We start from the raw sequence: 57,671 nt of genomic DNA, 5'->3' as shown, positions 1-57,671 counted from the left end.
AGCGAATGATAGGATTAAGTCAGCCAAAGAGACGTTAGAGGGTGAGTAAAAATGGAACCGAGATCAAAAAGTCATGGAAAAAAAGGTAGAAAATTTGCTAAGGGAAAAGACAAAGCAACTTTTAAACAGAATCGTTCTGAAAATAGCCCATTACGTCAATTTTGGAAATGGGCATTCCGTGGGTTATTATTTGTTACCATTGTCTTGAGTATTTGGAGTGTGTATACGGTTGTGAACCGTTATCAAATTAGTCTTGATTGGTCTAAAAATGGTCGTTCAAAATTGACGATGGCTAAACAGACACCAGATTCACTCTATGATGCCAATCCTAAGTCAAAAGCGGCTAAACAAAAATTTAATGAGATTTATGCGGAGAGCTATGATAGTCGTATAGATGATTTGACAGCTAAGGCATCCATAAAAGAAATAACAAAATTAGCTAAAGTATTATCGAATATTTCTGTTGATTCACGTGCTGAGTATCAAACAAAGTATGATAATTTAGCAAAAAAAGTGAAAGTTAATTTGTTATATCAAGATCTATTTGTAAAACATGATAATCAAACACTTAAAGTGAGCGTGACACCTAAAACGATTCAAAAATTGAATCATGCACAATTTGAGTATATTAGTCAATTATTGATTAATTCTTCCAATAAAGACGGGTTTGCTAAACGCATTTATGGACTTCAAACAAATTTGGCAAAAGATGCAGTGGCAATCAATGGCATAATGACGATTGTGATGAAGACGGCAACTTATGATTCTGTATCAGGTAGCGTAGAAATTTTGAAAAAAAGTACAGATCAGCAATTAGATACGTATACGTCTGCCGTAAGCCAATTGCACTATTCGTGGAATAATTTGGCTTTTTTGAACCAAATTGAAAAAGCGATTGCCAAAAATTTGGCAAAGCAAACGGAACAATACCGCGTATTTGATAACTATAAAAAAGATCTTTCAAATAAAAAACAAGCGGACAAAGATTTGATTGCACTTAATAAAACGTTGACTAATACATTAATAAAACAAAAAGCTGAAGAAAAGCAAGCGGAAGATTACATAAAAATTCCTGAGTTTACATCTCAGTCCGACGCACAAAAATGGGCTGATAAAAATGATATAGACATTGTATTTGTTCAGAAATGGGCTCAAACAAGAGCTGTATTATCAGAACCAGCTAAAGGTAATTTGCTTAAACGAACGGATGAATTAAAGGTCATCATCCAACAGATAAGGTCTAATGGAACGGCTGCCAATACAGCGCATTCGGGTTCAAATACAGGAACTTTGAGTAAACCAGTTCAAAAAGCCGAATCCAGCTCAGCTGATGAATCAAGTGCTTCTAGTGAATCATCAGAGTCATCGGCAAGTTCAGAATCGAGTGCATCAGCAAGTAGTGAAAGTAGTTCAAATGCAAGTAGTTCAGCAGTAGTTAGTCCAAGTGCTGATACTGAACAAAATAAAAAAGCGGATCGTACAATTATCGAATAAATAGTGATAGATTAGGGGCGAAAAAAATGACGAAAATAATTCTTTCTGGCGTCACAGCATATATTTCCACGAGTATTGATTATTTAGTTATCTTGATGATTGTATTTGGACGACTTAAAAAATCAAAAGCGTTTACGTATGTTTATTTAGGTGATATTTTAGGAACCACAATTTTAGTATGCACGGCATTAACTGTTAGTCTTGTGCTTGGATTGATACCAGAACCATGGATACTAGGTTTGTTGGGCTTTATTCCAATTATAATGGGGATTATGGTGCTCGTTACAGATGAGGATGATGGCGAAGGATCGGTTGATCGCCAACTACATGTGAATGGAAAGGCAAGAATTATTATCGATGTCGCGACAATAACTGTTATTACATGTGGTGCTGACAATATTGGTATTTATGTACCATTTTTTGTTACATTAACAACTAATCAGTTGATTGTTGTTTTAATTACATTTTTCTTTATGATGACTTTATTTTGTATCATGGGTTATTTCTTTGGAAAAATCCCCTTGATTGCTAAAGCCTTTGATAAATATGGTCGTTGGATTACAGCGGCGGTATATATCCTCCTAGGTTTATCTATTGTATATGAAAATGGGACTTTTGCTAAATTAATTTCATTTCTTTAAACTAAATTATGAAAAAAGACTAAAAATATTAACATTTCTTAGATAAACTAATTATTATAATCGAATAAGACCGTTCAAAGTTAGAAAAAATTCAATTTGATAGTTAAGTTGAAAATGGAAGAGGGATAATATGAAATTATTAATGGTAGAGGATAACAAGGCAGTTTCTGAGATGATGTCGATGTTTTTTCAAAAAGAAAAGTGGGATGTTCAATACGCTTATGATGGTAATGACGCTGTTGCAATGTTCAATGAGGATCCTGATAGTTGGGATATTATTACACTCGATTTAAATTTACCTGGGATGGATGGCATGCAAGTGAGTGCTACTATTCGAAAAGTTTCAGCTAATGTGCCGATTATCATTTTAACGGCTCGTGATACTGAAAGTGATCAAGTCCTTGGGCTAGAAATGGGCGCAGATGACTATGTAACAAAACCATTCAGTCCAATTACGCTAATTGCTAGAATTAAAGCTCTGCACCGTCGCGCAGAAAAACCTAGTGTTGGGACTGATGATGAAAAAGATGACGAAAATAGTCATTTTGATATCGAAACGGCTCATTTTAAATTAAGTACAGCTCGTCGAGAAGCGTATTTACAGGATATTTTAATTGATGATTTAACACCAAAGGAATTCGATTTATTAAAGACATTAGCGAATAAGCCTAAACAAGTTTTCTCTCGTGAAAAATTATTAGAATTAGTTTGGGATTATGAGTTTTTCGGTGATGAGCGAACGGTCGATGCCCATATTAAAAAGTTACGTCAAAAAATTGAAAAAGTGGGTCCCCAAGTGATTCAAACAGTTTGGGGTGTTGGTTATAAATTTGATGATTCGGGAGTTGGTCGCTAATGAAGTTACTTTACCAACAGATGTTGGCTTTCTTTGCCGTTATTATCACATTGGTTATTGTATTTGGTGTTCTATTTTTAAATTTTACAAGTGACATGGTTTATAAGAATACCTGGACCCAATTGGAAGGTTATTCAGATAGTTTAATGTCGGAATCAATGGCTTTAAAAACAATTGGTTCAAAAACCCAATTTAATCTAAATTTAAACAATTTACGAAATGCAGAATCAATTTTAAAAACGCAGAATGTCCGGTTTACTATTTATACAAAGAAATCTAAAATTATCTATCCTGCTAATGCGGTACAAGCTAATATAACAGCTGAACAGTGGGCAAAATTGGAAAAAGGTGAGGTGGTTCATCGTACGCCACACACGAATAGACAGTTGAAAACGGATATTAAAGCAATTAGCATGACAGATATTTTGAAACCTTATTTCTATGATGGTAAGTTATATGCGGTCATATCGGTTGGCTCTAATGTGTCAAATATTCGAGCAAATATGAGTCAAATGACCCGAAACTTGGTTATCGCTTTTATTGTTTCTGTGATTGCTGGAATTATTTTAAGCTATCTTTTAGCGAGATATTCTATATCTCGAATTAATCGTTTAAGACGAGCAACTAAAATGGTTGCTGATGGCAATTTTGATGTTCATATTGAAAGTGGACATCGTGATGAAATTGATGATTTGGCCCAAGATTTTGATGGCATGGTTTCGTCACTTCAAGAGTCTGAAAAAGAAATTAAGCGTCAAGAAGACCGGCGTAGACAGTTCATGGCGGATGCTGCTCATGAGATGAGAACGCCTTTAACAACCATCAATGGGTTGCTTGAAGGATTAGCATATGACGCAATTCCTGAAGAAAGTAAAGGGAAGAGTATTGAATTAATGCAAAGTGAAACCAAACGTTTAATTCGGTTGGTTAACGAGAATTTAGATTATGAAAAAATTCGCTCAAATCAAATAACACTTGCGCCAAGTCATTTTGATGCAGTTGTGGTTCTTAATAATATTGTTGAACAATTGACGAAAAAAGCGGTAGCCGCACATGATCAGATTGAATTAAATGTTCCCAAAACGGTCATGGTTTTTGCAGATTATGATCGATTTGTTCAAATTATTTTCAATATCACGCAAAATGCCATTCAATTTACTGAGTCGGGGACGATTCATATTTCAGCTGAACGTGGGTATCACGAAAGTATTTTCAGAATAACTGATTCGGGTATTGGTATGACAGAAGATCAGTTGAAGAATATTTGGGAACGTTACTATAAAGCTGATCCTTCTCGTAAAAATACGAAATATGGAGAATCTGGACTAGGCTTATCAATTGTGCATCAATTAATGGAACTTCATCATGGAAAAGTTGAAGTGACAAGTATTGAAGGCAAAGGAACGACATTTACGCTGACATTTCCAGATCAAGAATTTTAATTAAAAAATAATTACGGAATGATTTCTGTATTAAAGCAGAAATTATCCTTTTTTATTTTATAATTGAATGATGTAATTAATTGAAGATGAGTTAATTGTTATTTTATTCTTATCTAATTTTAATTTTTAATTAAAGGGGAATCCTAATTTTATAGCATTTATTACAATGTTACAAAATTGTTAGGCCAAAATGACAGAGTCAAATGTTGAATCTTAATAAAAGGATATATAATACTATAACGAGTTTAATAAGGAGTGATAACTAACTATGGGTCAAAAGTGGCATGATTTAAAAGAAAATGATCTTTTTATATTTATTGTTCGAACCGCCTTTTATTTTATCGTATTGGCGATGTTAGTTTATCTCTATTCATATAGAGGAATAAATAATGGTACTTTTATTTACAATGAATTTTAGAGGGGGCCAAAAAATTGATAAAGAACGTCATTAAGCAAATTGATATGATCGCAATGTCTGATCCTGATCGTGTGGTATATAACAATTTAGGTGAGACAAACACGTATCAACAATTAAAAGAAAAATCTGATGCATTAGCGCTACATATTATTCATTTAAACTTAGATAAAAAATCGCCAATTATGGTGTACGGAAACCAAAAATTCAATATGTTAGTTGCTTTTCTGGGTAGTGTCAAAGCCGGTCATGCGTATATTCCAATTGATTCGCATTCACCTGCTGAACGTTTGGAATCAATTCAAAAAATTGCGAAACCAGTTGCTTGTATAGCAGTAGCGGAGTTACCCGAAGTTAAGCTCAGTCTACCTGTAATTTTGCCAGCTGAATTAGCTAAAATCACTGAAAATGTTCAAGGGGTTGAAATACCTAATCCAAGAAATCAGGTATCTGGTGAGGAAACCTTTTATATTATATTCACGTCAGGTACAACTGGGCAGCCAAAAGGGGTTCAAATTAGTCATAATAATTTGATAAGTTACGTGAACTGGATGATAACTGATTTTTCATTACCAGAACAGCCCAATAGTTTATCTCAAGCGCCATACTCGTTTGATTTATCAGTGATGGATGTGTATCCAACGTTGGTAATGGGAGGAAAGTTATCTGTCTTACCTCAAGAGGTTACGGATAACTTTAAGGCACTATTTCAAACGTTACCTACATTAGATTTGCAAGTTTGGGTTTCGACACCCTCATTTATGGATATTTGTTTATTAGAGCCAACTTTTGATGCAGATCATTTGCCAGACCTTAGCCGCTTTTTATTTTGTGGGGAAGAATTGACGCATAAGACAGCTGCAGCACTGAAACAGAGATTTCCAGAGGCAAAAATATTTAATTTGTACGGACCAACGGAGACAACTGTTGCGGTTTCAAGTATTGAGATAACAAATGAAATTTTGGCAGAATATCCACGATTACCAATTGGTTATTCAAAAACGGATACGGAAATGGTCGTCGTTAATTCAGAAAATGAAATAGTTACAAATGGAGACGAGGGCGAGTTGATTATTGCTGGACCTGGTGTTTCAAAAGGATATCTCAATAATCCTGAGAAAACGGCTAGTGCCTTCTTTAAAATGGATGGCAAGGCTGCATATCGAACAGGGGATGCAGTAGTTAAATCGGCTGAGGGGTTACTTTTATATCGAGGTAGAATCGATTTTCAAGTTAAACTGCATGGTTACCGAATTGAATTAGAAGAAGTTGACCATTATGTGTCTTCGCATATGTTTGTGAAGCAAGCCATTACTATTCCAAAATACAATAAGGATCATAAGGTTTCGCAACTGATTGCTTATATTGTACAAAAAGAGCATCCTTTTCAAAGGGATACCGAATTGACAGCAGCAATTAAAAAGGATTTAATGGATAAAATGATGTCATATATGATTCCACAAAGGTTTGTCTATGTTGATACACTACCGTTAACTCAAAATGGAAAAATTGATCGGAAAAAATTGATAAATGAGGTAAATGCCTAATGGTTTCATTTCAACCTTATGTCAATCCAATGTACTTTTTATATCTGATAATTTTTTTCATGCCAATTATTGTTGGTTTACTTTGCGGAAAGCGATTCAGAGTTTATGAAACGCTTGTCTCGTTAGTATTTATCTTTTTAATTTTTGGTGGTCCAAAGTTTCAAGAAGGATTTCATTTAGTTTTGTATGTCATTTTTGAAATTTTAATAATTTGGTTATACATGTCCTATCGTAAAAAGTATAATCAAACTTGGGTCTTTATTGTAGCGGTTCTTTTGGCGATAGCACCGTTATCAATCGTCAAGATTACACCAGCAGTTAATGATGGAATTCCTTCAATATTGGGATTCTTAGGGATTAGTTACCTGACATTTAAAGTTGTTCAAATGATTATGGAATCGCGTGATGGTAGTATTAAAGCATTTAATTTGATGCTAACCTTACAATTCTTATTATTCTTTCCAACAATTTCATCGGGTCCAATTGATCGATATAGAAGATTCGTCAAGGATTATCAAAGTGTTCCGAGTCGAGACAAGTATCTAGAAATGCTACAAAAAGGTGTTTATTACATTTTTCTAGGTTTTCTATATAAATTTCTATTAGCATACTTTTTTGGAACAATATTATTACCACATGTTGCACATATGGCGTTAATAGATGGTGGTATATCGTGGGCACTTGTTGGCTATATGTACACGTACAGTATGGATTTGTTTTTTGATTTTGCCGGATATAGTTTATTTGCGGTTGGTATCAGTTACTTTATGGGAATTGAAACACCAATGAACTTTAATAGACCCTTTATTTCACACAACATTAAAGATTTTTGGAATCGTTGGCATATGACATTGTCATTTTGGTTCCGTGATTATGTTTACATGAGATTAGTTTTTTTCATGATGAAACATAAATTAATTAAAAATCAGATAAAGACGGCAGCCGTTGGCTATTTTGCTTTGTTCTTGCTCATGGGATTTTGGCATGGGGTCACATGGTATTACATCGTATATGGTTTATTTCACGCGATTGCCATTATTATCAATGATACTTGGCTAAGATTTAAGAAGAAGCATAAAGCCAGTATTCCAAGTAATAAAGCAACTGAAATTCTAGCAATCGTGATTACGTTTAATGTCGTTTGTTTTAGTTTTTTAATCTTTTCAGGATTTTTAGATAAACTGTTTTTTTCATAAATGAATAATAAAAGGAGAATGGATATGAATACAAAAGAAAAAGTTTTAGAGATTTTAGAAAATGTAACAAATAGTGATGAGGTAAAAAATAATTTAGATTTAAATATTTTTGACGAGGGCTTATTAGATTCAATGGGCTCAATTCAATTAATTTTGGAATTACAAGACGGATTAGGGATTAATGTGCCAATTTCTGAGTTCGAACGTTCTGAATGGGCAACACCAAATCTAATTATTGAAAAAGTAGAAAGTATGATCTAGATGGGATTTAAGAAGAAATTATTCATGATTATTGGGCCTGTTATTGTGGCAATTATTTTATTACTTGTCATTTTACTTGCACCAGTCAAATATAGTTTCAGTTCTGCAAAAACTGAAGAAAAAGCGGCAATCTCTCAATCTAATAAGGTTTTAAAAGGTTCTGCTATTCGACAGGAAGCGTTGGAAGATGGTTACGTGGCATTTATTGGGTCATCAGAATTTTCTCGAATGGATTCAATGCATCCCTCTGTCCTAGCTCAAAAATATAAACGGTCATATCGGCCATTTTTAATGGGTACAGGTGGAACGCAATCACTTACGCATTACTTTGATTTACAAGGTATAAAGGGTCAATTAAAGAATAAAAAAGCGGTCTTCGTGGTATCACCACAATGGTTTGTGCCAGGCGGTGTCAAAAAAGGGGTATTTAACAATTTTTACTCGCCATTACAAACAACAGAGTGGTTATTATCTGCAAATGCGAATAGTCAGTCAGACCGTTACGCAGCTGGTAGGTTTATCGATTTGATGTCTGGTGAGGGCAATGAGGCTGTGTTGAAAGCAATGCATAAGATTGCTAACGGTCATCCTTTATCTGAATTTGATGCCAGTCAGTTTCGTATCAAATTAACAATGTTACAGCACGAAGATCAACTATTTTCGGGGCACCCAATGATGAACCGATTACCGATTATCAATAAGCAAGTTAAAAATCTTCCAGCTAAATATGATTTGAATGCATTAAATGTTCTTGCGGGGCAATTTGGCGCCAAAGCAACGACTGATAATGATTTTGCAATCAAAAATAGTTACTGGAAACGTCATTTGAATAAAACAGTTGGTAAATTGGCAAATAAGCAAGTTAACTTGAATTATAATCGTTCAGTAGAATTTTCAGATTTTCAATTAGTTTTAAATCAGTTTGCTAAGCAGCATACGGATGTCTTATTTATTATCCCACCTGTTAATGAACGGTGGTCAAATTATACGGGATTGTCAACAGAGATGCTGGCTAATTATGATAGTAAAATTACACATCAATTAAAATCTCAAGGTTTTAACCGAATTGCTGATTTCAGTCAACGTGGTAATGAAAAATACTTCATGGAAGATACCATTCATTTGGGCTGGAAAGGCTGGGTTGCTGTTGATAGTTATGTGAACCCATTCTTAACGCAAAAGCAGGTTAAGCCAAAGTATCATTTAAGTAATGAGTATTATTCAGATGCTTGGCAACAAAAATTAAATTAGTGATATTGATAAAATGAGGTCTTATTGTGTAATGCAATGGGGCCTTATTTTTTTCATAGATGATGAGGCAATACTAGTTATTTTAAATAATAAGTATGATTATTGTGTGAAATTGGCTAGAATAAAAAAATAAACATTGCTGAAAAATAAATTTCAGTAATGTTTATTTTTTATTTTGAACTTGAACTACTCGTGGTTGAGTTAGAAGTAGCGGAACTTGATGAAGAACTTGACGATGCTTTTAATTCAGGAGCATCCGTTTTATATAAATCTGTCGTCGATTTATTGCCATTTTTTGAATAGAGGCTTGTCGAGTTCTTTTTAAGGCTTTCTTGCAACTTTAATAATTTACTATATTGATTCTTATAATTATAGGCACTTGGTTGGACCGGTTTAAAATTCTTAGGTGTGTAATAACGTAACAGATTTTGATTATTAACAGTATCTGATAAGCTTAATTCGGTACTGACCTGTGATTGGTCTTTTGTAATTGTTTTTTCAACAGCTGCAGACGGATGAGTGACTTCTTTACCAGTAGCATTGTCATAGATATTTGAATCTAAAACGGTATAGTCAGGGGTAATGAAGTTTTCATTTCTGAAGGCAACGGTTTGATCATGATTTTTAGAGAATAAATCAGTCCCAAATTGAACATAGGATGATGAATCGATACCTAACAAATGAAGCAGCGTAGGCAAGACGTCAACTTCGCCACCATATTGTTTTTGAACACCACCGTTTTTTGTTCCAGGAATATGGAGCATGAATGGCACACGCTGTAATTGCGTATTATCAAATGAGCTCCATGTTTCGGATGATTTACCCAGAAGTTGTGCCAGTTTTACATTTCTTGAATCTGAAATACCATAATGATCACCATAAAGGACAATCATTGAGTTATCGTACAAACCAGATTTCTTTAAATATGTGAAAAGTTCTTTAACAGATTCATCTAAATAATGAGCTGTTTGGAAGTAATTATTAACGGATGTATCACCTGTATTTGGAACTTCAAAGTCTTTATTTTGCGCATCAATACCAAATGGAAAATGATTTGAAACGGTAATGAATTTCGCATAGAATGGTTGTTGTAATTTTTCTAAATATTTAACGGAATCATTGAATAATAATTTATCTTTCAAGCCATATTCAAGTGTATTGTTTGCAGAAGTATCATAATAACTTGAATCAAAGAAGTATTGATAACCCATACTCTTGTAAACTGAATCTCTATTCCAAAATGAACCGGTGTTACCATGGAATACCGCGCTAGAATAGCCGGAAGTTTGATTTAAGATGGCTGGAGCTGCTTCAAAAGTATTTTCAGATCCAAGAGATGTGAAAACTGATCCTTGAGCTAACCCATAAACACTTGTTTCTAAGAGATTTTCAGCGTCGGAAGTCTTACCTTGTCCGACTTGATTGAAAAAGTTGGGAAAACTGTAAGTTTCTTTGCCGTTATAAAGCGAGTTTAAGAAAGGCGTTACTTCTTTACCATTTACTTTAAAGTTGATTAAGAACTGTTGGAAACTTTCTAAATGAATGACAATGACATTTTTACCTTTTGCAATGCCGTACATGCTTGGATTTGGCGCCGCATAATGTGATTTTGTGAAATCAAGCACATCATTTAAATCATAACTTTCAGCAGTATCACGAACACGATTATTTTTAACTGTTTTAAAACTATCGTAAACTGTATAGGAGTCAATTCCTAGATACTTAACGATATAATTACGATCAAATGTTCTTGTAATTAATTGCGGACGATCAATTTCACCCAGAGTTAACGTTGCTAATGTGAGCATAATTGAGAATGATGTAATTGCAAAAGCGTGAGTCTTTTTAAAAGGTTGCGGACTGAATTTTAAAAAACGAGTTAAAAATAAAAGAATAATCAAGGCTAAATCAATAATATAAAAAATATCATGTGGTTTCATTAGGGCAAAGGAACTACCACTAATGCCTTCAGAAACTTTGGAATAGCCTAACATAGTGTTAATTGTCATAAAATCAGTGAATTCTCGATAGTAGATGATATTGAAAAATAATAATGCTGAGTTTGCGATATAAATAAGAAACATGACTAGATATGAAATGACTGGCTTTTTTATGTATAGCGCGAGCCCAAGTAGTAACATTGTCGTTCCAATGGGATTTAATAAGAGAATAAAATATTGATAAATTCCTGAAACACCTAATTTAAAATCAACTAGGTATGCAGTGATTGTTTTCAACCAAAAAAGAAATAAGAGTAAGGTGAAAAAGCCAAGCTTTGTATTGAGAAATGTTCTGAATCGTTTGAGTGTTTGCACGGTTTGAACCGTCCTTTCAAGTATGATCATGCTAAAGTCATCATTCTAGTTTACAGGTTATAGTAAATTTGTGTCAATCTATGTCACAGCTTATTAATGCATTTTTAAGTTATTAAATTTTCATGAAAATTAAGGTGTGTATTAAAAAAAGGTGCTTTTATTTGTTAAAATTGTGGAAAGAGAATGGAAAGTGGGGCTGAGATAATGCTATTTTTATCAAAATTATATGAATTTGTATTACAGCATTACTCACAAGGGATTAATCACTTCCCATTAATTCATCTTATCTTTCTTAGTGTTGATAAAACTATTTTTTATTTAATCGTCTATCTCGTTATCCGAACAGGTATAGGATTCTATCAAAGGAAGAAGATAAGTTTTAAAACAGAATTTGTGAGATTCTTATTAGCGGCATATCTCATTTTATTAATTGAATTAACAGTCTTTAGACATGTCTATTTTCCTTGGGATATCAGACTAAGTACCAACTATAATTTTCAAATGATTAACTGGAAACCATTAATTGAAACAATTAAATTGACAAATGGACAATCTTCGTTCGATTTCGTGTATAATCTATATGGTAACATTCTTTGGTTTGTTCCGTTAGGAATTATTTTACCCAGATTAAAGCAGTTCAAAAAGCATTCTCTAGTAAAAACAATGTTGGTGGGTATTGGTTTGTCAATCAGCATTGAATGTGGACAGTTTATACTAGGATCCGGAATTAGTGATATAGACGACGTGATTTTTAACTCGTTTGGCACATTAATAGGCTGTGGGCTATATCTTATCTTAAATCGAATATTAACTAAGAAAAAAATATTAAAAAATAAAAGGAGTGCTAGTCATTGAGAAAAGTAGAAATTATTTCACATGCAGCAAAAAAGTTTAAAAATGGGTATCCATTAATTGATAAAGAAGATTTACAAACAACACGTGATTTTAAAGAAGGGGAATGGGTTGCCTTAACATTACATAATCAATTTGTTGCTTATGGTTACTTTGCCGAACAAAATCGTGGGGATGGCTGGATTTTTTCACGAAATGAAGAAGCACGTATAGATGAGGACTTTTTCTCGAAATTATTTAATAATGCCAGAATGAACCGTAAGTCATTATTTACTAATAAAGATACAAATGCTTTCCGCTTTTTTAATGGTGAAGGAGAAGGTATTGGTGGATTAACAATTGATTACTACGATGATTACTATGTATTTACATGGTATAGTTTAGGTCTTTATCAACACAAAGATATGATTTATAGCGCATTTTCTGATGCCGTTACAAGTTACAAAGGTATTTATGCTAATCTTCGTTATGATACAAAAGGCGAACCTTCAACTTTTAAAGTCCGCGGAAAAGATGCGCCTACACCACTTATCGTTAAAGAAAATGGGCTTCAATTTGCCGCATATCTTAATGAAGCAACGACAGGTCTATTCTTAGAACAACGTGAAATGCGTAAAGCAATCATGAACAAGTACGCTGAAGGAAAATTGGTTTTTAATGGCTTTAGTAATACAGGTGCCACATCAGTTGCTGCGTCAGTCGGTGGTGCGCTTAAAACAGTTAGTGTTGATGTTTCTCATAAAAATATCGACCGGACAAAAGAACAATTTGCACTAAATAACATTGATCCTGAAAAGCAAGAAATTCGTGGAATGGATGTCTTCGGATATTTAGATTATGCGAAGAAACATCATATTATTTATGATTTGGTTATTTTGGATCCACCAAGTTTTGTTCGTTCAAAGAAAAGAACATTCTCAGTTCAAAAGGATTATGTCCAACTTGCTGAAGATGCCATTGATATTACACAAAAAGATGGTGTCATTATGTTCTCAACAAATGCAGCAGGGCTAAGCATTAAAAAATTAAAAGAACAAATTACGGAAGCATTCGCAAACAAGAATCGTTCGTTCACGTTACTTGAAACATTCCGATTATCGAGTGATTTTGTGACGAATAAAGAATACCGTCAAGGTAATTATTTAAAAACATTAGTCATTAAAGTTGATTAATCAAAAAGCAATCTTATTATTTATGAATAAGATTGCTTTTTTTGTGCATAAAATAAAAATAAATTAATAAAGGAAAATGCTTGTTTTTAAACGTTCTTGCGCGGTTTTGATGAGGTTCGCATGTAACCCGTTTCAAATGTTGTTACGGCAATCATTAAATTTTTGATTTTAGGGTTGTAAATGCGGTTACTTTACTGCTAAAATAGTTAAATCGCGAAAAAGAATAATGAGAGAGAATAGAGGATTGAATTAATTATGATTATCTTAATGGCATTAATCCCTGCAATTGCATGGGGGAGTATTGGACTTATAAGTGGAAAACTTGGTGGAACTGCCAACCAACAAACAGTTGGTATGACATGGGGTGCCTTAATTTTTGGAATTGCCATTTATGGCATTTATCAACCAGAAATGAGCGGTAAAGTTTGGATTATTGGTATTATTTCAGGTTTATTTTGGAGTTTAGGTCAAAACCAACAATTTCATGCGATGAAAGCAATTGGTATTTCAAAAGCTGTTCCTGTTTCAACTGGGTTGCAGTTAGCAGGTAATGCTTTAGCAGGTGTCATTTTATTCAGTGAATGGAAGACAACTCAAATGGTTATTATTGGAACAATTGCAATGATCGTTATTATTGCAGGGGCAGCTTTGACATCATTAAGAGACAAAAAAAGTTCAGTTTTGTCTGACTCACATAAAGCTGAAAACACGGCTGCAGGAGTACGTGCTATCGCCTTGTCTACAGTAGGGTATGTCGGCTATACAATTGTTGTTCATTACGCAACAGTTAATATGGCAGCTGCTGAATCAAGAGCATTCACAATGGCAACAATTTTGCCACAGGCAGTTGGTATGGTTATCGGTGCTGGATTCTACGCACTTCTTGCACATGAAGTTATTATGAAATCGGCAACATTTAAAAATATTTTAACAGGACTTATTTGGGGCGCTGGTAACATCTTTATGTTCTTATCAATTCCTAGATTAGGTCAAGCGGTTAGTTTCTCATTTTCTCAAATGGGTATTGTTATCTCAACATTTGGTAGCATCTACTTGTTAGGTGAAAAGAAAACCAGTCGTGAAATGGTCTATGTGACACTTGGATCAATTCTTGTTATTGTTGGTGTTATTATGTTAGGAATTATGAAAACTTTATAAAATAGTAAAGGGGAGCTAGCCAATGGATTTAAGAAAAAAGGAATTTGCGGCAACTAATAATGTCAGTAAATTGAAACGAACTCTTAAAACCAGTGACCTTATTCTCTTAGGCTTGGGTGCAATTGTTGGTACGGGGATTTTCGTTGTTACGGGAACTGCTGCCAGTCAAGAGGCCGGCCCTGCTCTTATTTTGTCGTTTGTTATTGCTGCAGTTGCAGTGATAATGAACGGCTTTTCTTATGCAGAATTTTCATCGAGAATACCGGTTTCTGGTGGTTCATATAATTATGTTTATGTTATTTTTGGCGAATTTATCGCTTGGTTCGTCAGTTGGTTTACTATTTGCGAATATATTTTAGCTGGCGCGTCTGTAGCTTCGGGTTGGTCAGCGTATATGCAAGGCTTCTTGATGGGTCTTAATATTCAGCTGCCAGTTGCGCTGAGTGCTTCATATAATGCCTCAAAAGGGTCATATGTTGACATTATCGCTGTTGTAATTACGCTATTAGTTACGTGGTTGACAACATTTGAAGCTAAAAAAGCGTTGCGCTTAAGTAAAGTTATGGTATTTGTGAAGTTTGCAATTATTATTTTATTTGTCGTGGTAGGGGTCTTTTATATCAAGCCAAGTAACTGGCAGCCATTTATGCCATTTGGTACGAGCGGTGTTATGAGTGGGGCTGCACTGGTGTTCTTTGCCTTCTTAGGTTTTGAATCAATCGCAATGGCCTCAGATGAGGTGGTTGATCCGCAAAAGACAATTCCAAAGGGAATCATTGGTGCAATTAGTATTTCAGCTATTTTTTATATTATTGTAACGTTAGTGCTGACGGGGATTGTCCCTTATACACAATTAAATGTGAGCGATCCGGTTGCATTTGCGATGCGTTTTGTTAATCAAAGCCTTATTGGGAATGTTATCTCTGTTGGTGCCATAATGACGCTTTTAAGCGTTTTGATTTCTTTGGCGTATGGTTTATCGAGGATGCTTTATTCGGAGGCTAGAGACGGATTATTGCCCCAATACCTAACAAAAATTAGTAAGAAAACGAATGCACCTAAATCAGCATCATGGACGGTGGGCATTTTAATCGCAATTGCCAGTGGGTTGATGTCTATCGAGAGTTTGGCTAAATTAACCAATATCGTGACATTGTCGGTACTTGTTATTTTAGCTTTAGCTTTAATTAGTTTAAGAAAACAATTTGGCCAACCAAGTAAAGGTCAATTTAGAGTGCCTTTTGTACCGTTACTACCTATTTTATCTATTATTATTTCAATTTATCTGATGATTCAGTTACCCCTTAATATTTGGATTGTCTTCTTAATTTGGATTATTTTAGGGCTAATTGCCTACTATGGTTATGGCTATTCACATAGTAAGCAAAAAAAATAATCAATTTTGTAATTAAAGTTCCGTTTAACTGTTATATTTTCTAGTAAGTATTGTATAATGTAAGTTGTTAAATAAAGAATATGAGGGAGATAATTAAAATGGCACATATTTCATTCGATAGTTCTAACTTATCAAAATTCGTTCAAGACAATGAACTTGGCGAAATGCAAGCTCTTGTTACTGCAGCAGATAGTGAATTACGCAACGGTACAGGCGCAGGTAGTGACTTCCGTGGATTCTTAGATTTACCTAAGGACTATGATAAAGAAGAATTTGCTCGTATTAAAACAGCAGCTAAAAAAATTCAATCTAATTCAGAAGTTTTAGTCGTTATTGGTATTGGTGGTTCATATTTAGGTGCTCGCGCAGCTATTGAATTCTTAAACCATACATTCTATAACTTATTACCAGCTGAAAAAAGAAATGCACCTCAAATCTTATTCGCTGGAAACTCAATCAGTCCTTCATACGTACATGATTTAGTTGATTTGATTGGCGACCGTGATTTCTCAGTTAATATTATTTCAAAATCTGGGACAACAACAGAACCATCAATTGCTTTCCGTGTATTCAAAGAAAAATTGATTGCAAAATACGGTAAAGAAGAAGCTAACTCACGTATCTATGCAACAACTGATCGTAAAGTTGGGGCTTTAAAAGTTGAAGCTGATGCTGAAGGCTACGAAGCATTCGTTATCCCTGATGACGTTGGTGGCCGTTTCTCAGTTCTTACTGCTGTTGGTTTATTACCAATTGCTGCTTCAGGTGCTGATATTGATGCCTTGATGCAAGGTGCTGAAGACGCTCGTGTTGAATACTCAAATGATGATTTAACAAAAAATGAAGCTTATCAATATGCAGCTTTACGTAACATTTTATACCGTAAAGGCTACACAACTGAAATTCTAGAAAACTACGAACCAAGTTTACAATATTTCTCAGAATGGTGGAAACAATTGATGGGCGAATCTGAAGGTAAAGATCAAAAGGGTATTTACCCATCTTCAGCTAACTTCTCAACTGATTTACATTCATTAGGTCAATATATTCAAGAAGGCCGTCGTAATTTGATGGAAACTGTTATCAACGTGGGAACTCCCGTTAATGATACTGCTATTCCTGAAGAAGAAGGCGATCTTGATGGCTTAGGTTACTTAGAAGGCAAGACAATGGACTTTGTTAATACAAAGGCATTCCAAGGTGTTGTTATGGCTCATACTGATGGTAATGTTCCTAACATGATTTTGAACATTCCTACACAAGATGCTTACACATTAGGTTACACAATCTACTTCTTTGAAGCAGCTGTTGCTGTATCTGGTTACTTGAACGGTATTAACCCATTCAACCAACCAGGTGTTGAAGCATACAAGAAGAACATGTTTGCATTATTAGGCAAACCTGGATTCGAAGATCTTTCAAAAGAATTAAACGCACGTCTTTAAGATAAATTGCCTGAATTTTTAGGTTCTTCGTCAACTGTTGTTGGTGGATAATATTATGAAGGTTCTAATCATTTTAATGATTAGGCCTTTTTTTGTATTGATTTTAAGGTTATAAAATATTTTAATACAAATTACCTGCTTTAATTTAAAAGAATATTTAGACAAAAGGCTCCAAGTCAGTTAGGTTTTGACTAACGTTCTTGGAACCTTTCATTTTAGTTTCTATTTAAATTAATTTTTTAGAAATAGCTTTTGAAAAAAAGACAGCCAACTCCAACAAGTAAGAAAACAATAGCAAATAATAGACTATTCGATAAGGCTAACATAATAAAGGATGAGGTATCTTTGGTGCCTTCCTTTTTAAGTTTTGTGAAAGTTTTCCAAGTCAGAACTAGTTGCCAGATAGCAATTAATATGAAAATAAAGCCAAATATATATAGCATATTAAGACCTCCTTCATAACCAATATAACGCAAGTGAGTAAGCGCTGTCAAAAAAATTATAGTGTTATAACTTATTTAAAATGATAATTGTGAAGAGCTTACTATTGTGAATTCTAAGTTTACTTTAGAAACTAATGAAGTTGGTAGTCCGAAGATTTCTTCTTTCTTATTAATTCATCTGTGGTGGTTGAACAATAATGAGTCTGGATGAACCCATGTCAAAAAATCTTATGGCTTTTATTTTTTTGTATACTGACAAAAAAATCGTTTGAACTTTTAAAAGTTCAGACGATTTTTATTTGGATTAAATTAGTTTTTTTTGATCATTTTGTAGTTTTCGTCATAGTATTTACCATTACGGATATCATCTGGCATACCGGCGTATGGTTCTTGGTTAATAACATCTTCGTTATTTTGACCAGCATCGCCAATGTAAGTAATTGTAGCGAATTCTGGAACCACTAATTTAGGATATGTTTCGTATTTTTCACGAGATTCTTCCATCAAAGCGATATGGTCATTTTGGTAAGTAACTGTGATTTCAGGATGTTCTTGAACCCATTTAGGGAAGAAGATTGTACCATTTATTTTCATTTCGTTTGGTAAGAAGTCTAAGGCAACATCAGTACCAGTAGGTTCTGTCCAAGCAATCTTGTAGATACCTTCAGTAAGCATAACGATGTGAGCTTCTTGATCAGTTACCCAACGTCCAGCAACCATGCCACCATGGATACGGTAATCAACTGTATGATCATTTTTAGCGTACCATTCGTATTCCCAACCGTTATCGTAAGTGTATATAAAATGTGTACCTAAGAAATCGTCTAATGTTTTGAATTTTTTTTCTGTATTTGCCATAATTAATGTTCTCCTTTTAAAGTGTTTTTTAACATGTAAAAATTTACATGTTTTTGTTTACTTGATTATAGTATACTGATAATTATTGAAAGTCAAGTTGAGGAGAGTAAATGGCAAAAAAAAATAAACTACAATATATTATTTTGGGATTATTGAATCAAGAACCATTGTCTGGGTATGACATCACAAAAGCGTTTACGACAGAGATTGGGGAATTTTGGCAAGCAGGGCATAGTCAAATTTATCCAACACTTCAAACGATGGAAAAAGTCGATTATATCACGCATAAAGTTGAAATATCGGGGACTAAGTTAGAAAAAAAAATCTATTATATTACACCACAAGGTGAAGAAAAGCTGATGGACTGGTTAATGTCAGACATTGATGAATTAAAGCCATTTAAAGATGAATTCGTATTGAAACTTTATTTTATTAAAAATAAAGATGATGCGCGCTTGCAATCAATGTTGCTTGAACAATCACAGTTACATTTAGCTAAGTTAAATCATCTTGAAGAAAGAATGAAATTAATTTTTTTCTCAGAAGATGAGATTAATAAACAATATGGGCATTATTTGATATTGGACCATGCAATTGATCGAGAGAAGTACTATATTAAGTGGCTTCAGAAATATCTCAATTAGGTGAGAATGAAGGCTAATAAGTAAGCTTATAGTGACTTAATCATTATTTTAATTTCTTTGTGAAAATGTAAATGATTGCCAAAATGGACGTTTATGTGGACATAATTAATTATTAATAACGATGTAATAGAACGAAAACAAGGATGCAACCCCGATATGGAGTTGCATCCTTGTTTTTTTGTAAAAAAAAACTTACCCGAAGGTAAGTTTTAAAGGCTTATAATTAAGCTTTAACAACGTTAGTTGCTTGTGGTCCACGATCAGAATCTTCAACATCGAAAGTAACTGCTTGGCCTTCGTCAAGTGATTTAAAACCGTCACCTTGGATAGCTGAGAAATGAACGAAAACGTCGTCGCCAGATTCGCGAGTAATAAAACCAAAACCTTTATCTGCATTAAACCATTTTACTGTACCTTGTTCCATAATATGAAACCTCCATGTGCTGTAAGCACTAATATATTTTGCATTTGTTGATTGAACTATTAAAAAGAAGTGTGTTCATAAATGAAACAAATCACCTTTAAATAACCGAACCATAAATACATAAGTTTAATATAACACCTAATGGCAATTAATGCAAACTTTATTTATCTGGTTTCATGTGTTTTTTTAGATAATGAAGTAATTCTGTTTCATTACGAAATTCGTGTGGACCTACATGATTATGGAGGCGAATCGTAATTTTATTAATTTTAATTCGACCAGTCCAAGTATACGTGTATTCTACGATGAATCTATTATTGAGATCATCTTCGTCTAAGCCAAAATTTAATACGTAAACACGATCTGGAACCATAAGTGGGTTGAGATGTTCTTTATCATAATAAATTTTGTTTGCTCTTAAGAATTTTTTTGTCTTACTTAACATAGTGTATAAACCTCCAAACTATTAATAGTGTATTCAAAATGAAGGAGACAGAATTGAACCGAAAATTTAAGCTGCTGTCACGTTATTATTTAGGTACCATCATTAAAATATCTCATTAAGTATATCATAAATTAAACATAAAATGAGAGAAAATTGCTAATTAGTTAAAAAAATATTTGACAATAAATAAAATTATGTTAAAGTTGAGACAGCTCAATATTAATATTCTTTAGTATAAATTATTCAGTTTGATGATTTCTATTCATTTATTCACGCTGGCGCAACCAAGGAGTTGCAAGGATGTAAAGTAGGTAGGGTTACATCGTTTAGAAGTAGAATTAGTAACTTATTTTAAAATTAATTAGATGAAATTAAATATAAATATTCAGTGAGAAGGCTACCAACAGAATTTGTTGGTAGCCTTCGTCAATTCTATAGAAGTTTTGCTTACTATTAAGCCTGTATAATCCCCCTAGACAAATTTTGTTTAGGGGGATTTATTTGTCTAGTCAATTCTATTTCTAGAGTTGCTAGGACAGCGTGTTATGGCAGGTTTTATGTTAAAATAATTACAGTTTCTTGAAAAATTAAAGTGATTAATATAGTGGAAAAAGTTTTTTGTTCTATAAATAATGAGTGATTTTACAATCTATCAAAATAAAAAGATAATTTATTTGACTTGGAGTGCACTTCAAGTACTATACTGAATTTAAATTAGTAGAGGGAGGCTTTTATGAGCAACTTGAGTATTACTGAAATGAGTCAAAAATACAGTATTAAAGCGGATACGATTCGATATTATGAACGAATTGGGCTATTGCCTGATGTACCACGATTGAAGAATGGTAATCGTTATTTTGAAGAAGGCATGCAAGGTTGGATGGAGATGATTGTTTGTTTACGACACTCTGGTATGCCAATTGAAACTTTACATGATTATGCGACGATGGTTAGACAAGGGGACGATACCTTATCTGCCAGAAAAGAATTATTAGAGGAGCAAGAAAAAGAATTACTTAATAAACAAAAAGATATTCAGCGGTCAATTGATCGGTTGCATCATAAAATTAGTCTGTATGATACTGGTGAAATTAAAGAACAAAAAAGTTACTTTGAAGAATATAAAATTGCGGATGATTTAATTTAATAAAAATAAGTGATTTAAAATAGAGGAGAATAAAAATGACAACAATGCAAAAAGAATTAAATATGCCAAAAATGGTTTTAGGAACTTGGGCTTGGGGCGATAATGGAACTGTATTTGGTAATCAATTAACTGAAAAAGATTATCAACCCGTTTTTGAAGCAGCAATGAAAAATGGGTTGAATTTATGGGATACTGCCGCTGTTTACGGAATGGGTGCCTCAGAAACGATTCTAGGTAATTTAGCACAAAAGAGTGACCGCGATAAAATTCTTTTTTCAACTAAATTTACACCACAAATTGCGGACGGTACAGATCAACCAGCTGAAAATATGATTGCGGATAGTTTAAAACGACTTCATACAGATTATGTAGATATCTACTGGATTCATAATTCAGCAGATGTTGAAAAGTGGACGCCAGAAATGGTTTCAGTAATGAAGAGTGGCAAAGCTAAATATTTAGGTGTTTCTAACCATAGTTTAGCGCAAATTAAACGTGTTCAAGAAATTTTAGCACAATATGATTTAAAATTATCAGCTGTTCAAAATCACTTTAGTTTATTAAATCGTGTTTCTGAAACAACAGGAATTATTGATTACTGTCAGAAAAATGACATGGATTTCTTCGCTTATATGATTTTAGAACAAGGTGCATTATCAGGTAAATACGATACAGCACATCCTTTCCCTGCCGGAAGTGATCGCGCTAATACGTATAATGATAAGTTAGCAGGATTGGAAAGCTTAATTACAAAAATGCGTGAATTAGCTGATAATCATCAGGCAACAGTTGCAGAAATTGGAACAGCATGGGCTATTAATAAAGGAACAACGCCAATTATTGGTGTGACTAGCGTAGGTCAAGTTGAGGATGCTGTTAAATCAAGTCAAATTACGTTAACTGCAGACGAAATGACAGAATTAGAAAAATTGGCTGATGAAACTGGTGTGAATACAGTGCGTGGTTGGGAATAATAGTGATCAGATAGTCCATGGATTAAATTAATGGCTAATTTTAACAAGAAATAATTCATATATTATAGAAGGTAGGTTATTTAAATGAAAACTATTTTAATTTTGGGTGCTTATGGTCAAACGGCTCAAATAGTTACAAAACGATTATTGGCAGAGACAGATGATCAGTTGGTCCTTTTTTTACGAAAAGCATCACGCTTAGCGCAATATCAAAATGAACCAAGGGTATCAGTGATTGAGGGCGATACAAAAGAAGTTTCTCAACTAACACGTGCCATGGATAATGTTGATATTATCTATTCGAATGTTGGTGGGACTGATTTAGCTGAAACAACTAAAAGTATTTTGGCAGCAATGAAAGCAGCTGGAAAACAACGCCTGATTTTTTATAACGCTTTGGGCGCTTATCATGAAGTACCTGGCAAGTTTGGCGAATGGAATGAACAAGCAATTGGTGCTTATTTACCAGGATTCCGGGCATCAGCAACGTTAATTGATGCGGCTCCGATTGAAGCAACACAAGTTCGTCCGGCTTGGTTGACAGATAATGCTGAAATTGATTACGAGTTAACAAGTCGTGATGAAGCCTTTAAAGGGACTGAAGTTTCACGCCAAAGTGTTGCAGATTTTCTAGTTAAATTAATGAAACAACCTGACCAATATATTGGGGACAGTATTGGCCTTGATAAAGCAGGTACTGACGGCGACAAACCAGCTTGGATATAGGAGACTAAAAAAATGACAACTATTGACGTTTTTGCACATGTTTTGCCTCCTCATTTCTATAAAGAAATGTTAGCAATTGAGCCTGATTTACCTCAGAAGATGCCATTTATTAAGCAACCATTGTTGACTGATATTAAACAAAGACGTGATCTATGGGATGGTCAGGGACAACAAGTGATTTCTGCGGTTAATATTAATCCAGAAGACTATGTTGATCCTAAAAGAGCAGCCCAATTATGTTGGGAGGCTAATGCTGAAATCATTGACTTAGTACAAACAAATTCGGATATGTTCAGGGCAGGAATTGCGATGGTGCCTATGAACAATTTACCTGAAGCAATCCGAATTTTAGAAGAACAAGTGATGATAAATCCTGAACTAATTGGGATTCAACTCTTTACGCGTGCTTTAGGTGACTCAATTGCAGCTAAGCAGTATCGACCTATTTTTGAAAAGGCAGCGCAATTAAAGATACCTATTTTATTACATCCCATTTTTGATGCACGTAAGCCAGATAATAACATTATTTTTAGTTGGGAATATGAATTGACACAGGCTATGCTGCAATTAGTACAGGCTGATTTGTTTAAGGACTTGCCAACGTTAAAAATAATTGTTCATCATGCCGGCGCAATGGTACCTTATTTTGCAGAACGCATCAATCATATTTTGCCACCTGAGCAAGCTGCTGATTTTAAGCGTTTCTATGTCGATACAGCTCTGCTAGGAAATGCTAAAGCATTGGTGTTAACCATTGATTATTATGGCATTCAGCACGTTCTATTTGGAACGGATGCACCGTTAGGTATTGCGCCTGCTGGAGCAACAAGTGCAATTATGTCGGCACTTGATCAGCTTGACTTGCCAAAAGAACAACGCGCTTTAATTGATTATCAGAATTTTAATCATGTGATAGGACTGGATGAATAAAGATGGTAACTTTAAAAAAGGCACCCTTGTTAAGATTATTTAAATTAACGATTGATTCAGCTAATTCGACTCAGTACAAGGCGGTTGGCTTGCATAATTTAACGACTTCGATTCAACAAGAAAAAGGGACATTAGCGATGTATAGTGCGCATTTAGATTCAGCTGGGACCGATAATATTGTCATTGAGGCTTATCAGGATGAAGCGAGCTATGAAAAGCATGCGAAGTCCAGTCAATTTGGAGACTTTAAAACTGTTGCCGGTCAAATTGTGATTGATAAAAAAATGATTAATTTGAAGCCTGAATTATTATTGTCACAACCAATGCCGCTTTATGAAGTGACTCAGTTACGTAATCAATGTCGATTAACGCAATTGGAAATAAGACCGGATGCAAAAGCTGATTTTAAAGTGGCACTAGTTGCGATGATGACACAATCATTGGAAAATGAGTCAGGAATGCAGGTTATGTATGCGGCAACAGATGAAACAACACCTAATCAGTGGGTTTTAATTGAAATCTATCAAGATGTTGTGGCGGATGAAAAACATCAACAAACAGGTTATTTTAAGCACTATCTTAAAATAACTCAAGGGATGATTAGTAGTCAGATTGTTCAAAATCTGCAACCAGATGTATTAGTTAATCAAGGTGGCATCAGGTTCGAGTCATTAAATTAGCCGCAATTAACAATTGTTAATGAGACAAGGACGATTTTACGTTAATATAAATTTATTAACTAAAAGGAGTCCTATCAAATGAAAATTGTCATTGTCTTCGATCACCCTTATACTGCAGCTGCATCAAATAATGAACCACATAACCGCTCGTTTTTGGCGGCACTTTTAAAACAAATGACGACAAAGCTAAGTCGTGAAGGAAATGAGATTGATTTAATCGATTTACATGCGGATCACTTTAATCCTGTGATGACTAAAGCTGATTTAGCACATTGGCGACAAGGGAAACCCTGTGATGATCAAGTGGCTGATTATCAACAACGATTATTGGCAGCTGATCGCATTGTTTTCATGTTTCCAGTCTGGTGGGAAGTTATGCCCGCAATGACAAAAGGCTTTTTAGATAAAGTTTATGCTAAAAATATCCTTTACTCAGCTGAAAATATGAAAACGTTGATGGTTAAACAACCTAAGATTGATATTGTAACCACAATGAGCACGCCTAATTGGATCTATCGTCTTATTATTGGCGCACCATTGGCTAAAATGTTGTTCCGCGGGACTTTTTTAAAGACACGGTTACGTCATTTTAAATGGCATAATATGGCTAATTTAGATCATAAAACGGCTGAACAACGAGAATCAATTTTAACTCACTTTTCAATCTAAAAAACTAGCCCGCTTCATGGGTTAGTTTTTTTGGTTAATGATGTTTTACTGATTATCATTATGGTACGATAATCAGATAGAGGTGAGGACAAATGAATCAATTTTTACATGATAAAGTACCCGTTTTAGAGGCACATTGGGCTGAAATACACGCTTTATTTACGCATGAAAAGGTTTCAGCTAAAGAAACTTTGTTATTTGAAGGTGAAGTAGCCGAGAATATTTATTTTATTGAAACAGGTGCCTTGAGATTATGGAATAACGATGAAGGAAAGGATATTTCATTTCAATTTTTCTTTGAAAATCAGGTAGTCGCATCTTTTGAAAGTTTTTATTTAGGCGAGGCGAGCCAATTTTCACTTGAAAGTTTGGAACCAAGTGATTTAATGGTTTTGAGTAAGGCACATTTAGATGAACTTATTCAAAAATATCCTGAAATTAATGAAGATATAACCAAGATATTTGCGGGACGTTTTATGGAATATACGAACTACTTTTTATCTCGCATAAAAGAAAATCCCGTTGATCGTTATCTTAGTTTGGTTGAGAATCAGCCGATGATTTTGAAGCGTGTGCCTGATTATCATATTGCGTCTTATTTAGGCATAACACCTGTTTCTTTAAGTCGAATTAAAAATAGAACAAAATAAAAGATAAAGGAGTCTTTTAAATGAAATATGCTAAGTTGGGTAATACCGATATTGAAGTTTCTAAAATATGTGCAGGGGCTATGAGTTTTGGTAAACCGGGGACTATGCATGATTGGACACTTGATGAAAATGCTAGTGAAAAAGTGATTAAACATGCACTTGATCAAGGAATTAATTTTTTCGATACGGCTAATGGTTATTCAAATGGAACTAGTGAAGAATATCTAGGTAAAGCGCTCAAAAAAAACATTGCGCGTGAAAAAGTTGTTATTGCATCAAAAGTTTACTTTAATCCTGGACGACTTTCCTCAGAAGCGATTAACCGAGAGATTGATGGGACACTTTCTCGATTGGGAACAGACTATCTGGATCTTTACATTATTCATCGGTTTGACTACAACACGCCTATTGAAGAAACGATGGAGGCTTTGAACAATTTGGTCAAAGCCGGTAAGGTTCGAGCAATTGGCGCGTCTGCTATGTATGGGTATCAATTCAATAATATGCAACAAGTCGCTAAAGAAAATGGCTGGGCTCAATTTCAAACGATGGAGAATCATTACAATCTGCTCTATCGTGAAGATGAACGAGAATTAATTCCTATTTGTAAACAAATGAATGTCTCATTGATGCCCTATAGTCCCTTGGCAGCAGGTCATTTAAGCCATTTGGGTTGGCGGATAGATTCACTTCGTAGTAAAACTGATCGGATTGCAATGGGAAAATACGATACAACAGAAGGTGAAGACTATAAAATCGTTCAACAAGTTAATGAATTAGCACAAAAATATCATGTTTCCATGACTCAGATAGCATTAGCATGGCAATGGTTTAAAGGGGTTACAGCGCCTATTGTTGGAACAACTAAGCCTAGTCATTTTGATGATGCAGTGAATGCATTAGACGTAAAATTGACACAAGAAGATGTTAATCGTCTTGAAGGGGCTTATGTGCCACATAAAATTATTGGGGCAATTAATCAAAATCCACCAGAAGGTGCTGTCTTCATTGATGAGAAAAAATAATAGTTACTGATGCTTTTCCGTCAATTGAATAATATTAAAATAAAGTGCGTCATAATTGTCAGATAAACTCTGATAATTATGGCGCACTTTTTAGGTAAGAAATGCTATATAAATGGGTAGTCAGTCATTTTTTTTAATTAATAACAATAGAGTGTTCAAATGATAGACTGATTTTGAATGTTGAAGTTATAGAATCATAATGTGGGTAAATTTGTGCGTTATTAATTGAAATTAGTGGGGTACAAATCATGTAATGACTACATAAGAAAGTTCACGGATGACTATTTATGATATTAGTAGTATAAAGGAGTGAAGGATAAATAAATACTTTTTGTAGGGGGAAATAATGGCAAAAAAATATTTAAGTGATCGGACAAGAACAGGTCATACTTATGAATTTTATAAAGATAGACAAAATAATCCGCAATGGCGAGATGACTTTTTGAGGGTTAGAGCAACAAGAAGACGGAATATCGTGATTCAATTGTTTGTAGGAATAATAGTGATTGGTGTTCTGGCTGTGTTGGGGTTATATTTTATGGCAGAAAGAAATACTGCTAAGAATATGGCGACTCAAAGTGCCAGCATTTTGAGTAGTAAGGCTTCCAGTGAAGATGTTGATTCAACTTCAAAAGAGACAACTACAAATAGTTCTTCAGCTGATAGTTCTGATGAAGATAATATTCCTATTTCAGATGTTAATGAGACTAGTGACTATCAAGTAACTACAGAAATAGGACCATATTCTGTTTCTACAGAGGATATGAATGCAGTTAAAATGTTTTCTTGGAACTTAGGTTCGGTAAATAGATATGAAAAGTTTTCACTTAAATTTAATAATCAAACTGGTGCGGGTACACTATTTGAGTATGATGATAGCAATGTAAAAAGGGGGCAAATAAAAGTACATTACCGTGAAATAAAAACTAAAAAAATTGTGGTTGCTGGCAGAACGGTAAAAGTAAATACTCTTTTAATCTCAAAGCATGCTTCTCCGAGATATGTATTTGAAAATAATAGTGGTGGTATTTCGATTGCTCAAGTGGTTACTGATAATTCAATTCCACAACCATTCTATGTTGAAGCAAAATAAAAGCTATTTTACATGTTCATTGTTAAGTAAATAAAAAGAGCCAACGTATTAACGTTATCTTTTTCTGCGCAATTAGTTTTAAGAACGAACAAATTTCAGATATTTGTGTTGAAAATATGCTATCCTACTCTGCTAAAAGTTAGGGATAGTTTATTTTTTTACACCTTTTTACTACTTTAAGGTGGGGAATATACTGATTTCAGTTTGATGGTTATAAATAAAAATACACTTACCTGTAAAAGCATCAAAAATTATTAATCTACAGGTAGAGGCAACTAATATGAATATTCTTCGCTTAATGAAAAAACGTGACTGACTTGTATGATCTAGATATCAAGAAAAAAATAAACTTATAAGATGTCGAACGGCAATGAGGCGAATGCTGACGTATAAATGGATTATAGAATACAGAAAGAAAATGGTGCTATTATGTGTATGTTCTAATGTGTTCTTAAATATGGAGGAGAAGATTATATGATAAAAAGTGTAAAAGTAGTGACAATAATGGTAGCTGTTATGATTTTAGGAGGGGTGGTTGCTCCATCAACCGTTGCATTCGCGAATAATATTAAAACTGATACGGTGGCTGATTCCAATTCTAATCGTAAAAGCTTTTCAGAGTTATATTCAGGATTATCTTCCGAAAAGAAAGATGAATTTCAAACATTAATTGAACATAGTAATCTTACTAAAGAACAACAGTATCAATTGTTACAAGATAGATATAATGAAAGTAATCAAATAACACCAAAATGGAAAGTTGCTCTTTTGAAAAAAGCTATTAAGTATGCTGTTAAACTTCTTCAAATAAAAATATCTTCAAAAAGTTTAACAGATTTTGTAAATTATTTAACAGATTTTGAGGGTGGTTTACAAAAAGGACTCGAGAAGGGTTTAATTAAATATGTACATGTTAATAAGACCCTTGCAAAGTGGACAGCTAGAACTGTTTTCTTTATTTTCTTTTAGAAAGGGGTAAAACATGGGAAATTGGGTTAATCAACATAAATCAATATTATTTGTGAGTTTTGTTATACTATGGGCAGTACTATATGTGCTGTTTGGAACTAACATTATTAATTGTAATGTTAAGCAGTATATGTTTGAAAATTTTCCGATTTGGTTAAATTGTACGTTCATAGCAATACCAATCTTAATATCAATTTATTTATGGCCAAAAAAGTAGATCAGAATTTTGATTTTGGAACGCTATTGGCAGTATAAAAGTAGGATAATAAATAGCAATCTTTTAAAATATAGCTATCGGTTTTAATGGTTTTATGCAAGAAGCCCTGTTGAAAAGTGGGGCTTCTTTTTGTATACGTTTTTTATAGCATATAAAACGTATTGGATTATTTATTGTCTAAATATTAGAATCAACACAATATTGTTGCTTAAATAAAGCTATTTAGTGTTTTTCTGGTTGCCATTTCTTAGTAGTTAATTGATGTAGGTACCATTATTAATTATGTACGACTCACTAGAGATAAATAAAAGTACAAAAAAAGAACACCAACTTAGTTAGTGTCCGCCTAATCATGCCTAAAAAATTTTTATATGGCTCACTGCTCATGTAAATACGTGCAAATGAATGATAACCAATGAAATAGAAAACCTTTAGTGCCAAGTTTTTTGAAAGTCTATGCTAACGACTGACAACAAAAATTGGGTAAGTAGGGATCGAACCTACAGATTGCGGATTCAGAGTCCGGCGCCTTACCAGTTTGGCTATTACCCAGTAACAATTTAACTTCCTAATTTTAGCGATATAACGTTCTTTTGTCAAATGAAAAATGAATAAATAAGAAATAGTAAAGATGGTTAAGTATTGATAAAGAAACCTATCTTTACTATGATAATTATTTTAGAACGTTATAATAAAAGACATAAAAGATTACTTAATAGAGAAGTTTGAGGCGGACACATTGGAAATAAAATTAAGACGTGAATTAAAAAAATTATACGTTAGATTGTTGATTGCGTGTGTGACGACGTTATTGATAGGGACGACAAGAATTATTTTACAATATGGGTGGTTGTCGTTTGTTATGTGGGCTTCTGCATTGTACTGTCTCGGATTGTATTTGTATTGTTGTTTTATCCAAATTTTGATTTGGCATAAAAATCGTTGACATCAATTTTATATGGGGTATACTTAAAGGAGTATTTTTGCCCAATGGTCAAATTGGTTAAGACGTCGCCCTCTCAAGGCGGAATTACGGGTTCGAGCCCCGTTTGGGCGATAAAAATGTTTTTAAAGTGTCAAATAAAGGGTGATTAACACGTTATGTGCTAATCACCCTTTTTGTTTAGACATCTTGTTCGAACGAAAGTTCAATTAAATAGGTATTATGATGTGTTAGGTAAGTAGTAGTTACCCAAACGTCCATATAGTTAGGAATGGCATTTTCTAACTTGTTGCTGAAGTAGTCTAATAAATCACCATGCTTCGAAACAAATTCATCAGCAAGGCGGTTAACGCTTAATTTGTCAGGTAAAAAATAAATATCAGCGTCAGCTACTTTGACGCTTCCGGGTAGGACAACCGTAATTGAATTTGTATAAGTTAAACGTGAGAAGAAAACTTGATCTGGATGGCGTTTAATATACGATAAGACAAAGAATATAGAATCTGAATTGCTAGCCATAAGTGATAATCTCCTTTGAATGATTTACCTTATTATACCAAGTTAAATGAAAATGTTTAGGATTATTTTAATAGTGGTCATTAAGGTTGATTATTATAGATAGAAATTTATCTAAAATGTTGGCCTTTTTTTAGGAATAATTTAAACGGTAGCGTATACTTAAAAGTGCAATATAAAACAAGTTTATGGGAGGTGCCGGCGATGAAGACGGTCCATTTTTATTTAGTAAGACACGGTCAAACACGTTTGAACAGATTGAAAAGATTGCAAGGGGTAACCAATTCTCGTCTGACACATAAGGGTCGAGAAGCAGCCAGAGCTTTGGGCACACAGTTAAGGGGCATAGATTTTGAAGCCGTCTATACGAGTGACTTAAAACGGACCCAAGATACTGCGAACTTTATTCTTGAAAAACATCAATCAGTATTTGAAATTCAACCACTTATGGGACTTAGGGAAGTTGATTTTGGTCGTCTGGAAGAAATGAAAAATAAAAATTTAATTCCATTACTTGTGAAAAAGTTTGGTTTTTTAAAAGTGAGTCAAGCTGTGTTAGGACATGATCGGTTTAGAAATTTAGTGAACATGTTCGCTGAACTTGAAGGAACGAGCCAAGCGGAAACATACGATAAGATGACAAGTCGTATTATTGATACGTTAACGGATATTGGCAACCAATACCAAACCCGTGGTGGCAATATCTTAATTGTGTCACATGGCTTAGTTTTATCGAGCTTTATTGATAGTTTAGAAAAAAATCAATTACCCGTGATGCTATTAAAAAATGCTAGTGTCAGTAATGTTGATTTTAAAAAAGGTAAATTTACGATTGTTAAAATTAATCAAAAGGGGTGATTAAGCGTGTTATATCCTGAGACGAAAAATAAAATACAACAATTGGTCAATGAAGGGGTCGTTCCAGGAGCCTCATTTGGCATTATTCACCATAATGAGATAATGACCCAAAGTTACCTTGGTTATTCGCAATTAGTGCCTGAACGTGACGTATTAACTGCTGATGCGTTGTATGATGTTGCGTCATTAACCAAAGTAATAGGAACGACAACCCTGATTTTAAAATTACAAGAAACAGGTCGTTTAAGTGTTGATGATCTAGTTAAAAAATATTTACCAAATTACCAAGATGAACGAGTGACTTTGCGGCATTTACTAACACACACAGCCGATTTTCAAGGGTACATTAAAAATCGTAATCAGTTATCGGCATCAGAGTTAAAACAAGCTTTATTTGGATTAAGTAATGGCGAAAATCTTGGTAAAAAAGTTGTTTATAGTGATATTGGACTTATTTTTTTAGGCTTTATTATTGAATCTATTTTAGACATACCCGTTCAGCAGGCGATACAACAAGACGTTTTAATGCCGTTAGGGTTAGCTGATAGTACATTTAAGCCAGAGGTGGCAAGAAGTGTTCCAACGGAGATTATTCCTGAATTAGGTCTTTTAAAGGGAATTGTTCATGATCCTAAAGCACGCATTTTAAAAGCACATTGTGGGTCTGCGGGCCTTTTTTCAACCTTGCCGGATACGTTAAAGTTTATGCAGTGGTTTATGTCAGATAATCCTGAACGACCTGTCTTGAAGCCGGAGACAACTCAAAAGTTGTTTCATGATCAAACGCCAACTGGTCAATTGGGTCGTTCACTTGGTTGGGACCTTCGAGGAGAATCCGTTTATCATACGGGTTACACAGGGACATTCATGTTAATGGATCAAGCCACACAAGATGGACTAGTTGTTCTAACCAATAGAGTACATCCAACGAGTAACAATCCGCTTTATCTTACAAAACGAGATGACATCGTTGCGACCTTTTTAATGGAGAAAAATGCGATTATTACGGATTAACCAGCAAAAATGTAACCGCTTGTGTTAAAATGAATTTATAATAAGTTAGATGAAGGAGAACATAATAATGACAGAACCTTTATTTTTAAAACCTGTATTACAAGAAAAAATTTGGGGTGGTAATCATCTTAAAACGGTCTTTGGTTACGATATTCCAAGTGACCATACTGGTGAACTTTGGGCTATTTCAGCACATTCACATGGTCCAAGTACTGTTTTAAATGGGCCATTTGCGGGTAAGACATTGAATGAAGTTTGGGATTCAAATCGTGAGGTTTTTGGGAATGTTAAAGGCGATGTTTTTCCCCTTTTAACGAAGATTTTAGATGCCAATCAAGATTTGTCGGTTCAAGTGCATCCAGATGATGCTTATGCCATGACGCATGAACATGAACTTGGTAAAACGGAATGCTGGTATGTAATTTCGGCTGAACCTGGTGCAGAATTGATTTATGGGCATCATGCTAAAACGCGTGAAGAATTAGCAGAAATGATTCATGATGAAAAATGGGCTGATCTGTTTACACATGTTCCTGTTAAAGCAGGGGATTTCTTCTATGTTCCTAGTGGAACGATTCACGCTATCGGTTCGGGTGTAATGGTGCTTGAAACGCAACAAAGTAGTGATACAACTTACCGCGTCTACGATTTTGATCGTGTTGATGCAACAACTGGTAAAAAACGTGACTTACATATTCAACAATCAATTGATGTCACGAATGTTCCCAATGTTGTACCGAAGTTAAACATTCAGACAAAAATGGTGGGGGATGCTAAAGTCACAACCTTCGTTGAAGCACCTTTCTTTAGTGTCTATGAATGGTTAATCGCAAACGGCTCAGCAACATTTAAGCGAACAGTTGCTCCTTATACCCTTGTTTCAGTTTTAAAAGGTGACGGTCAGATTGAAGTCGATGGTCAGAATTTTGAACTTAAAATGGGGATGCATTTTATTTTACCTAATGAAGTTAAAGAATGGACAATCACAGGTAATATGCAAATTATTGCATCAGAACCTGGTGAAAAAGCCTAAAAAATAAAGATTCAAACAATAAGTAATTATTGTTTGAATCTTTATTTTGTTATTAAAATGTTGGTTCGATAACAAGGGCTTCTTGTTCACTAAAATCAACATCTGGGTATTTACGATGTAGGGCAATTAATAGCAAGCGTTTAGCTAATTCGCCATTTCTAGTTAAGATAGGGCCATGGAAGTATGAACCGAAGACATTTTTGTACATAACGCCTTCTGAGGCATCACTGCCATTGTTCCCTTTACCTTTGAGAACTTTACCAAGTGGTCGTTCGTCTTCACCAAGGAAGGTCATCCCATTGTGATTCTCAAAACCATGGTAAGTTTCACCAGTTTCCTCATTTTGAATGGTAATATCGCCAATAAAACGGTTATTATCTTGTGTTTCTGTGTAATGGCTCATTGCGCCGATACCAGGAATTTTTTCACCATCTGCACCAACGTAATATTTACCAAGCAATTGATAACCACCACAGATTGCAAGTAGGGGGCCATCATCTTCAATATAATCAGTTAAGTCTTTTTTCTTTTTTTGAATGTCTTTTGAGACAATTTTTTGTTCAAAATCTTGTCCGCCACCAAAAAAAGTTAAGTCAAAATGATTTTTTTCAAAGGGTTGGTCTAAACTAATGACCTCAGTTGTTAACGAAACGTCCATTTGTTTAGCGTAATAGGCTAGGGCAAGTAAGTTACCCACATCACCATAAGTATTTAATAAATCGCCATATAAATGGGCAACAGTCAAATGATATTTTGCCATGTTACATGCCCTCCTTAATATAACCATCATTTGCTAATGATTTGCGTAATTGTAATACTGCTGTATAAGTGGCTAGAACATAAATATGCTTTGTTGGGAACGTTTTAAGGCGTTCAACGACCTTAGAGACATCGGGTTCTTTGATTAACTGATTATCTTCAACGCCAGCTACTTTGAAGCGGAATGAAACGTCTTTGTAGCGTTCGCCACCAGTCATGAATTGGGGAATATTCATCTGCGTTAATTGTTCAAAATTACCATCCCAAATCCAACTCGTATCGATACCGTCCGCATAGTTTGCATTTAATAAGAAAGCTAATGAGAAAGGTGCGGTATCTGTTGCAATCATATCTAGGACTTGATCCAGTCCAACGGGATTTTTAACAAGAACTAATGTGATTTCTTTGTCATCAACTTGGATAACTTCTTGGCGACCAAAGACCTGTTCATCATCTTCACTTAACGTGTTACTGATGGCTGCAGGACCAACTTCAAAAACGCGACCGACTGCATAAGCGGCAAGTGCGTTATAAATGTTATACAAACCACCAACATGGATTTCCATAGGTTGTCCATCAATAACAAAACGAGATGATGTTGGTGTTTGTTCTAGAAGTGATGTTAATTGATAGTCTAATTCAGGTCGACTGAAATGGCAATTAGGACAATAATATTTACCAAGATTACCGTATGTGCGGAGCTTATAATGCAAAATATGCTGGCACACAGGACAAAGAACACCATCTGTATTAGTTGGGGCTAGGCTTTCTGTTTCTTCTTCATGATTGAAACCGTAAAAAACAAAAGGATTGGGTAAGTCAATTGAATGGAAAATGGGGGCATCCCCGTTTGCGATAATGGTTGCTTCAGGTGCCAATTTAATCCCATCAATAATTTTTTTATACGTGGTATAAATTTCACCATAACGATCCATTTGATCACGGAAAATATTTGTTAGAACAAATGCTTTTGGCGTGATATATTGTGTCACTTTAATGACATTAGCTTCATCGACTTCAAGAATGGCAAGGGGCCGTTCGTTCTTTTTGCGTTTATCTGTTAAAAAAGCAGTAATAATCCCTTGTTCCATATTTGAGCCTGCTGAGTTTGTTAAAATATGGTCATATTTAGCGCCTAAAACCTTAACGGTTAAAGCAGTTGTCAAAGTTTTACCATTGGTTCCAGTAATGACGATAACGTCATAATTGGCTCCTAAAGTTTTTAGAATTTCTGGGTCTAATGCGGCAGTTATTTTGCCGGGTAATGAGCTACCACCTTTTAGGAAGGTATGTAAAAACCAATAAGATGATTTCCCGGCGGCAGTTGCGAGTGAACTTTTTATCGTCATTAAAATATCCTCCGTTAACAGAAAAATTGACTACATGCGATAAAATCCACGTGGTAGTCCAATTGACTGAATTTATATTATGTCTATAATAGCATAATTACAAAATTCTACATATAAAATGCTTAATATTAAGAAAAAATTTTTATTTAATGAAATTTAAGTGCAAATCAGATATACTTAAAGACGGAAATCTGAAAGATAAAAGAGGTTTATTATGGCGCAATTATTTTTTAAATACGGTGCAATGAATAGTGGTAAGACAATTGAAATTTTAAAAGTTGCGCATAATTATGAAGAACAAAATAAATCAGTCATTATTTTAACGAGTGGCATAGATGATCGAGACGGCGTTGGATTTGTTTCCAGTCGAATTGGGTTGAAGCGTGAAGCGACACCTATTTTTGACGAAACAGATGTTTTTGAGTTAGTTCAAAAAACGAATTCAACTGCAGCTTGTGTCTTGATTGATGAATCACAATTCTTAAAACAAGATCATATTATTCAGTTAGCCAAGATTGTGGACGAATTGAACATTCCAGTCATGGCTTTTGGACTCAAAAATGATTTTAAAAATGAATTATTTGAAGGCTCAAAATATTTATTATTGTATGCTGATAAGATTGAAGAAATGAAAACAATCTGCTGGTTCTGTCTTAAAAAGGCCATCATGAATTTACGTATTCATGACGGGAAGCCCGTTTATAATGGGGAACAAATTCAAATTGGCGGCAATGAAGCGTATTATCCGGTGTGCCGCAAGCATTATAACAATCCGTTAATGACACAATTACAATAATCAGCTAAACTAGAAGGATAGAGAATTAAAAGGAGACAATATAAATGGATGAAATGTATGACCAATTACAATCAGTCGATGATCGTTATGAAGAATTAGGCGAATTATTATCTGACCCAGAGATTATTTCAAATAATCAACGATTTATGGAATTATCAAAAGAAATGGCAAGTATCCGCGAAACCGTTGAAAAATACCGTCAATATAAGGTTGTTGTTCAAGAACTCGCAGACGCTGAAGAAATGTTGGGTGAAAATCTCGACCCTGAAATGGCAGAAATGGCTAAAGAAGAATTAGCTGATGCTAAAAAAGCCAAAACAGCCTTAGAAGATGAGATTAAAATTTTGTTAGTGCCAAAGGACCCTAATGATGATAAAAATATTATCATGGAAATTCATGGTGCCGCTGGTGGCGATGAAGCCAGTTTATTTGCTGCCGATTTATTCTCAATGTATTCAAAATATGCCGAAAAACAAGGCTGGTCTATTGAAGTTGTGGATAAAAATGTGACTGAAGTTGGTGGCTTTAAAGAAATTGTCCTTTTAATTAATGGGGATAGTGTCTTCTCTAAATTAAAATATGAGAGTGGCGCACATCGTGTTCAACGTATTCCATCAACCGAATCAGCTGGACGTGTGCATACTTCTACTGCAACGGTTGGGGTCATGCCAGAAGCTGAAGATGTCGAAATTGAAATTGACGCAAAAGATATCAGAACAGATGTCTATCGCTCATCTGGTGCTGGTGGACAACATGTTAATAAAACTTCTTCTGCCGTACGAATGACGCATTTACCAACTAATATTGTTGTTGCTATGCAAGATGAACGGTCACAACAACAAAATCGTGAAAAAGCCATGAAAATTTTGAAGGCTCGTGTTTACGATTTTTACTCACAACAAGAACAAAGTGCTTATAATGAAAATAGAAAATCAGCCGTTGGTTCAGGGGACCGTTCTGAACGAATTAGAACGTATAATTTCCCTCAAAATCGTGTAACTGATCATCGAATTGGCTTATCATTGAATAAATTAGATCGTATTATGAATGGTGAACTTGAAGAAGTGATTGATGCCTTGATTTTATATGATCAAACACAAAAAATGGAAAACTTGCAAGGAAATGACTAATCCAACCTACTATGAAGCCTTGAAATGGGCTTCTTTGTGTATAGAGAAGCATAAGTTAGAAGTGGAAAGTGCGCAATGGCTGTTGTTAGAACGTTTGAATTGGTCAATGACAGACTTATTGATGCACTATCAGACGGAAATGCCTCAAGCTGATTGGCAACAATATCAGGTAGATATTGACCAATTTTGTGAAGGAATGCCAGCACAATACATTGTTGGGCATGCTTACTTTTTTGGTATGCAATTGAAAGTTACTGAGGCTACGCTTATTCCGAGACCTGAGACGGAAGAATTGGTAGAATGGATGTTGGCGCTATTACCTGCCAATGAAAAGTTACGCATTGCTGACATTGGGACTGGAACTGGCGCAATTGCGCTAGCTTTGAAACAGCAACGTCCTAATTGGCAAATTTTTGCGAGTGATATTTCAGAAGCGGCTATTGCAGTTGCTAAAAAAAATGCAGAAGAACAACAGTTAGACGTGACTTTCTTGATTGGCGATTTAACTGAGCCGATTCAGTCGGTAGGGGTGGATGTGATTGTGTCCAATCCACCTTATATTGCTGAAAATGAACAAAATGTGATGGATAAGAGCGTTATTGAACATGAGCCATACCAAGCCTTATTTGCTACTGAAAATGGCTTGAGTTTGTATCGAAGAATGATTGAAGAAATGGCTGATTTTACGAAACAGCCAGCCGATATTTTTTTTGAGATAGGCTATCATCAAGAAGCGCCTGTGATAAAGATGTTAACAAATGCATTTAAATATGCCGATTCAATAGAAGGAAAAAAGGATAGTTTTGATAATCAGAGAATGATTCATGCGAAATTATAAAAAGGAGTGTTGACTTAATGGAAACAATTATTTATCAACCAAATGAAATAGAAGCTGCTGCAGAACTTTTAAAACAAGGTCAACTTGTTGCCTTTCCAACTGAAACAGTTTATGGCTTGGGTGCCGATGCAACAAATGAAGAGGCAGTCAAACAAGTTTATGCTGCAAAAGGGAGACCTAGTGATAATCCACTGATTGTGCATGTAGCCGATGTGGAAACAGTTAGAAAGTATGCACAGCCCCTTTCTGATAATGTGGAAAAGTTAATTAAAGCATTTTGGCCGGGTTCATTAACCCTCATTCTGAAATTACAACCAGGTGCCCTTTCAAAGACAGTTACAGGTGGGTTAGAGACAGCTGCTTTTAGAATGCCTGATAGCAAGGTTACGTTAGCACTTATTGCTAAAGCAGGGGTGCCAATTGTGGGTCCTTCGGCTAATACGTCTGGAAAACCAAGTCCAACGATGGTAGAACATGTTGCACATGATTTAAATGGCAAAATTGCAGGTATTATTGATGATGGGCAAACAAAAGTTGGCGTGGAATCAACTGTTTTAGATATGAGTACGGATGTACCCACTATTTTGAGACCTGGGGCAGTGACCTTGCCACAAATTGAAGCAGTGATTGGGGGACCTGTTAGTGACGAGACGCATGAAGTTGCTGCAGGAGAAACACCCAAGGCACCTGGGATGAAGTACCGACACTATGCACCTAGAGCACAAGTTGTGATTGTTGATTCAACACAAAATTGGTCTGAAATTTTAGATTGGGTAGCTAAACAAGATATTGCAATCGGATTGATGGCTAGAGAGGGTCAAATTGACACAGATCAAATTCCTAAAAATAGTGGCTACTCATCTTTAGGAAAAACAATTGAGTCTGCGAGCCAATCACTTTTTGATGGGTTACGTTACTTTGATGATAATCCTAATGTTCAACTAATATTGGTTGAAGGATTCGACAAAACTGGTTTAGGCATTGCTTACATGAATCGTCTAGAAAAAGCAGCAAGTCAACAAAATATTACTGAACTTTTGGAAGCTGAAAAAGTAAAATATAAATTGCAAGATAAGGCGTTATGGGATGCAATTGCGCATGAAGAAAAACGTCAAGAAGAGAACATTGAATTAATTGCGTCTGAAAATATTGTCTCAGATGCTGTGCGTGCTGCTCAAGGGAGTGTCTTAACAAATAAATATGCTGAAGGCTATCCCGGTAAACGTTATTATGGGGGTTGTGAGTATATTGATGTGGTTGAACAGTTAGCCATTGATCGTGCTAAAGAGCTATTTCACGCGGAATACGTCAATGTGCAGCCACATTCTGGCTCACAAGCTAACATGGCAGTATATCAGGCCTTTTTGGAACCTAATGATAAAATTTTAGGGATGAAATTAAGCGATGGTGGGCATTTAACGCATGGTTCACCTGTGAACTTTTCAGGTGAACTCTATAACTTCGTTAGTTATGGGGTTGATTCGAAAACGGAACGGTTAAATTACGATGCGATTCGAGAAATTGCACTTAAAGAAAAACCTAAGATGATTATTGCGGGTGCATCAGCATATAGCCGAATGATAGACTTTACAAAATTTAGAGCTATTGCTGATGAAGTTGGTGCCTATTTAATGGTAGATATGGCACATATTGCAGGACTTGTAGCGACAGGTTTGCATCCTAACCCTGTTGATGTTGCTGATGTTGTGACAACGACCACGCATAAAACTTTGCGTGGTCCTCGTGGTGGGATGATTCTTGCTAAAGAAAAATATGCTAAAAAATTAAATTCTGCTGTTTTCCCTGGAACACAGGGTGGTCCGTTAGAACATGTTATTGCTGGAAAAGCAGCCGCCTTTTATGAAGCAGCACAGCCAACGTTCACAACTTACATGTATCAAGTTGTGCAAAATGCGCAAGCTATGGCTGGTGTCTTTGCACAATCAGATTTAGTGAGAGTGATATCAGGTGGGACGGATAATCATTTAATGAACTTAGATGTGACACCATCTGGTTTAAATGGAAAAGAAGTTCAAAACCTATTAGATCGTGTTCATATTACTGTGAATAAAAATACAATTCCAAATGAACAGTTGGGGCCCTTTAAAACGTCTGGTATTCGAATTGGCACGCCAGCAATTACGACTCGTGGTTTTGATAGTGAAGATGTCAAAGTCATTGCAATTTTAATTTTGTATGCGATTCAATTCCACGATGATGATGAAAAATTGGCTGAAATTGGCTCACAAGTTTTGGCATTATCTAAAAATCATCCTATTTCACAAATTAAATACGTTTAGGACTAGTATTTCAAGGTAGAATTCGCTAAAATAGAATAGACTAAAATTAAGGGAGTGTTTCGTAATGGGTAAATTTCAAGTAATGGATCATCCGTTGATTCAACATAAATTAACGATTATCCGTGATAAGAACTGTGGAACAAAAGAGTTTAGAGAAGTTGTTAATGAAATTGCTGAACTAATGGTATATGATGTTTCTCGTGATTTCGCTTTAGAAGATGTTACTGTTGAAACGCCCATGGGTAAAACAACACAAAAAACATTAGCTGGTAAGAAAATTGCCGTTATTCCTATTTTAAGAGCTGGTTTAGGGATGGTTGATGGTATTTTAGAATTATTACCAGCAGCTAAAGTTGGACATATTGGTATGTACCGTGATGAAACAACCTTTCAACCAACGGAATACTTTGTCAAAATGCCAGAAGATATTGCTAGCCGTGATCTCCTGGTTGTTGATCCAATGCTTGCAACTGGTGGTTCTGCTATTATGGCTGTTGATGCCTTGAAGAAGCGTGGCGCAAAGGCAATTAAGTTTGTTTGTCTTGTGGCTGCACCAGAAGGTGTTGAAGCATTACGTGAAAAACATCCTGATATTGATATTTATACAGCAGCACTTGATGATCATTTAAATGAAGATGGTTATATTGTCCCAGGTTTGGGCGATGCTGGTGACCGATTATTCGGTACAAAATAATTAAATTGATGACTTTTAGAATGCTTATATATAAGTAGTCTAGGGGTCATTTTTCTTTGTGCCAAAAAAAAATAAAATAAGTTGGAAATTCCTTTGTATTTTGTATCAATTGGTGGTATGATTTCTTTTGTAATTGGAGAATATTTATAAAGTTATTCTCTTTAAGTTATACCGTTTTAAACGGTCAAATCATAGTTTGGAAAGAGGTGAAATTCTGTGAATGGAGAAGCTTTCGTTGTAAAGCTTTATGGACTGCCTTTCAACATTACGAATGTCGCTTCCGGGTTGGTTGCATGTGTGATTGTTGCAATTATTGCAATTGTTTTATCAAGACGATTAACCATGAAACCGACTGGAAGGCAAAATGTTTTGGAATGGCTCATTGATTTCACCAATGGGATTGTAAAAAGTGCAATGCCTGGAGAAGAGGGTAAGAAATTTAATTTATTAGCGTTTACGCTATTCTTATTTATCTTTGTATCTAACCAATTGGGTTTGTTTTTCCAAATTAGTTTTGGCGACAAGACGTTGATCAAAAGCCCAACGTCGAGTCCGCTAACGACACTAACGTTTGCATTTTTGATTCTGCTATTATCACATTTTATGGGAATCATTCAATTTGGATTTAAAGGATATATTAAAAATTCCTATTTAAGTCCAGTTGCTTTTCTTTTACCCATTAATTTGATTGAAGAATTTACAAACCTGTTAACATTAGCTCTTCGTTTGTACGGAAACATTTATGCTGGTGAAGTACTGTTAACGTTAATTGGTGGTGCGGTTTCTATGAGCCCGTTAATGACTGTCGTTGCTTTCCCAGTCGAAATGATTTGGCAAGGATTCTCTCTGTTTATCGGAAGTATCCAAGCTTACGTATTCGTAACATTGTCGATGGTTTATATTGGTGGAAAAGTACAAAAAGAATAAAAACAAGATATCTAAGGAGGAAACAAATATTATGGGATTATTAGCAGCAGGTATTGCAGCTGGTTTAGCCGCTGTCGCAACAGGTATTGGTAATGGTTTAGTTATTTCTAAAACAATCGAAGGTATGGCCCGTCAACCAGAATTATCAGGTCAATTACGTTCAACAATGTTCATTGGTGTTGGTTTGATTGAAGCCGTTCCTATTATTGCTATCGTTATTTCATTCCTATTGATGGCTAAATAATTTTTGAAATTAAGTTTGATCCTTCGTTGATACAACGAAATATATTAATTTTAAAAAGGAGGTGTCAATAGATGTTTTCAGATTTAGTTTTCGGTGCGGTTGGTAATTTCCAACTTGGTGATTTCTTATTTTATATCATCTCTTTTGTTGTTTTGATGTTAATCATCAAACATTATGCATGGGGTCCCGTCACAAAAATGATGAGCGATCGTGCAGATAAAATTGCGAATGATTTAGATTCTGCTGAGGATTCAAGAAAAAAAGCCGATATTTTGGCAACCGAACGACAAGACCAATTAGATAATTCACGTCAAGAAGCATCTGAAATTGTTAGTCGTGCAAAAGACAACGGTAAAAAGCAACATGATGATATCGTTTCTGGCGCTCAAGACGAAGCAGCGACGTTGAAACAAAACGCTGTTAAAGATATTGAGCAAGAACGTCAAGAAGTATTAAATGGCGTTCAAAGCGATGTCGCTGAATTGTCTATTGAAATTGCTTCTAAGATTATTCAAAAAGAATTAAATGAGAATGATCAAAAAGACTTAATCAATTCTTATATTGAAGGGTTGGTAAAGTAAAATGAAATTAGATAAGGCAACCGTTGCTAATCGTTATGGTGAAGCTATCTTTGAAATTGCTGATGAACAGGGTAACATTGTTGCCTTCTCAGAAGAATTAGAAGAAGTTAGACAAGTATTCATTGCTAATCCACAATTAAGTGAAGTGCTCGTTGATGCACGTCTTAATTTATTAGAAAAGCAGGACCTTGTTAAAGTTTTACTGAAAGAGGCTTCTCCAATTATTGCGAACGTCATCCAAATGGTCTTTGATTATGGTCGAATGGGTGATATGGTCGGAATAATTGAAGAATTTGAACGACTATGTGACGTTAAAGAAAAAGTAGTCCATGCAACTGTGACAACTGCAGTGAAACTTGATGCTGATCAATTAAAAAAATTGTCAGCTAAGTTTGCAGAACGAATCGGTGCAAATAAAATAGTATTTAACAATATTATTGATGAAAAAATTATTGGTGGCGTTGTTATCGAAGCAAATAATCAGATTTTTGATGGCTCAATTTCATCAAAAATCAACAAAGTAAAACGATTATTAGCGGAGTAACATATTAAAGTAGTTAAGAGGTGAACCTTGTATGAGCATTAAAGCTGAGGAAATCAGTGCTTTAATTAAAGAACAATTGGAACAATATAAAGACGAACTTATCGTTGATGAAGTAGGTACCGTTACTTATGTTGGTGATGGTATTGCTCGTGCACACGGTTTGGATAACGCTTTATCAGGAGAATTGTTAGAATTTTCTGACGGTACTTATGGTATGGCTCAAAATCTAGAAACAAACGATGTTGGTATCGTTATTTTAGGTGGTTATGAAGGTATCCGTGAAGGCGATGTTGTCAAACGTACGGGTAGAATCATGGAAGTTCCTGTTGGTGCAGAACTTATTGGACGTGTCGTTAATCCTTTAGGTCAACCCATCGATGGTAAAGGTGATCTTAAGACAACCAAAACTCGTCCAGTTGAAAAAAAGGCTCCAGGAGTTATGGATCGTAAGTCAGTTGATCAACCTTTACAAACTGGACTTAAAGCTATTGATGCTTTAGTTCCAATTGGCCGTGGACAACGTGAATTGATCATTGGTGATCGTAAGACTGGTAAAACATCAGTTGCTATTGATACGATCTTAAACCAAAAAGACCAAGACATGATCTGTATCTATGTTGCTATTGGACAAAAAGAATCAACAGTTAGCGCACAAGTGGAAACATTACGTCGTTTAGGCGCTATGGATTACACAATTGTCGTTAGTGCTGGTCCTGCTTCTCCCGCACCATTATTATGGTTAGCTCCATATACTGGTTCAGCAATGGGTGAAGAATTCATGTATAACGGTAAACATGTCTTGATTGTATTTGATGATTTATCAAAACAAGCAACTGCCTACCGTGAACTGTCATTAATTTTGAGACGTCCGCCTGGTCGTGAAGCTTATCCTGGTGATGTTTTCTACTTACATTCACGTTTACTTGAACGTGCAGCTAAGTTAAGTGATAAATTGGGTGGTGGTTCAATGACTGCTCTTCCATTTATCGAAACACAAGCTGGTGATGTTTCTGCATATATTCCTACTAATGTTATTTCGATTACTGATGGTCAAATTTTCTTGGATAGTGATTTATTCTATTCAGGGACTCGTCCAGCTATTGATGCTGGTACATCAGTTTCTCGTGTTGGTGGGTCAGCTCAAATTAAGGCTATGAAGAAAGTTGCCGGAAGCCTTCGTTTGTCTCTTGCATCATTCCGTGAATTAGAATCATTTTCTCAATTTGGTTCTGATTTAGATGCTGCAACACAAGCTAAATTAAATCGTGGTCACCGTACGGTTGAAGTTCTTAAACAACCTTTACACAAACCATTAGTTGTTGAAAAACAAGTTTTAATTTTATATGCGTTAACACATGGATTCTTAGATGCAGTTCCTGTTGATGATATTCTTCGTTTTGAAGGTGAAATTTCTGATTTCTTTGATAATAATCATAGTGATCTTTTAAATCACATCAAAGAAACAGGCGATTTACCTGATGAAGATAAATTTGACGCTGCAATCAAAGATTTTTCAGAAGGGTTCCAAGCAACTCCTGGAAAAAGCGTAAACTAAAAGTAAATGAAAGATGGTGAGAATTAATGGGTGCTTCATTAATGGAAGTAAAGCGTCGAATCGCTTCAACTAAGAAAACAGGACAAATAACTGGTGCAATGCAAGTTGTTTCGACTGCTAAGTTAAGCCAAATTCAACGTCATACTCAAAGTTATCAAATATATGCTTCTAAAATTAGAAGTGTCATTACCCATCTTGCCCAATCTCACCTTTTAGATGCTAAAGCTGGAAAAGCAAAACAATCAGCTGAGGATGATGATTCAGTATTTTCAGGCTTCGATATGCTACAAAAGAGACCTGTTAAGAAAAGTGGTTATTTAATTATTACGTCTGATCGTGGTTTAGTCGGTAGTTACAATAGTAACGTGATTAAGCAAACATTAGATTTAATGAAAAAAAATGGTCACACTGTGGACAATGCTGTTGTTATTGCTGTTGGTGGTACTGGCGCAGACTTCTTTAAAAATAGAGGATATGATGTTGCCTACGAATATCGTGGTGTAAGTGATATTCCAACATTTGTTGAAGTTCGTGAAATTGTTAAATCAATGGTGACAATGTATAGCAGTGAAGTCTACGATGAACTATTTGTTTGTTATAATCATTTCGTTAACAGTTTACAATCAGACTTTCATTCTGAGCAAATGCTTCCAATTTCGGAAGTGAACATGGATTCAGAAGATGTTGAAGCGTCTAATGTAATGGGGAACGAAGATTATGACATGGAACCTTCAGGAGATGCAATTCTTGAAGTTGTTCTACCTCAGTTTGCGGAAAGCTTAGTATATGGTGCGATTTTAGATGCTAAAACAGCTGAACATGCTTCAAGTTCTACAGCAATGAAATCTGCGACAGATAATGCCAAAGATATTATTTCATCGTTAGAACTGACGTATAATCGTGCACGTCAAAGTGCTATTACAACAGAAATTACAGAAATTACTGGTGCAACAGCTGCTTTAGAGTAAAATGACAGGAGGAATACAGAAGATGAGTCTCGGTAAAGTTGTTCAAGTTATCGGGCCCGTCGTCGATGTACAATTCTCTTTAAACGAAACCTTACCAGATATCAATAATGCGTTAAAAGTTACCCGTGAAGATGGTTCTGTTCTAATTATTGAAGTTACGCTTGAATTAGGTGACGGAGTTATGAGAACAATCGCCATGGATTCTACGGATGGCTTGCAACGTGGAACGGTTGTTGAAGACACAGGTGCTTCAATTTCTGTCCCTGTTGGTGAAGATACTCTTGGTCGAGTGTTTAACGTTTTAGGAGATACCATCGATGGTGGTCCTGAATTTAGTAAAGATGCAGAACGTAGCAGTATCCATAAAGATGCTCCTACGTATGATCAATTAAGTGCAAGTACTGAAGTTCTTGAAACAGGAATTAAAGTTATTGACTTGTTAGCCCCTTATATCAAAGGTGGTAAGATTGGATTGTTCGGTGGTGCCGGTGTTGGTAAAACTGTTTTAATCCAAGAATTGATTCATAATATTGCTCAAGAACATAATGGTATTTCAGTGTTTACCGGTGTTGGTGAACGTACTCGTGAAGGTAATGACCTTTACTTCGAAATGAAAGAATCCGGCGTGTTAGAGAAGACAGCCATGGTGTTTGGTCAGATGAACGAGCCGCCTGGTGCCCGTATGCGTGTTGCATTGACTGGTCTTACAATTGCGGAATACTTCCGTGATGAAAAAGGACAAGATGTGCTATTGTTTATTGATAATATCTTCCGCTTTACACAAGCCGGATCTGAAGTTTCAGCCTTATTAGGTCGTATTCCTTCAGCCGTAGGTTACCAACCAACATTAGCTACTGAAATGGGTCAATTGCAAGAACGTATTACGTCAACTAAAAAAGGTTCAGTTACATCAATTCAAGCAGTATATGTTCCTGCCGATGATTATACTGATCCCGCTCCTGCAACAACGTTTGCCCATTTGGATGCAACAACTAACTTGGAACGTAGTTTAACGCAACAAGGTATTTACCCAGCTGTTGATCCATTGGCTTCAACTTCAAGTGCTTTGACACCTGAAATTGTTGGAGAAGAACATTATCGTGTTGCTACGGAAGTTCAACATATGTTACAACGTTACCGTGAATTACAAGATATTATTTCTATTTTAGGTATGGATGAATTATCTGATGAAGAAAAAGTGATTGTAGCACGTGCACGTCGTATTCAATTCTTCCTTTCACAAAACTTTAATGTTGCCGAACAATTTACAGGGAAACCTGGATCATATGTACCAATTGCTGAAACAGTTCAAGGATTTAAAGATATTCTTGATGGTAAATATGATGCTCTTCCTGAAGATGCTTTTAATGGTGTCGGCCCAATCGAAGATGTTATTGAAGCAGCAAATAAGATGGCAAAATAGGGGGTAATAACAGATGGCTGAAGATTCAGTTTTGACCGTTAGTATCGTCACTCCTGATGGTAGTGTTTATGACAATAAAGCTAAAATGGTTATTGTCAAAACGCCCAGTGGAGAAATGGGTATTTTACCCAATCATATTCCAGTTATTGCTTCCCTTGAAATTGACGCAGTCAGAATCAAAGTAAGTGATAGCCAAGAAGATAAAGTTGCCGTAAGTGGTGGATTCATCGAATTTTCAAAAAATGTCGCAACGGTTGTTGCAAATGCAGCAGAATGCCAAGAAGATATTGATGAAAAACGAGCACAAGCTGCTAAAGCGCGTGCTGAACAGATGATTTCTACAGCGAAAGAAACAAAAAATAAAAATGAACTTAAAAGATCTGAAATTGCGCTTAGACGTGCAATTAACCGGATTAAAGTTTCTAAACATTAATCGATTAAAGGACGCTGAAAAAATTCAGCGTCCTTTTTTTGTATACATATTAAATATTTCATTTTTGTTACAAATATTAGCGACAAGTCGTGCAAAATATGCTATGCTTATGACGAATAAATTTTAGGAGTGTTTTGATGAATACTGTGGGGATACAATCACTAGTCACTTTAATGAGTCATTTAATGTTTATCGTAATTGCTTTTTGGGCAATTCAAGGGTTACGGATAGACAGATTTTTCCCACAAAGTAACCAGCAAAGAATTAGAGTATTAATTGTTTTGTTGGCTATTTTGTTAGGATACACAAGTAGTACTTTTTTCTTAAATTTTATTGATAATGTACGTAATTTAGTTTTTTTAGTTAAATAATGACGGAGGAATAACAGTGGAAAAAATTATTGTCAAGGGTGGAAACACACTCAACGGAACAGTTCGCATAGAAGGCGCTAAAAATGCAGTATTACCCATTTTGGCAGCTGGCATTTTAGCAAGTACTGGCGAAAATACATTATCAAATGTGCCAGTTTTATCTGATGTTTTCACAATGAATAATGTGCTACGCTTTTTAAATTTAGATGTTGATTTTAATGAAGAAACTAATGAAGTCAAAATGAGTGCTGCTAAAGAATTATCACCAGAGGCACCATTCGAATACGTCTCAAAAATGCGTGCATCGATTGTGGTAATGGGTCCTCTTTTGGCACGTCTTAAACATGCAAAAATTGCAATGCCTGGTGGCTGTGCAATTGGTTCACGTCCAATTGATTTACATTTAAAGGGTTTTGAAGCAATGGGCGCACATATTGAACAATATGATGGCTACGTAGAAGCTACTGTAGATGAATTAAAGGGTGCTAACATTTATCTTGATTTTCCAAGTGTAGGTGCAACACAAAATATTATGATGGCAGCAACATTAGCGACTGGAACAACTGTGATTGAAAACGTTGCAAGAGAACCAGAAATTGTTGATTTAGCTAACATTTTAAATAAAATGGGTGCTAAAGTTCAAGGTGCTGGAACGGAAACAATCCGTATTCATGGGGTGAAAGAACTTCATGGTGCAGAACATGCGGTTGTCCAAGATCGCATTGAAGCAGGGACTTTTATGGTCGCAGCAGCAGTGACTCAAGGCAATGTTTTAATTGAAGATGCAATTGCAGAACACAATAAACCATTAATCTCTAAATTAGAGGAAATGGGTGTAACAGTTATACAAGAAGAAAATGGCATTCGAGTGATTGGAACAGATAAAATCAAACCAACAACCGTTAAAACGATGCCTCATCCAGGGTACCCAACGGATATGCAGCCTCAAATGACTGTCCTTCAATTAATGGCATCTGGGACAAGTGTTTTAACGGAAACAGTTTTTGAAAATCGTTTTATGCATCTTGAAGAATTACGTCGAATGAATGCTAATTTCAAAATTGAAGGAAATTCAGTTGTGATGTATGGACCAACAGATTTTAATGGTGCAGAAGTTGCTGCAACTGATTTAAGAGCAGCTGCAGCACTTGTACTAGCTGGATTAGTGGCTCGTGGATACACACAAGTGACACATCTTGAATATCTTGATCGTGGTTACTATCATTTTAACCAAAAATTAGAAGCTTTGGGTGCTGAAATTAAGCGTATTGATGATGATACACAAAACTTAATTATTAAGACATCAAGTGAAGCACAATAGAAGAAAATGTCCATTTTGGACATTTTTTTATTGTGCATGTATATGGTATAATGGCTACATTAGTATAAGTTTTTAAGCGCCGAGAGGAGAAACATAATGGCTAAAGATATTGGTATTGATTTAGGAACTGCAAACGTGTTAATTAATGTTCAAAATAAAGGAATTGTCTTAAATGAACCATCTGTTGTCGCAATCGACACAAAATCAGGTCGGGTATTGGCAGTTGGATCAGAAGCATACAAAATGGTTGGTAGAACACCTGGTAGTATTAGAGCAATTAGACCTATGAAAAATGGTGTTATCGCTGATTTTGATATTACGGAACAAATGTTAACTTACTTTATTAAAAAATTAAATGTGAGTGGTTTTTTATCAAAACCAAATATTTTAATCTGTTGCCCAACAAATATTACATCAATCGAACAAAAAGCAATTATTCAAGCTGCTGAAAAAGCTGGTGGTGGCAAGGTCTTCCTTGCTGAAGAACCTAAAGTCGCAGCTATTGGCGCGGGATTAGATATCTATCAACCTCGTGGTAGTTTAGTGATTGATATTGGTGGTGGAACAAGTGATGTTGCGGTTATTTCATTAGGTGATATTGTCGCAAGTCGTTCATTACGTGTTGCTGGTGACCAATTGAACAATGATGTTATTAACTTTGTTAAACAAAAACATAGCCTTCAAATTGGTGAACATACAGCTGAAAAAGCTAAAATCGAAATTGGGACGGTTTTCCCAGATAATCGTGCCTTAGAAATGGAAATTCGTGGACGTGACGTTGTTACTGGTTTACCAAAAACAATCGTGATTACTTCTGCTGAAATAGAAGAAGCGACTCATGATACAATGCAATCAATCGTTGCAGCAACAAAAGAAGTACTTGAACAAACACCACCAGAATTAGCATCAGATATTATTGATACTGGTATTATTTTAACAGGTGGTGGTGCGTTATTAAATGGGGTTGATTTATTAATGTCAACGAATTTAAATATTCCTGTCATGGTTTCTGAATCACCATTAGATGACGTTGCAAAAGGAACAGGATTCTTGTTAGAACATATTGAAAAACAAGGTAGATAACAACTGCAATACTGGTTATTATGGGAGGTCTATTAACGGGGCAATCTGTTGATGGACCTTTTAATATAGGAGGTGTCATTAATTGATGCAAAACTTAATGTTAGCACCAATCAAGTTTTATCAAAAATTTATTTCACCGATGTTTCCACCTAGTTGCCGGTATTATCCGACGTGCTCAAACTATATGATTAAAGCTATTCAAAAACATGGCGCAAAAGGCATTATTATGGGTATTGGTAGAATTTTACGATGCCATCCTTTTGTTAAGGGCGGATTTGATCCAGTGCCTGATTACTTTACCGTACGTAGAAATAAGAACCCAAAAGGAGAAAGTCAACATGTCTAAGAAAGAAAAAGAAATTGAAGTTGCAGAGAATGATATTAAAATTAACGGCGAAGACGCTGTTTCATTAACAGTCGGTGGCATTGAGATTGGGACAGTTATGGCAAAAGACACAAAATTTGTTGCAACGTTGAGTAATGGTGAAATATTTAAAGCAAAAACGCGTGATGAAGGAATTGATACATTATTACGTGATTTCCATTTGCATCGTGGCTAAGTAGTTAAGTAACTATTAATGGTAGTTGATTCAGAAATTTAATGAAATAAGTAACACAGTGTGGAGGGAAATTCTATGAGTAGTAGAAAAGATGAGGTCGATAGTGAAGCAAGAATCGATTATGGGATTATTTTCGCTGTCCTAGTTTTAGCAATCATCGGACTTGCTTCAACTTATGTAGCGGCGTCCCATGATACTAGTACGACTTCAATTGTTAGTCAGATGGTTTCCCAGTTAATGTGGTACGCCGTTGGTATTATTGCAATTGTTGTCATTATGCAATTTGACTCAGAACAGTTGTGGCGCATTGCTCCCATTGGGTACGGCGTCGGAATATTTTTATTGACGATTGTCTTAGTTGTTTATAGTAAACCTTTATTTATCAGTACAGGAGCTAAAAGTTGGATACCGATTGCTGGTTCATTGACATTTCAACCATCAGAAGTAATGAAACCAGCTTTTATTCTAATGTTGGCTCGCGTCGTTACGGTACATAATAATACGTATCCAACGCACAGGCTAAGTACGGATATGATTTTATTGGCCAAAATGATTGCATGGACGGTACCAGTTGCTGTTCTATTGAAACTTCAAAATGATTTCGGAACAATGCTAGTTTTCTTTGCCATTTTAGGTGGGGTTATCTTGGTGTCCGGCATTACTTGGAAAATTATTGGTCCGGCATTTGGTGCAGTGACGATTATCGGTGGAACTGCGTTATACATGGTTATTTCAACAACGGGTCGAGCAATTCTAGAAAAAGTTGGATTTGCTGCTTACCAGTTTGATCGGATTGATAACTGGTTAAATCCATCAAAGGATACATCTGGGTCTGGCTATCAAGTATGGCAAAGTATGAAAGCCATTGGATCAGGTCAATTGACTGGTAAAGGGTTCAATGTTTCAAATGTTTATGTGCCCGTTCGTGAATCTGATATGATTTTCTCTGTGATTGGAGAAAACTTTGGATTTATTGGTGGTTGTGTTTTAATTTTCATCTATTTTTTATTGATTTATCGAATGGTTCGAGCAACTTTTGATACAAAAAATGAATTTTATGCGTACCTATCTACAGGGGTTATTATGATGATTTTATTCCATGTTTTTGAAAATATTGGAATGAGTATCGGATTATTGCCTCTAACGGGTATTCCATTACCCTTTGTTAGTCAAGGTGGATCTGCCCTGATTGGGAACATGATTGGGATTGGATTGATTATGTCAATGCGATACCATCATAAGAGTTATATGTTCAGTAGCGAAGAGGAAGACTTTGATTAAATAATGGTGCAGTGATTCTATTTCAGAATCGCTGTTTTTTTAAAATTAGGAGGTTTCTGACAATGATAGACTTTTATTGGTATCCCAAATGCTCAACTTGTAGAAAAGCAAAACAATGGTTAGATGAAAATAAGGTTGATTACCATTTGATAGACCTCATTCAAGAGACACCAAAGGCAGATTTAATTGAAAAGTGGTTGACTGAATCTAATCAACCGATGACTTACTTTTTCAATACGCATGGTGATAAATATCGTAAATTAAATTTAAAAGATGAGTTGCCAACGATGTCTATTAGTCGGGCAAGTCACCTTTTGGCATCAGATGGGATGTTAATGAAACGACCTATTTTAACGGATGGAACGACAATTACGACGGGGTTTAAAGAAGCAATTTTTAAAGAAGTTTGGTTAAATAAATAAAAGTATTGACATTAAATTTTAATCTGGTTATAATCAAATACAATAAGAAATACAGATAAGACGTTTAGAAAAGATGAGTAGGTTTTAGTAATGAGTTAAGAGAGTCTCGGTAGCTGAAAAGGGATCGAAATTACGGAATTGAAGATGGTCTTGGAACGTTTGGTGGATGAGCATTGTTAATCCACCTTGGGTACGCCCAATACAGCGAAAGGGTATCGATTAAGTGATTAATCTGTACTTGATGAGATTGTTATCGTGAGATGGCAATAAAACAAGGTGGTAACACGTGAAGTTTATGGCTTCTCGTCCTTCCGTTTATTAAACGGGGGATGAGGAGTTATTTTTTTACAAAAAATGAGGAGGGATTTAGATGATTGAATTTAAAAATGTATCAAAAGAGTTCATCACAAATAACGGTAAAGTGAGTGCTGTTTCTAATTTAAACTTGTCGGTCGAAGATGGGAGTATTTTAGGAATTGTTGGTTATTCAGGCGCTGGTAAGAGTACTTTAATTAGAATGTTGAATGGATTGGAAACACCCACTTCAGGTGAAGTTGATGTTAATGGAGCTAAGATGGCCTCATTAACAGGTAAGGCGTTAAGAAAACAACGTCAAAAAATTGGTATGATTTTTCAACATTTCAACTTACTCTGGTCACGAACGGTTGTAGAAAATATTATGTTTCCATTGGAAATTGCTGGGTTAAGTAAAACTGAACGTTTGGCTAAAGCTGAGGAATTGACAGCATTAGTTGGCTTAAAAGGAAAAGAAAATGCATATCCTTCTGAATTATCGGGTGGACAGAAGCAACGTGTGGGGATTGCCAGAGCATTAGCCAATGATCCTGAAATTCTTATCTGTGATGAAGCAACTAGTGCCTTAGATCCACAAACGACGGATGAAATTTTAGATTTATTACTTCAAATTAATCATAAATTGAATTTAACAATTGTCTTAATTACACATGAAATGCACGTCGTTCGTAAAATATGTGATCATGTTGCCGTGATGGAAGATGGTAAATTAGTTGAAAGTGGACTTGTCTTAGACGTCTTTAAACGACCAAAACAAAGTGTGACAAAACGATTCGTTAACCAAGAAGTGACACCAGCTTTGCATGATACTGAAATTGCGGTGAATGAATTAATCGAAGCTTATCCACAAGGTTTGATTGTGCAATTAACCTTTCATAGTACGCAAACGCAAATGCCGATTATTTCTGAAATGTTAAGACAGATACCAGAAGTTGATTTTAATATTGTTGAAGGGTCAATTCATCAAACACAAGGTGGGCCAATTGGAACGTTATATATTCAATTAACTGGGCCAAAAACCAGCTTGGACCAAGCAATTCCATTCTTACAAAAAATGAAAGTAGAAACGGAGGTACTTCATTATGGGGACTAATACGTGGGCATCATATTTTAATTTTAGCGCTGTTAATTGGGCTGATTTTTGGTCAAATACTTGGGAGACAATTAGTATGACCTTAATTTCCACAGTGGCAGTTGTTATTTTGGGTATTCTTTTAGGACTTGTGTTATTTGAAACGAAGCAGAAAACGACTGGTAAAATTACATTCTGGGCTAAAGTCATTAATTGGGTTGTTTCAGCTTTAGTGAACATTTTCCGTTCTATTCCATTTATTATTTTAATTGTGCTATTATTGCCATTTACAAAAGCGTTAGTTGGATCAATTATTGGACCAGTAGCAGCGTTACCTGCTTTAATTATCTCGGCCGCACCATTTTATGCACGAATGGTTGAACTTGCTTTTCGTGAAATTGATTATGGTGTAATTGAAGCCGCAGAAGCAATGGGCGCTAACAAAGGCCAAATTATTTGGAAAGTCTTATTGCGAGAAAGCCTACCTGCGCTTATTTCAGGAGCTACCGTTACCGGCATTACAATTATTGGATATACCGCAATGGCTGGAACAATCGGTGCTGGTGGATTAGGAAATTGGGCCTTCATTGAAGGTTATGGTGCCAATAATAATACGGTGACACTAGTTGCTACTGTTACAATCATTATCATTGTTGCTATTTTTCAACTGCTTGGTGATCGTTCAGCTAAATTAATTGATAAACGGAATAATTAGGAGGGCAGCATGAAAATAAATAAAAAAATCATTTTTTTGCTTTTCTTCTTACCCCTTTTATTAGCTGGGTGTGGCAAGAAATCAAGTGACATGACTACTTTGACAATTGGAGCTAGTAATCTACCGCATGCGGAGATATTAGCTCACGTAAAACCAATATTGGCAAAAGAAGGCATTGATTTAAAAGTAAAAGTTTTCCAAGATTACGTCATGCCTAATAAAGCGACTGAATCTGGTGATTTAGATGCCAATTATTTCCAACATAAACCCTTTTTAGATAATTGGAATAAACAAAATAATGGTGATTTGATAAGTGTTGGAAATGTTCATCTGGAACCAATTGGGGTCTATTCTAAACGAGTGACTCATTTAGCCGATTTGAAAAAAGGAAGCACTGTTTTAGTGTCTAATAGCATTTCAGATTATGGTCGTGTGTTAACTATTTTTAAAGATGCAGGTCTAATTACCTTGAAAAAAGGGGTAGATGTTGCGACGGCAAACTTTAACGATATTAAAACAAATAAATTACATTTGGTTTTTAAACATACGTATGAACCTAAATTAATGTCTGATTTGTATGAAAATAACGAAGGTGCGGCGATTGTGATTAATGCCAATTATGCGGTTGAAGCGGGATTGAATCCGACGAAACAAGCCATTGCGTTAGAGCGTAATACATCGTCATATGCGAATTTAGTCGCTGTGACACCAAAGAATAAAAATAATCCGGCCGTAAAAAAATTAGTCAAAGCATTACAATCAAAAAACACCCAAAAATGGATTTTGAAGACCTACAAGGGTGCAGTAATTCCAGCAAAATAGAAAGAATTGAAATTAGTCAGTGAAAGTGGGCTAATTCCAATTCTTTTTATTTTATTAATTAAATAAAGATTGTGAGTTACGGGACTTTATTGAAATGGACAATTTATTGGGATAGAATGAACTATATTAATGAATCGGAGGAATACTAAAATGTCGACACTTGAAGTTAAAAATTTACATGTAGAAATTGAAGATAAAGAAATTTTAAAAGGCGTTAACTTAAAGATGGCGACTGGTGAGGTGCATGCCATTATGGGACCAAATGGAACGGGTAAATCAACTTTATCTGAAGCTATTATGGGAAATCCAGCGTATAAAGTGACAGAAGGCGAAGTGTTACTGAATGGCGTGAATATTTTAGATTGGCCTGTTGATGAACGCGCTCGAGCAGGGCTATTTTTGGCAATGCAATATCCTTCAGAAATTCCTGGTGTGACTAATGCTGAGTTCATGCGTGCAGCCATTAATGCACGCCGTCCAGAAGATGACCAAATACCAATTCGAGAATTCTTAAAAAAATTAGATAAAATGATGACCACTTTAGATATGACAGAGGAAATGTCTGATCGTTATTTGAATGAAGGTTTTTCGGGTGGCGAAAAGAAACGTAATGAAATATTACAATTAATGATGATTGAACCTAAATTTGCTATCCTAGATGAAATTGATTCTGGTTTGGATATTGATGCGCTAAAAGTAGTTTCTCGAGGCGTCAATGAAATGTTGAAAAAAGCTGAATTTGGCACCTTAATGATTACGCATTATCAACGTTTATTGAATTATATTGTGCCTGATGTTGTACACGTTATGATGGATGGACGTGTTGTCAAAACGGGTGGCGCTGAACTTGCAGAAAAACTGGAAGAAGAAGGCTATGCTGGTTTACGTGACGAATTGGGGTTAGAAGTGACTTTAACAGACGAGAATGTTTAATGGAGGCCGTGAAATGAGTGATTTGAAGGTCTTAAAACAAAGTATTAGTGATTTTTCTAATCTAAAACAAGAACCCGATTGGTTCCAACACTTGAGAAGTGCTGCTTTTACAAAAATGACATCGTTAGAGCTCCCTTCATTTGAGAAAATTAGATATCAAAGATGGCCCATTGTACCGGAACAAGTGGTTTCAGAGTCAGGTGTAATTGAGGGTGATGTCAAAAAAATGGCTGAAAATACGTTCAGTCAAGTTGGGTCACGGACTTTAAGTTTGAATTTATCAGATGAGTTGAAAGCCAAGCACGTTATCATTTGTGATTGGTCAACAGCGCTATTAGAACATGCTGAGTTAGTCCAAAAGTATTTTATGACTAAAGCAGTTAAATGGGATGATGACCGGTTAACCGCAACTCATTTGGCACAATTAACGAGTGGGCTATTTATTTATGTTCCTAAAAATGTGGTCCTAGATCAGCCTATCACCACTTATTTAACGCAGGATGCACGTGATGGCCAAGATTATGTCCATCACGTCT

At 35.2% G+C, this 57,671-nt stretch carries 61 protein-coding genes, 2 tRNA genes and 1 pseudogene (2 of these 64 only partly in view); 56 read left to right on the top strand and 8 right to left on the bottom strand.

What is annotated here, in order from left to right; genetic code table 11:
* From ACVPPR_RS06085 to dltD, 10 genes are all read left to right on the top strand, one after another.
* On the top strand, positions 1–49 hold the final stretch of the coding sequence (locus ACVPPR_RS06085; RefSeq protein ID WP_462303897.1) for a transglycosylase domain-containing protein. It extends 2,198 nt beyond the left edge of the window; only the last 49 of its 2,247 coding nucleotides appear in the window; its start codon lies off the left edge, out of view; the stop codon is at positions 47–49.
* Between the two features lie 2 nt (positions 50–51).
* Positions 52–1,494 carry a hypothetical protein gene (locus tag ACVPPR_RS06080; protein ID WP_462303896.1) on the top strand — a complete coding sequence of 481 codons (1,443 nt, stop codon included), beginning with the start codon at positions 52–54 and terminating at the stop codon, positions 1,492–1,494.
* Positions 1,495–1,520: 26 nt separating this feature from the next.
* Positions 1,521–2,135, top strand: coding sequence for a cadmium resistance transporter (locus ACVPPR_RS06075; protein ID WP_462303895.1), 615 nt, complete (start codon positions 1,521–1,523; stop codon positions 2,133–2,135).
* Between the two features lie 130 nt (positions 2,136–2,265).
* Positions 2,266–2,991, top strand: coding sequence for a winged helix-turn-helix domain-containing protein (locus tag ACVPPR_RS06070; RefSeq protein WP_462296936.1), 726 nt, complete (start codon positions 2,266–2,268; stop codon positions 2,989–2,991).
* On the top strand, positions 2,991–4,433 hold the full coding sequence (locus ACVPPR_RS06065; RefSeq protein ID WP_462296935.1) for a sensor histidine kinase: 1,443 nt from the start codon (positions 2,991–2,993) through the stop codon (positions 4,431–4,433). Before ACVPPR_RS06070 ends, ACVPPR_RS06065 begins: the two co-directional genes overlap by 1 nt.
* 268 nt (positions 4,434–4,701) lie before the next feature.
* Positions 4,702–4,851, top strand: coding sequence for a teichoic acid D-Ala incorporation-associated protein DltX (locus ACVPPR_RS06060; RefSeq protein WP_462303894.1), 150 nt, complete (start codon positions 4,702–4,704; stop codon positions 4,849–4,851).
* Between the two features lie 14 nt (positions 4,852–4,865).
* A complete protein-coding gene (gene dltA / locus ACVPPR_RS06055; protein WP_462303893.1) occupies positions 4,866–6,395 on the top strand; it encodes a D-alanine--poly(phosphoribitol) ligase subunit DltA in 1,530 nt (509 codons plus the stop codon).
* Positions 6,395–7,591, top strand: coding sequence for a D-alanyl-lipoteichoic acid biosynthesis protein DltB (gene dltB, locus ACVPPR_RS06050; protein ID WP_462303892.1), 1,197 nt, complete (start codon positions 6,395–6,397; stop codon positions 7,589–7,591). The genes dltA and dltB overlap by 1 nt, the downstream gene beginning before the upstream one ends.
* Before the next feature lie 24 nt (positions 7,592–7,615).
* The gene (dltC, locus tag ACVPPR_RS06045) at positions 7,616–7,852 is read left to right on the top strand and encodes a D-alanine--poly(phosphoribitol) ligase subunit DltC (protein WP_462296931.1); all 237 of its coding nucleotides are present in this window, start codon (positions 7,616–7,618) and stop codon (positions 7,850–7,852) included.
* Complete coding sequence (dltD, locus tag ACVPPR_RS06040) at positions 7,853–9,103, top strand: D-alanyl-lipoteichoic acid biosynthesis protein DltD (protein ID WP_462303891.1); 1,251 nt, start codon at positions 7,853–7,855, stop codon at positions 9,101–9,103.
* A gap of 170 nt (positions 9,104–9,273) precedes the next feature.
* On the opposite strand, the gene ACVPPR_RS06035 is transcribed toward dltD, so the two are convergent.
* Positions 9,274–11,448 carry an LTA synthase family protein gene (locus ACVPPR_RS06035; protein ID WP_462303890.1) on the bottom strand — a complete coding sequence of 725 codons (2,175 nt, stop codon included), beginning with the start codon at positions 11,446–11,448 and terminating at the stop codon, positions 9,274–9,276.
* A gap of 174 nt (positions 11,449–11,622) precedes the next feature.
* Here ACVPPR_RS06035 and ACVPPR_RS06030 point away from each other — a divergent pair, with 174 nt between their 5' ends.
* The 5 genes from ACVPPR_RS06030 (at position 11,623) to ACVPPR_RS06010 (ending at position 17,441) form a co-directional block, all read left to right on the top strand.
* Positions 11,623–12,273 (top strand): VanZ family protein, encoded by a 651-nt coding sequence (locus ACVPPR_RS06030; RefSeq protein ID WP_462303889.1) that lies wholly within the window; start codon positions 11,623–11,625, stop codon positions 12,271–12,273.
* On the top strand, positions 12,270–13,442 hold the full coding sequence (locus ACVPPR_RS06025) for a class I SAM-dependent rRNA methyltransferase (RefSeq protein WP_462296927.1): 1,173 nt from the start codon (positions 12,270–12,272) through the stop codon (positions 13,440–13,442). Before ACVPPR_RS06030 ends, ACVPPR_RS06025 begins: the two co-directional genes overlap by 4 nt.
* Before the next feature lie 255 nt (positions 13,443–13,697).
* On the top strand, positions 13,698–14,600 hold the full coding sequence (locus tag ACVPPR_RS06020; protein ID WP_462296926.1) for a GRP family sugar transporter: 903 nt from the start codon (positions 13,698–13,700) through the stop codon (positions 14,598–14,600).
* A 22-nt stretch (positions 14,601–14,622) separates the two neighbouring features.
* Positions 14,623–15,996, top strand: coding sequence for an APC family permease (locus ACVPPR_RS06015; protein WP_462303888.1), 1,374 nt, complete (start codon positions 14,623–14,625; stop codon positions 15,994–15,996).
* A 98-nt stretch (positions 15,997–16,094) separates the two neighbouring features.
* Positions 16,095–17,441, top strand: coding sequence for a glucose-6-phosphate isomerase (locus ACVPPR_RS06010; RefSeq protein WP_462303887.1), 1,347 nt, complete (start codon positions 16,095–16,097; stop codon positions 17,439–17,441).
* A 752-nt stretch (positions 17,442–18,193) separates the two neighbouring features.
* Here the strand turns inward: ACVPPR_RS06010 and ACVPPR_RS06005 are convergent.
* Complete coding sequence (locus ACVPPR_RS06005; protein WP_462296828.1) at positions 18,194–18,742, bottom strand: phenolic acid decarboxylase; 549 nt, start codon at positions 18,740–18,742, stop codon at positions 18,194–18,196.
* 110 nt (positions 18,743–18,852) lie between these two features.
* On the opposite strand from ACVPPR_RS06005, the gene ACVPPR_RS06000 reads away from it, so the two are divergent.
* Positions 18,853–19,386, top strand: a complete 534-nt coding sequence (locus ACVPPR_RS06000; RefSeq protein WP_462303886.1) for a PadR family transcriptional regulator — start codon at positions 18,853–18,855, stop codon at positions 19,384–19,386.
* Between the two features lie 223 nt (positions 19,387–19,609).
* On the opposite strand, the gene ACVPPR_RS05995 is transcribed toward ACVPPR_RS06000, so the two are convergent.
* Positions 19,610–19,810 (bottom strand): cold-shock protein, encoded by a 201-nt coding sequence (locus ACVPPR_RS05995; RefSeq protein ID WP_057973786.1) that lies wholly within the window; start codon positions 19,808–19,810, stop codon positions 19,610–19,612.
* Positions 19,811–19,970: 160 nt separating this feature from the next.
* On the bottom strand, positions 19,971–20,255 hold the full coding sequence (locus tag ACVPPR_RS05990) for a hypothetical protein (RefSeq protein ID WP_462297337.1): 285 nt from the start codon (positions 20,253–20,255) through the stop codon (positions 19,971–19,973).
* Positions 20,256–20,988: 733 nt separating this feature from the next.
* Between ACVPPR_RS05990 and ACVPPR_RS05985 the strand changes: the two genes are divergently transcribed.
* The 10 genes from ACVPPR_RS05985 to ACVPPR_RS05940 all read left to right on the top strand — a co-directional run bounded on the left by ACVPPR_RS05985 (position 20,989) and on the right by ACVPPR_RS05940 (position 29,118).
* Positions 20,989–21,402, top strand: a complete 414-nt coding sequence (locus ACVPPR_RS05985; RefSeq protein WP_462297338.1) for a MerR family transcriptional regulator — start codon at positions 20,989–20,991, stop codon at positions 21,400–21,402.
* Positions 21,403–21,437: 35 nt separating this feature from the next.
* Entirely contained in the window at positions 21,438–22,376 is a 939-nt protein-coding gene (locus ACVPPR_RS05980) for an aldo/keto reductase (RefSeq protein ID WP_462297339.1), read from the top strand.
* A gap of 84 nt (positions 22,377–22,460) precedes the next feature.
* Positions 22,461–23,102, top strand: coding sequence for an NAD(P)H-binding protein (locus tag ACVPPR_RS05975; protein WP_462297340.1), 642 nt, complete (start codon positions 22,461–22,463; stop codon positions 23,100–23,102).
* Between the two features lie 12 nt (positions 23,103–23,114).
* Complete coding sequence (locus ACVPPR_RS05970) at positions 23,115–24,032, top strand: amidohydrolase family protein (protein ID WP_462303885.1); 918 nt, start codon at positions 23,115–23,117, stop codon at positions 24,030–24,032.
* 2 nt (positions 24,033–24,034) lie between these two features.
* Positions 24,035–24,712, top strand: coding sequence for a putative quinol monooxygenase (locus tag ACVPPR_RS05965; RefSeq protein ID WP_462303884.1), 678 nt, complete (start codon positions 24,035–24,037; stop codon positions 24,710–24,712).
* 78 nt (positions 24,713–24,790) lie between these two features.
* A complete protein-coding gene (locus ACVPPR_RS05960; RefSeq protein ID WP_462297343.1) occupies positions 24,791–25,381 on the top strand; it encodes an NAD(P)H-dependent oxidoreductase in 591 nt (196 codons plus the stop codon).
* 92 nt (positions 25,382–25,473) lie between these two features.
* Positions 25,474–26,031 carry a Crp/Fnr family transcriptional regulator gene (locus ACVPPR_RS05955; RefSeq protein WP_462303883.1) on the top strand — a complete coding sequence of 186 codons (558 nt, stop codon included), beginning with the start codon at positions 25,474–25,476 and terminating at the stop codon, positions 26,029–26,031.
* A gap of 20 nt (positions 26,032–26,051) precedes the next feature.
* Positions 26,052–27,056 (top strand): aldo/keto reductase, encoded by a 1,005-nt coding sequence (locus ACVPPR_RS05950; RefSeq protein ID WP_462303882.1) that lies wholly within the window; start codon positions 26,052–26,054, stop codon positions 27,054–27,056.
* 346 nt (positions 27,057–27,402) lie between these two features.
* Positions 27,403–28,149: a hypothetical protein gene (locus ACVPPR_RS05945; protein WP_462303881.1), complete on the top strand. Its 747-nt coding sequence runs from the start codon at positions 27,403–27,405 to the stop codon at positions 28,147–28,149.
* Positions 28,150–28,623: 474 nt separating this feature from the next.
* Complete coding sequence (locus tag ACVPPR_RS05940) at positions 28,624–29,118, top strand: hypothetical protein (RefSeq protein ID WP_462303880.1); 495 nt, start codon at positions 28,624–28,626, stop codon at positions 29,116–29,118.
* A gap of 696 nt (positions 29,119–29,814) precedes the next feature.
* On the opposite strand, the gene ACVPPR_RS05935 is transcribed toward ACVPPR_RS05940, so the two are convergent.
* A tRNA-Gln gene (locus ACVPPR_RS05935) sits at positions 29,815–29,887 on the bottom strand.
* 432 nt (positions 29,888–30,319) lie between these two features.
* Between ACVPPR_RS05935 and ACVPPR_RS05930 the strand changes: the two genes are divergently transcribed.
* A tRNA-Glu gene (locus ACVPPR_RS05930) sits at positions 30,320–30,392 on the top strand.
* Positions 30,393–30,458: 66 nt separating this feature from the next.
* On the opposite strand, the gene ACVPPR_RS05925 is transcribed toward ACVPPR_RS05930, so the two are convergent.
* Positions 30,459–30,797 (bottom strand): hypothetical protein, encoded by a 339-nt coding sequence (locus ACVPPR_RS05925; RefSeq protein WP_462297348.1) that lies wholly within the window; start codon positions 30,795–30,797, stop codon positions 30,459–30,461.
* A gap of 201 nt (positions 30,798–30,998) precedes the next feature.
* On the opposite strand from ACVPPR_RS05925, the gene ACVPPR_RS05920 reads away from it, so the two are divergent.
* The 3 genes from ACVPPR_RS05920 (at position 30,999) to manA (ending at position 33,699) form a co-directional block, all read left to right on the top strand.
* Positions 30,999–31,652 (top strand): histidine phosphatase family protein, encoded by a 654-nt coding sequence (locus ACVPPR_RS05920; RefSeq protein WP_462297349.1) that lies wholly within the window; start codon positions 30,999–31,001, stop codon positions 31,650–31,652.
* A 6-nt stretch (positions 31,653–31,658) separates the two neighbouring features.
* Positions 31,659–32,666, top strand: coding sequence for a serine hydrolase domain-containing protein (locus ACVPPR_RS05915; RefSeq protein WP_462303879.1), 1,008 nt, complete (start codon positions 31,659–31,661; stop codon positions 32,664–32,666).
* A 67-nt stretch (positions 32,667–32,733) separates the two neighbouring features.
* Complete coding sequence (gene manA / locus ACVPPR_RS05910) at positions 32,734–33,699, top strand: mannose-6-phosphate isomerase, class I (RefSeq protein ID WP_462303878.1); 966 nt, start codon at positions 32,734–32,736, stop codon at positions 33,697–33,699.
* Positions 33,700–33,751: 52 nt separating this feature from the next.
* On the opposite strand, the gene ACVPPR_RS05905 is transcribed toward manA, so the two are convergent.
* A complete protein-coding gene (locus ACVPPR_RS05905; protein WP_462297352.1) occupies positions 33,752–34,459 on the bottom strand; it encodes a type 1 glutamine amidotransferase in 708 nt (235 codons plus the stop codon).
* A gap of 1 nt (position 34,460) precedes the next feature.
* Positions 34,461–35,807: a MurT ligase domain-containing protein gene (locus ACVPPR_RS05900; protein ID WP_462303877.1), complete on the bottom strand. Its 1,347-nt coding sequence runs from the start codon at positions 35,805–35,807 to the stop codon at positions 34,461–34,463.
* 214 nt (positions 35,808–36,021) lie between these two features.
* Here ACVPPR_RS05900 and ACVPPR_RS05895 point away from each other — a divergent pair, with 214 nt between their 5' ends.
* The 26 genes and pseudogenes from ACVPPR_RS05895 to sufD form a co-directional block, all read left to right on the top strand.
* Positions 36,022–36,603 (top strand): thymidine kinase, encoded by a 582-nt coding sequence (locus tag ACVPPR_RS05895; RefSeq protein WP_462297354.1) that lies wholly within the window; start codon positions 36,022–36,024, stop codon positions 36,601–36,603.
* A 44-nt stretch (positions 36,604–36,647) separates the two neighbouring features.
* Positions 36,648–37,733, top strand: a complete 1,086-nt coding sequence (prfA, locus tag ACVPPR_RS05890) for a peptide chain release factor 1 (RefSeq protein ID WP_462297355.1) — start codon at positions 36,648–36,650, stop codon at positions 37,731–37,733.
* Positions 37,726–38,571, top strand: coding sequence for a peptide chain release factor N(5)-glutamine methyltransferase (gene prmC, locus ACVPPR_RS05885; protein ID WP_462303876.1), 846 nt, complete (start codon positions 37,726–37,728; stop codon positions 38,569–38,571). The genes prfA and prmC overlap by 8 nt, the downstream gene beginning before the upstream one ends.
* Before the next feature lie 17 nt (positions 38,572–38,588).
* Positions 38,589–39,575: pseudogene (locus ACVPPR_RS05880) on the top strand (L-threonylcarbamoyladenylate synthase); the annotation flags it as partial.
* Between the two features lie 33 nt (positions 39,576–39,608).
* Positions 39,609–40,871: a serine hydroxymethyltransferase gene (gene glyA, locus ACVPPR_RS05875; protein ID WP_462304810.1), complete on the top strand. Its 1,263-nt coding sequence runs from the start codon at positions 39,609–39,611 to the stop codon at positions 40,869–40,871.
* A 64-nt stretch (positions 40,872–40,935) separates the two neighbouring features.
* Positions 40,936–41,565: a uracil phosphoribosyltransferase gene (gene upp, locus ACVPPR_RS05870; RefSeq protein WP_462297357.1), complete on the top strand. Its 630-nt coding sequence runs from the start codon at positions 40,936–40,938 to the stop codon at positions 41,563–41,565.
* Between the two features lie 216 nt (positions 41,566–41,781).
* Positions 41,782–42,492, top strand: a complete 711-nt coding sequence (gene atpB / locus ACVPPR_RS05865) for a F0F1 ATP synthase subunit A (RefSeq protein ID WP_462297358.1) — start codon at positions 41,782–41,784, stop codon at positions 42,490–42,492.
* 31 nt (positions 42,493–42,523) lie between these two features.
* On the top strand, positions 42,524–42,736 hold the full coding sequence (gene atpE, locus ACVPPR_RS05860) for a F0F1 ATP synthase subunit C (protein ID WP_409022303.1): 213 nt from the start codon (positions 42,524–42,526) through the stop codon (positions 42,734–42,736).
* Between the two features lie 71 nt (positions 42,737–42,807).
* Positions 42,808–43,317, top strand: coding sequence for a F0F1 ATP synthase subunit B (atpF, locus tag ACVPPR_RS05855; RefSeq protein WP_462303875.1), 510 nt, complete (start codon positions 42,808–42,810; stop codon positions 43,315–43,317).
* A gap of 1 nt (position 43,318) precedes the next feature.
* On the top strand, positions 43,319–43,861 hold the full coding sequence (gene atpH, locus ACVPPR_RS05850) for an ATP synthase F1 subunit delta (protein ID WP_462297360.1): 543 nt from the start codon (positions 43,319–43,321) through the stop codon (positions 43,859–43,861).
* Positions 43,862–43,892: 31 nt separating this feature from the next.
* Entirely contained in the window at positions 43,893–45,416 is a 1,524-nt protein-coding gene (gene atpA / locus ACVPPR_RS05845) for a F0F1 ATP synthase subunit alpha (protein ID WP_462297361.1), read from the top strand.
* A gap of 26 nt (positions 45,417–45,442) precedes the next feature.
* Positions 45,443–46,384 carry a F0F1 ATP synthase subunit gamma gene (locus tag ACVPPR_RS05840; protein WP_462303874.1) on the top strand — a complete coding sequence of 314 codons (942 nt, stop codon included), beginning with the start codon at positions 45,443–45,445 and terminating at the stop codon, positions 46,382–46,384.
* Positions 46,385–46,406: 22 nt separating this feature from the next.
* The gene (gene atpD, locus ACVPPR_RS05835) at positions 46,407–47,807 is read left to right on the top strand and encodes a F0F1 ATP synthase subunit beta (RefSeq protein ID WP_462297363.1); all 1,401 of its coding nucleotides are present in this window, start codon (positions 46,407–46,409) and stop codon (positions 47,805–47,807) included.
* 13 nt (positions 47,808–47,820) lie between these two features.
* A complete protein-coding gene (locus tag ACVPPR_RS05830; RefSeq protein WP_462297364.1) occupies positions 47,821–48,240 on the top strand; it encodes a F0F1 ATP synthase subunit epsilon in 420 nt (139 codons plus the stop codon).
* A gap of 137 nt (positions 48,241–48,377) precedes the next feature.
* The gene (locus tag ACVPPR_RS05825; protein WP_462297365.1) at positions 48,378–48,611 is read left to right on the top strand and encodes a DUF1146 family protein; all 234 of its coding nucleotides are present in this window, start codon (positions 48,378–48,380) and stop codon (positions 48,609–48,611) included.
* A 16-nt stretch (positions 48,612–48,627) separates the two neighbouring features.
* Positions 48,628–49,932, top strand: coding sequence for a UDP-N-acetylglucosamine 1-carboxyvinyltransferase (gene murA / locus ACVPPR_RS05820; protein ID WP_462303873.1), 1,305 nt, complete (start codon positions 48,628–48,630; stop codon positions 49,930–49,932).
* A 96-nt stretch (positions 49,933–50,028) separates the two neighbouring features.
* Complete coding sequence (gene mreB, locus ACVPPR_RS05815) at positions 50,029–51,015, top strand: rod shape-determining protein MreB (RefSeq protein WP_462297367.1); 987 nt, start codon at positions 50,029–50,031, stop codon at positions 51,013–51,015.
* 85 nt (positions 51,016–51,100) lie between these two features.
* Entirely contained in the window at positions 51,101–51,361 is a 261-nt protein-coding gene (gene yidD / locus ACVPPR_RS05810; RefSeq protein ID WP_462297478.1) for a membrane protein insertion efficiency factor YidD, read from the top strand.
* Positions 51,354–51,575 carry a DUF2969 domain-containing protein gene (locus ACVPPR_RS05805; RefSeq protein ID WP_462297368.1) on the top strand — a complete coding sequence of 74 codons (222 nt, stop codon included), beginning with the start codon at positions 51,354–51,356 and terminating at the stop codon, positions 51,573–51,575. Before yidD ends, ACVPPR_RS05805 begins: the two co-directional genes overlap by 8 nt.
* A gap of 75 nt (positions 51,576–51,650) precedes the next feature.
* Positions 51,651–52,856 carry an FtsW/RodA/SpoVE family cell cycle protein gene (locus ACVPPR_RS05800; protein WP_462303872.1) on the top strand — a complete coding sequence of 402 codons (1,206 nt, stop codon included), beginning with the start codon at positions 51,651–51,653 and terminating at the stop codon, positions 52,854–52,856.
* Positions 52,857–52,918: 62 nt separating this feature from the next.
* Positions 52,919–53,278 carry an arsenate reductase family protein gene (locus tag ACVPPR_RS05795; RefSeq protein ID WP_462303871.1) on the top strand — a complete coding sequence of 120 codons (360 nt, stop codon included), beginning with the start codon at positions 52,919–52,921 and terminating at the stop codon, positions 53,276–53,278.
* Between the two features lie 370 nt (positions 53,279–53,648).
* The gene (locus tag ACVPPR_RS05790; RefSeq protein WP_462303870.1) at positions 53,649–54,686 is read left to right on the top strand and encodes a methionine ABC transporter ATP-binding protein; all 1,038 of its coding nucleotides are present in this window, start codon (positions 53,649–53,651) and stop codon (positions 54,684–54,686) included.
* Positions 54,676–55,380: a methionine ABC transporter permease gene (locus tag ACVPPR_RS05785; RefSeq protein WP_462303869.1), complete on the top strand. Its 705-nt coding sequence runs from the start codon at positions 54,676–54,678 to the stop codon at positions 55,378–55,380. The genes ACVPPR_RS05790 and ACVPPR_RS05785 overlap by 11 nt, the downstream gene beginning before the upstream one ends.
* Positions 55,381–55,389: 9 nt before the next feature.
* On the top strand, positions 55,390–56,202 hold the full coding sequence (locus tag ACVPPR_RS05780) for a MetQ/NlpA family ABC transporter substrate-binding protein (protein WP_462303868.1): 813 nt from the start codon (positions 55,390–55,392) through the stop codon (positions 56,200–56,202).
* Between the two features lie 150 nt (positions 56,203–56,352).
* Positions 56,353–57,135 carry a Fe-S cluster assembly ATPase SufC gene (sufC, locus tag ACVPPR_RS05775; protein WP_462297374.1) on the top strand — a complete coding sequence of 261 codons (783 nt, stop codon included), beginning with the start codon at positions 56,353–56,355 and terminating at the stop codon, positions 57,133–57,135.
* 13 nt (positions 57,136–57,148) lie between these two features.
* Positions 57,149–57,671 carry the 5' end (the start) of a Fe-S cluster assembly protein SufD gene (gene sufD / locus ACVPPR_RS05770; protein ID WP_462303867.1) on the top strand. 770 nt of this gene lie beyond the right edge of the window, so only the first 523 of its 1,293 coding nucleotides appear in the window; the start codon lies at positions 57,149–57,151; its stop codon lies beyond the right edge, outside the window.

The organism is Dellaglioa sp. L3N (genome assembly GCF_054941095.1).
This window is presented reverse-complemented; position numbering and strand designations above follow the sequence as displayed.

Coding starts and splice junctions, on each gene's coding strand:
- ACVPPR_RS06080 (WP_462303896.1), top strand. CDS start 52: ATGGAACCGAGATCAAAAAGTCATGGAAAAAAAGGTAGAAAATTTGCT.
- ACVPPR_RS06075 (WP_462303895.1), top strand. CDS start 1,521: ATGACGAAAATAATTCTTTCTGGCGTCACAGCATATATTTCCACGAGT.
- ACVPPR_RS06070 (WP_462296936.1), top strand. CDS start 2,266: ATGAAATTATTAATGGTAGAGGATAACAAGGCAGTTTCTGAGATGATG.
- ACVPPR_RS06065 (WP_462296935.1), top strand. CDS start 2,991: ATGAAGTTACTTTACCAACAGATGTTGGCTTTCTTTGCCGTTATTATC.
- ACVPPR_RS06060 (WP_462303894.1), top strand. CDS start 4,702: ATGGGTCAAAAGTGGCATGATTTAAAAGAAAATGATCTTTTTATATTT.
- dltB (WP_462303892.1), top strand. CDS start 6,395: ATGGTTTCATTTCAACCTTATGTCAATCCAATGTACTTTTTATATCTG.
- dltC (WP_462296931.1), top strand. CDS start 7,616: ATGAATACAAAAGAAAAAGTTTTAGAGATTTTAGAAAATGTAACAAAT.
- dltD (WP_462303891.1), top strand. CDS start 7,853: ATGGGATTTAAGAAGAAATTATTCATGATTATTGGGCCTGTTATTGTG.
- ACVPPR_RS06035 (WP_462303890.1), bottom strand. CDS start 11,448: ATGATCATACTTGAAAGGACGGTTCAAACCGTGCAAACACTCAAACGA.
- ACVPPR_RS06030 (WP_462303889.1), top strand. CDS start 11,623: ATGCTATTTTTATCAAAATTATATGAATTTGTATTACAGCATTACTCA.
- ACVPPR_RS06020 (WP_462296926.1), top strand. CDS start 13,698: ATGATTATCTTAATGGCATTAATCCCTGCAATTGCATGGGGGAGTATT.
- ACVPPR_RS06015 (WP_462303888.1), top strand. CDS start 14,623: ATGGATTTAAGAAAAAAGGAATTTGCGGCAACTAATAATGTCAGTAAA.
- ACVPPR_RS06010 (WP_462303887.1), top strand. CDS start 16,095: ATGGCACATATTTCATTCGATAGTTCTAACTTATCAAAATTCGTTCAA.
- ACVPPR_RS06005 (WP_462296828.1), bottom strand. CDS start 18,742: ATGGCAAATACAGAAAAAAAATTCAAAACATTAGACGATTTCTTAGGT.
- ACVPPR_RS06000 (WP_462303886.1), top strand. CDS start 18,853: ATGGCAAAAAAAAATAAACTACAATATATTATTTTGGGATTATTGAAT.
- ACVPPR_RS05995 (WP_057973786.1), bottom strand. CDS start 19,810: ATGGAACAAGGTACAGTAAAATGGTTTAATGCAGATAAAGGTTTTGGT.
- ACVPPR_RS05990 (WP_462297337.1), bottom strand. CDS start 20,255: ATGTTAAGTAAGACAAAAAAATTCTTAAGAGCAAACAAAATTTATTAT.
- ACVPPR_RS05985 (WP_462297338.1), top strand. CDS start 20,989: ATGAGCAACTTGAGTATTACTGAAATGAGTCAAAAATACAGTATTAAA.
- ACVPPR_RS05980 (WP_462297339.1), top strand. CDS start 21,438: ATGACAACAATGCAAAAAGAATTAAATATGCCAAAAATGGTTTTAGGA.
- ACVPPR_RS05975 (WP_462297340.1), top strand. CDS start 22,461: ATGAAAACTATTTTAATTTTGGGTGCTTATGGTCAAACGGCTCAAATA.
- ACVPPR_RS05970 (WP_462303885.1), top strand. CDS start 23,115: ATGACAACTATTGACGTTTTTGCACATGTTTTGCCTCCTCATTTCTAT.
- ACVPPR_RS05965 (WP_462303884.1), top strand. CDS start 24,035: ATGGTAACTTTAAAAAAGGCACCCTTGTTAAGATTATTTAAATTAACG.
- ACVPPR_RS05960 (WP_462297343.1), top strand. CDS start 24,791: ATGAAAATTGTCATTGTCTTCGATCACCCTTATACTGCAGCTGCATCA.
- ACVPPR_RS05955 (WP_462303883.1), top strand. CDS start 25,474: ATGAATCAATTTTTACATGATAAAGTACCCGTTTTAGAGGCACATTGG.
- ACVPPR_RS05950 (WP_462303882.1), top strand. CDS start 26,052: ATGAAATATGCTAAGTTGGGTAATACCGATATTGAAGTTTCTAAAATA.
- ACVPPR_RS05945 (WP_462303881.1), top strand. CDS start 27,403: ATGGCAAAAAAATATTTAAGTGATCGGACAAGAACAGGTCATACTTAT.
- ACVPPR_RS05940 (WP_462303880.1), top strand. CDS start 28,624: ATGATAAAAAGTGTAAAAGTAGTGACAATAATGGTAGCTGTTATGATT.
- ACVPPR_RS05925 (WP_462297348.1), bottom strand. CDS start 30,797: ATGGCTAGCAATTCAGATTCTATATTCTTTGTCTTATCGTATATTAAA.
- ACVPPR_RS05920 (WP_462297349.1), top strand. CDS start 30,999: ATGAAGACGGTCCATTTTTATTTAGTAAGACACGGTCAAACACGTTTG.
- manA (WP_462303878.1), top strand. CDS start 32,734: ATGACAGAACCTTTATTTTTAAAACCTGTATTACAAGAAAAAATTTGG.
- ACVPPR_RS05905 (WP_462297352.1), bottom strand. CDS start 34,459: ATGGCAAAATATCATTTGACTGTTGCCCATTTATATGGCGATTTATTA.
- ACVPPR_RS05900 (WP_462303877.1), bottom strand. CDS start 35,807: ATGACGATAAAAAGTTCACTCGCAACTGCCGCCGGGAAATCATCTTAT.
- ACVPPR_RS05895 (WP_462297354.1), top strand. CDS start 36,022: ATGGCGCAATTATTTTTTAAATACGGTGCAATGAATAGTGGTAAGACA.
- prfA (WP_462297355.1), top strand. CDS start 36,648: ATGGATGAAATGTATGACCAATTACAATCAGTCGATGATCGTTATGAA.
- prmC (WP_462303876.1), top strand. CDS start 37,726: ATGACTAATCCAACCTACTATGAAGCCTTGAAATGGGCTTCTTTGTGT.
- upp (WP_462297357.1), top strand. CDS start 40,936: ATGGGTAAATTTCAAGTAATGGATCATCCGTTGATTCAACATAAATTA.
- atpE (WP_409022303.1), top strand. CDS start 42,524: ATGGGATTATTAGCAGCAGGTATTGCAGCTGGTTTAGCCGCTGTCGCA.
- atpF (WP_462303875.1), top strand. CDS start 42,808: ATGTTTTCAGATTTAGTTTTCGGTGCGGTTGGTAATTTCCAACTTGGT.
- atpH (WP_462297360.1), top strand. CDS start 43,319: ATGAAATTAGATAAGGCAACCGTTGCTAATCGTTATGGTGAAGCTATC.
- atpA (WP_462297361.1), top strand. CDS start 43,893: ATGAGCATTAAAGCTGAGGAAATCAGTGCTTTAATTAAAGAACAATTG.
- ACVPPR_RS05840 (WP_462303874.1), top strand. CDS start 45,443: ATGGGTGCTTCATTAATGGAAGTAAAGCGTCGAATCGCTTCAACTAAG.
- atpD (WP_462297363.1), top strand. CDS start 46,407: ATGAGTCTCGGTAAAGTTGTTCAAGTTATCGGGCCCGTCGTCGATGTA.
- ACVPPR_RS05830 (WP_462297364.1), top strand. CDS start 47,821: ATGGCTGAAGATTCAGTTTTGACCGTTAGTATCGTCACTCCTGATGGT.
- ACVPPR_RS05825 (WP_462297365.1), top strand. CDS start 48,378: ATGAATACTGTGGGGATACAATCACTAGTCACTTTAATGAGTCATTTA.
- mreB (WP_462297367.1), top strand. CDS start 50,029: ATGGCTAAAGATATTGGTATTGATTTAGGAACTGCAAACGTGTTAATT.
- yidD (WP_462297478.1), top strand. CDS start 51,101: ATGCAAAACTTAATGTTAGCACCAATCAAGTTTTATCAAAAATTTATT.
- ACVPPR_RS05805 (WP_462297368.1), top strand. CDS start 51,354: ATGTCTAAGAAAGAAAAAGAAATTGAAGTTGCAGAGAATGATATTAAA.
- ACVPPR_RS05800 (WP_462303872.1), top strand. CDS start 51,651: ATGAGTAGTAGAAAAGATGAGGTCGATAGTGAAGCAAGAATCGATTAT.
- ACVPPR_RS05795 (WP_462303871.1), top strand. CDS start 52,919: ATGATAGACTTTTATTGGTATCCCAAATGCTCAACTTGTAGAAAAGCA.
- ACVPPR_RS05790 (WP_462303870.1), top strand. CDS start 53,649: ATGATTGAATTTAAAAATGTATCAAAAGAGTTCATCACAAATAACGGT.
- ACVPPR_RS05785 (WP_462303869.1), top strand. CDS start 54,676: ATGGGGACTAATACGTGGGCATCATATTTTAATTTTAGCGCTGTTAAT.
- ACVPPR_RS05780 (WP_462303868.1), top strand. CDS start 55,390: ATGAAAATAAATAAAAAAATCATTTTTTTGCTTTTCTTCTTACCCCTT.
- sufC (WP_462297374.1), top strand. CDS start 56,353: ATGTCGACACTTGAAGTTAAAAATTTACATGTAGAAATTGAAGATAAA.